This window comes from Cohnella sp. SGD-V74 (assembly GCF_003001675.1).
Lineage (GTDB): Bacteria > Bacillota > Bacilli > Paenibacillales > Paenibacillaceae > Cohnella.
This window is the reverse complement of the sequence record NZ_PVYW01000006.1, coordinates 288,358-333,258: the sequence shown is the minus strand read 5'-3', so window position 1 is coordinate 333,258 and position 44,901 is coordinate 288,358. Positions and strand designations below refer to the sequence as shown.

Here is a 44,901-nt window from a genome sequence, read left to right as displayed (position 1 = left end):
GGGCTTATCCTAACGAATGACACGACAAAGCAAGACACTTCACCTTCTTCTTCGCACCACTTGGTTCGCATCCAGTTTTCAAGGCGTAAGCCTTGTTACAAATGATCTGGTCTGGTGATGACGGCGGAGGGGTTCCACGCGTACCCATCCCGAACACGACCGTTAAGCCCTCCAGCGCCGATGGTACTTGGACCGCAGGGTCCTGGGAGAGTAGGACGTCGCCAGGCCGGAGCAATTTGTTCTCTATCGCTGTGTATAAGTAAGGACCATGCTCTCATAGCTCAGTAGGTAGAGTGCATCCATGGTAAGGATGAGGTCACCGGTTCGATCCCGGTTGAGAGCTCCATTTCCCTACTATCCATGGCCCCTTGGTCAAGTGGTTAAGACACCTCCCTTTCACGGAGGTAACAGGGGTTCGAATCCCCTAGGGGTCACCATTTTTTTCATACCGCAAGCGTCGTGGAGGCTTAGCTCAGCTGGGAGAGCATCTGCCTTACAAGCAGAGGGTCGGGGGTTCGATCCCCTCAGCCTCCACCATATTTTCCTTCCGTTGGGGATTAGCCAAGCGGTAAGGCAACGGACTTTGACTCCGTCACTCCTAGGTTCGAATCCTAGATCCCCAGCCATTCTCGAGCCATTAGCTCAGTTGGTAGAGCACCTGACTTTTAATCAGGGTGTCGAAGGTTCGAGTCCTTCATGGCTCACCATTCTTTCCGACACCGGGTAGAATGCAAGCGAATGCGCGCGTATGGCGGAATTGGCAGACGCACCAGACTTAGGATCTGGCGGGAAACCGTGGGGGTTCAAGTCCCTCTACGCGCACCATATGCATAAAATGACGACCTTTGAATCTCGACGGATTCAGAGGTTTTTTAATATTTACGCTAACGATAAGCGGGTGAGATCATGGCAGTGATGACGTTATTGCATCGTTGTTTGTACCAACTCGTTCAAATCCGGTTCATTGCATGCAGAGACGGCGACGAGGTCGGAGACGAAAACGGGGAGAGCCACGTGCTGCTGATCGCAGCGGAGGGAAGCGCGGAAATTCGAATCGGCGACAACGCGCTGCTCTTGAATGCGGGCGACATATACTGTGCAGCTCCCAGACAAGTTCTGTCCATCCGTAATGTGCCGGAGCATACGCCCGTTCGCGCCTATCGACTGGACTTCGAACGGTTCGGTCTTATGGAGCAATCTTCGGCCCATCGTCTGTTCCGCAAACCGGGTTTTCATCTGAACAGCGGCAAGCTTCATACGGACGAGCCTCATCGGGTACTGGCTCTGGCCGAAGAGCTGGCTGTCCGAAGCTTCGAGGACCCGAGGCGGACGGAAAGCCGCTTCAGGCAGCTTCTGGAGGCGCTGTTCGAGCCGGGCTTGCCCGCTGAGGAGCGGCCCCCTTCGAAAGTTCGGCAAGCCGTCGATTATATGCGCGAGCATTATAGCGACAAAATTACCAGGGACTCGATGGCCGACATGCTGAGGCTGAATCCCGAATATTTCTCGGTCCTGTTCAAGAAGGAGACCGGGGCCGGGTTCTCGGAATTTCTAAATCGGCTGAGGATCGAGAAAGCCAAGGAGCTGCTTTTTCTAGGCCGGCGAGGCGTTCACGATACGGCGATAGAGGTGGGCTACGCCGACGGCTTTTATTTCAGCCGCAAGTTCAAGGAGCTTACCGGGGAAACGCCCACCGCGTTCATCGGAAGAGAGAAAAGAATCGTCGCGCTTCAGCATGTAGGGCATCTGCTGGCTCTAGGCGTTCATCCGGTCGGGGCGGCGCCGACTTATTTGTCAAAATGGGGCGTTGCGGACGAATGGCTGGCGGACGTTGCGGAGATCGGCGAGCTTCATCCTGCGGAGGACATAGCCGCGTTGCAGCCGGATCTGGTCATTGCCCATCATCTGATCGGCGAGGAACATCTTGAGCGGCTATCGTCAGCGGCGAGAACCGTTGTCGTTCCGTACAACAAGCGCGGTCCGTTCGAGCTGTTTGCTTACTTTGCCGAGCTGCTCGGCAAGCAGGAGGAGGCCGCGGCATTCCTGGCCAGATACGAGCGCAAGGCGGAGCAGGCCCGACAGCGACTTGCCGGGGTGATCCGCGAAGAAGAGACGGTGGCCTATTACGAGATCTGGCAGGACCGAATTTGGCTGATGAGCGAAGCGAACGGCCGCGGAGTGGCGAATCTATACCGCGGGCTGCGATTGAGGCCGCCTGAAGCTCTGCAGCGGGAAGTGCTGGGGCCAGGCGTTCCTCTTAGCATTAAGCTTGAGGAGCTTCCGCGCTACGCAGCCGATCGAATGTTGGTCGGCGTATATCGGAGCGACAAGGAGAACGCCAACGATTCCGGCTGGTTGGGACGTTTGCTGCAAAGCCGCGAGTGGCAAGATATTCCGGCAGTCAGCGAGGGGCGGGTCAGCTTTGTCGACTTGACCGTATTTGCTCCTAGCGATATGCTGTCTCTTTATTATCAGTTGGACGTACAGGCAGACTATTTGTTGGGGGAATCAAATAAAAGTACACAGCAAAAACCTATTTTCTGAAATGGACGCAGTTGAGGTGCGATGTTATCATCATTATCGATAATGATTATCATTATCGATAAGTGAAAAATCATCCGCAGACAGGGGACATTGCACATGAAGGCGAGCCATTTTGGAACAAAGGGATTATCGATCCTATTATTGATACTAGTACTCGTCGTCGCGGGATGCGGCAATAAGGGCGGGACGGAGCCGTCGCAAGCTTCCGGCAATGCAGGGAACGGGGGCGCTGCTTCGCAGCAGAGTTCGCCTGAGGCTGCATCCGAAGCGTCTGACAGCGCACCGGAGACCAGAGTCTACAAAGCGTTGAACGGAGACATTGAAATTCCTGCCGAGCCTCAGCGCATCGCTTCTCTAGTATTCGTGGGAGAGCTTCTGGCGCTTGGCGTTAAGCCGATCGGCACCGGTCAGGCTTTCATAGAGAAGGGGCTGTTCGTAGAAGAATTGAAAGGAGCCGAGCCGATCGGGGACGAGCCGTCTGTGGAAAAGGTGCTGGAGCTGCAACCCGATCTCATTATCGTACACAATTTCGTGCCGGATGAAATCGTCGAGCAGCTGACGAAAATCGCACCGACAGTCGTCATGCCTTTTAACGACAGAGGGCCGGTGGAACGCCTGCACATGTTCGCGGAGCTTCTCGGGAAGGAGAAGGAAGCGGAGTCGTTCTTACGGAAGTACGAGGAGAGAGCGGCGGAAGCCAAGAGAAGTCTGGAGGGAACGATCAAACCGGGCGAGACGGTGGCGTATTACGAGATCTGAGGCAAAAGCTTCTGGGTAATGAGCGAAGCGAACGGGCGGGGAGTATACAATCTGTACCATTCGCTCGGGCTGGAGGCGCCGGCAAAGGTGAAAACGGACGTTCTCGAGCCGGGCAAGGGCATCGATATCTCGCTTGAGATGCTGCCGGACTATGCGGCCGATCATATGTTCGTCGGCGTGTACGCCGGAGACGGAGGCGATAAGCGGGCGGAGGAGATTTTTGCCGGTTCGTTGTGGCAATCGCTGCCCGCGTTCAAGAACAATCACGTGTACGTAGTCGACATCGATCAGTTTGCCCCGAGCGATATTCATGCGCTGTACAAGCAGCTGGATTTGCAACTGGACATATTGAAAGCGGCGGAATAACGCCAGGGCTTCGAACTCCTCCGAAATAGATGCGCGGCTGCATCTATCCAGGAGGAGTTTTTGGCGTGAGCGCACGGATGCTATAATAGAACAATAACTTTACTGACATAAGGAGAAGTACATGGATTTTATTAAGCAGCTATTGGTCGAACAAGGAGTATCTTCTCAAATTGCGGTGTATCTCGCGAACATGATCGTCATCCTGCTCATCGTGGGGGTAAGCGTGGTGGCGAATTTCGTCACGAAGAAGATCGTATTGCGGGTGATCGCTTCGGTTATTTTGAAAAACCGCTTCACTTGGGATAATGTTTTTCTGGAGCGGAAGGTGTTCCATAGACTTTCCCACATCGTGCCGGCCATCATTATTTATTTCTCTGCGCCGCTTTTTCCGGGGTATCAGACGTTCATTGAGAAGGGCGCAGCCATCTACATTATCGTCGTCAGCATGATGGTTATCGACGCGTTCCTGAACGCGTGCAACGATATCTACAATTCTTACGAGATCTCCAAGGTCAAGCCGATTCGCGGTTACACGCAAGTGATTAAAATATTCGTCTTCATTATCGGAGCCATCGTGATCATCTCGGGATTGATCGGGGAAAGTCCTCTTATTCTGCTGAGCGGCTTGGGGGCTTTGTCCGCCGTTCTTATGCTGATTTTCAAGGATTCGATATTGGGGCTGGTCGCGGGCGTGCAGCTGTCTGCCAACGATATGGTGCGGGTCGGGGATTGGATCGAAATGCCGAAGTATAACGCGGACGGAGACGTCATCGATATTTCTCTGAATACGGTCAAGGTGTTGAACTTCGACAAGACGATCACGACGATTCCCAGCTACGCGCTGATCTCCGACTCGTTCCGCAACTGGCGGGGGATGAGGCAGGCGGGAGGACGCCGCATTAAACGTTCCGTGCACATCGATACGACCAGCATTTGTTTTTGTTCCGGCGAAATGCTCGAGCGCTTCCGGAAAGTCCAATTGCTGACCGACTATATCGAAAGCAGGGAACGGGAGATCGCGGAATACAACGACCGCAATGCCATCGACAAGACGATGGAGATCAACGGCCGGCAGTTAACGAATATCGGCGTTTTTCGCATGTACGTCGAGAGCTACTTGAGGCATCATCCGAAAATCCATCAAAGCTTGACGCTGCTCGTTCGCCAGCTGGCGCCGACGGAGAACGGTCTGCCGCTGGAAGTATACGCGTTCGTGAACGACACGAATTGGAGCGTGTACGAATCGGCGCAATCCGATATTTTCGATCACATCTTCGCGGCCGCTCCGTCTTTCGGTCTTCGCATTTTCCAGAACCCGACGGGTTACGATTTTAGCCAGGCGCTGCGTTCCGACGTGTAAACGACAAACGTACAGAAGCCGCAACTCCCGAATCCGACGATTCGGGGGTTGTTTTATTCACGCTCAGTCTATCGGCCGCTCAACCGTTCTTCTTCTTGCGCCGAATTTGTAGCCGAAACCGCGGATCGTGACGACGTATTCGGGTTTGGCCGCGTCTTTTTCGATTTTTTTGCGAAGATTGTGAATGTGGACCATTACCGTACGCTCGTCGCTAAGCCCGTCGAGGCTCCATATTTTCTCGTAGAGCTGTCTGACGCTGAACACCTGGTTCGGATGCTTGAGCAGCAGAAGAAGAAGCTGAAGCTCTTTGGCCGGAAGGGAGACCGGTTTGCTATCGACGAATACTTCCAGCCGGCCAGTATGGACGCTGAGCCAACCATCGTCCCACGCTTTGCCTGCTTTCTCGCCGCTTTTTCCCCGTCCCGCCTTGTAACGGCGAAGCCCGGCTTGCACCCGCGCAACGAGAACCTCCGGTTCGAAAGGCTTCGTGACGTAGTCGTCCCCTCCGAGCTTTAAGCCGTTAACGATGTCCTGCGGCGTTTTCTTGTTGGTCATGAAAATGATCGGAACGTCGGATTCGCGGCGGATCATCCGGACTAGCTGCAAGCCGTCCATCCCGGGCAGCATGATATCCGAGATCAACAGGTCGTACTCGGCGCGCCGGAACATGTCCAACCCCCGCTCCGCGTCCGGCGCGAGATCGACGAGCAAATCTTCCCTCCGCAAATATAGGGCAACCAGGTCGCAAATGTCCGTATCGTCCTCGATCAGCAAAATTTTTCCGTTCATAAGCTGTCTCCTTCCTCGGCTAACTCGCCGTCTATCTCTGCAGGGCGCACACGGGCGGGCAGAGCGATCCAGAAGTCGCTGCCTTGGCCCGGAGCGCTGATGACCCCGATCTCCCCACGGTGGCGTGTGACGATCTCCCGGCATATGGCGAGTCCGAGCCCGCTGCCGGATTGGCCGAGAGAGCCGGAGAGACCACGATAATGGCGTTGGAAAATGCGAGGCAGCTCCGCCTCGGGAATGCCGATTCCGGAGTCGGCGACATGGATGACGGCCCGTCCGTCCTCCGGTTCGTCGGCGGGGCGGAATTCGACCCATACGCGAACGACGCCTTCTCCGGGAGTGAATTTGATCGCATTGGCAATCAGGTTGGCAAATACGCGTTCGAAACGGTAGGAATCCACGACGACTCGTATTTCAGCGGAGGAAGGAGGCGGCAGCTCCGGCTCTTCCCACAGTACGGCAATTCCCCGGGACGCTCCCTCGGGCTCGTACTTGCGGGTCAACTGTCGGAGGAAGGGCAGCAGCGGCACTTCCTGAAACTGAAATTCAAGCTCTCCGGTCTGCAACCGGCTGAGTTCGAAGACGTTGTCGATCAGCTTTTCCAGCAACAGGCTTCGTTCGTAGATTCGTTTCGCGTAGCGGGGAGCTTCCTCCGAAATGACGGAGGTCATGATCGCTTTCGAGAAGCCTTTGATCGAGGTCAGCGGAGTCGTCAGGTCGTGATGGGCGTCGGCCAGCAGCGTGCTGCGCACGTTTTCGATCCGAGTCAGTTCCCGGTTCCCTTGCTCGAGCTTGCGATTCAATTCCTGCAGGGAGGCGGTTCGGCTTCTGATCGTTTCTTCCTGGGATGCAATGACCTTGGCCAATTCGTTCGTCAGCATCTCCGACCTGGTCAGCGCCTTGCTAAACACCGAGGAGAGATTGAGCAGCTGGGTCAGCAGGAAAAACAGCAATCCGTAAGAGACGAGTCCTCCGAACGAAACGAAGCCGGTATAGTATAAAATCTCATGGATGACGGAGGCGAAGAAAACGGCAAAGCCGGCGGCGTTGACGCGGGCTCCCGTCCTCCGACGCACCGCGGCGCGAATGTAGCTGTATAACACGTAAAGGTAGACGGGGAGGAGCAGCGCTAAAATGTACGGAACGAGATACTGCGTATACGTCTTCGCAGGAGCGGCAAGCACGAATGCGCCGAAGCCCGCGAGAGCGGCGCCGAATACGGGAACCGCAAACCGGACGGCTTCGCGAGGGTACTGCCTGCCGACGAATACGGCCATGCAGAACAGGGTGACGATCTCCGAAAGGTATTCCAGCTTCACTCCCCACTCCCAGCTCAGCCCCGGAAGTATAACGTAGGCGAACGAAGGTCCGAGCAGCGATGAACGGATGCAGACGGCCAGACAGATCAGACCGAACCAGATGACGGAGATCTGCCGATTGCGGAACAAATAGAGAAACCCCGAATAGACCGCCATAAGCAGCAGACTGCCCGCGATCAACGCCCATAACAGGACTTCGTTTCTATGCAGCGCTGCGATTTTCTCCGCATCCCCCATCTCGATGCTCTCCCAGATTCCTCCCGTTCTCTGCACGAAGTTGGAAACCTGCACGACGATCTCGTTGCTGCCCGGACGAGGCTGAAAATAGCCGGCTTTCGGATAGTTTCTCGGAACCATCGTCTTGGCGTCCATGCCGACCGTCCCGTTGTCCATCGCGCGTACGCCGTTGATCCAGATGCGGTAGGCCGTAGCCACATTGCGCACGTACAGGCCGAGCGGATGGGCTGCGGAAGCTTCGGACAGCGTGAAGGTCAGGCGGTAGGTCGCGTATCCTTCGTTGGACAGGGGGCGTCCGTCGATCGAATACGACTGCCACTGAGCGGGGATGGAGACGGTTATAGGGGCATCCGTGAGGCTTTCGTTCAGCCGTTGCGGATCAAGCAGACGATTCCAATAGAACTCCCACGGTCCCTCCAGGATAACGGCGCCATCCTGTCGCGGGCTCCACCGGTTCAGGTCGAGAATGCCGTCCTTCGCATCGCTGACGGAAGTAGAAACGGCCAGGGCGGCAGGTTGAACTCCGAACCAAACGAATAACGCCGTCAGCAGAGAAGCGGCGATTGTGATCGTTCTCGCGCAACTAGGGTTCATTAGGGACGACTCTCCGATCGGCTTGAAGAGGTGGATGTCGAATAAGGCCGTAAAGCCTCGGACTTAAACGAAACTTAAACTTGATTCTTTATTCTGGAGGATAGGACGAGCTAGTCGTATTATCCATAAATGCGAGGCGGAATTCAAGCGGAATTTGGGGATTCCGGGCGGCTTGTGCGGGAGATTCATAGAACGGGAGACGGAGGATTGGCGATGCAGGCATTAAAGCGAAAGTGGGCGGTTATTGTCGGATTCGGCGCGTTGTTTTTACTGCTGGGGGTGCCGTTTTCGAATTCGGAGGTTCGGGCGCAGCCGCAGACGCGCATTGCGGACTTGCCCGCAGGGGCGGTCGTGACAGATACGAGAGGATTTACGGAGCCGTGGATCGTGCTGTCGCACGATCATTTCGGAGCGGACCGTACGCTGCTGGTGCTCAAGGGGGTGCATCCGGGAGGCAACCGGCCTTACTATTCCAGCTATGCGTCCGGATCGTCGAAGTGGGAAAACTCGGACATCCGCACCTGGCTGAGAGGCGATTTCTATAACGGCTTGTCCGAGCGTTTTCGGACGGCGCTGCGGGAGACGACGACGAAGACGTACGGCCAGACGCTGGCCGACGAGACGGTATTCCTGCTGTCGGCAGCCGAATGGGGCTATACGGACACGTACGACATGTACCGCGATCACGGGACTCAGGTAGCCGGAGCGGGAAGCTACAGAGCGCTGAACCTGAACTATTGGACCCGTTCGCCGAGCTACGACAACAGTCCGAGCTTGTTTATGATCAAGCCGAACGGGGTTATCCAGTACAGCTATTATTCAGGGCAGGCATACGGAGTCAGGCCGAGCGTCAACCTGGCCGGGGATACGCCGGTATATGGGCCATACGGCACAGGCGGAAACCAGTTCTACACACTGTTCAGCGCCGACCCTGCGGCGGTGCTGGCAAGAATCCAGAGCTACGCCTCGGGGGGGAATGCCGGCGAGCTGACGGTCGAGGAGCTTGAAGTGTTGGACGCGAGGTCGGTGTATGCCGTGAACCTCGCAGCTTATAGAGCCGCGATAGAAGGGGCGGGGACGATTGCTTCGGCGGCGCAGGTGCAGACGATCGTAGCGGACGTTAACGGCGCTCAGCAGGCGGTATGGCTCGCTGTCATCGGAGCTTACGCTGCGGCAGGAGATGCCGAAGCTCTGACTATCGAAGAGCTGAAGGCCGCAGGGGCGGCGAATGTGGAGGCGGAGCAGCTTCTCCGGTACCGTGCGGCTGTAGCCGGCGCCGGTACGATTGCCGATGCGGCCGCGCTGCAGGCGTTGATCGACGAGGCTAACGGGCAGGCTCTGAGGGAGCTGTTTGCGCGGATTCAGCAGTATGCGGTCTCGGGAAATGCCGAAGCTCTGACGATCGAGGAGCTGACTAAGGTCGGCGCAGCGAAAACCGAAGCCGCCAACCTGAATGTCTATAAAGCGGCGATCGTCGAAGCGGGAACGATTGCGGACTTGGCCGAGCTGCAGAGGACGATCGATCGTTCGAACGCGCTGACGAAAATCCGGGGTTACGCCAAGACGGGCAACGCCAGGCCGCTGACCGTCGCCGAGCTGGAAGACGCCGGCGCGGTCGGCGCGGTTGCGTCCAACCTTAAAGCTTACGGCTGGGCGATCGTCCGGGCTGGAGAGGTCGGCTCCCCCGGGGAGCTGCAGCAGATGATCGATCGGGCCAACGAAGAGCAGAGCCGAGCCGCGAGGCTGATTCCAGAGCCGATATCGGCTCTTCCCCCGGGGACGGTCGTGAAGGAGACGAAAGGATTCGCGAAGCCATGGATCGTGATGGCGCACGGTCATTTCGGAGCCGATCTTACGCTGCTGACGCTAAATGGCGTTCATCCGATCGGCAACCGCTCTTACTACGACAGCTTTGATTACGACTCGTCCGAATGGGGAAATTCGCATATCCGAACGTGGCTGAGAAACGACTTCTATAACGGCTTGTCGGAGCGATTCCGCACGGCGGTGGAGCCGACGACGACGCTGACGTATGGAAAAACGCTGACGGACGAGACCGCATTCCTGCTGTCCGCGGCAGAGTGGGGGTATACGAGTACGTACAATATGTATCGCAACCATGGTACGGTTGTCGCCGGAGCGGAAAGCTTCAGGACGATCGACGCGGACTACTGGACGCGCTCGCCCGGATACGACAACAGTCCAAGTCTGTTCTACGTCAAAAAGGACGGAACGATCTCGATTCGCCATTACGAGTTCACGGCGATGGGAGTGAGGCCAAGCGTCAATATCGGATCGGCGGGGGAAGTTTACGGTCCGTATTACGATGAGAACGGGGAAGAATTCTATACGCTGTTCGCCGCGGAGCCGGCGGTGGCGCTGGCCCTCGTCGCGGATTATGCCGTGAGGGGCGACGCTGACGAGCTGACGTTGCCGGTACTGGTTGCCGCCGGCATCGAAGAGGCCGTGGCGGCTTGTCTGGAGGGGTACAAGGAAGCGATCGCTCGATCCGGGGGGATCGCGGACCTGGCCGCGCTTCAGCAACTCGTCGACGCCGTCAATGCGGAGCGTTCCTCTGTTAAGACGATAGACGGCTTCCGATTTGACGGCCTGACGCCTCCGGCGATCGGGATCATCGACGAAGCGGCCAAGACGATCGAGGCGTCGGTTCCTTACGGAACGGATATAAGTGCGCTGGCGCCGACGATTGCGTATAACGGAGCGGCCTTAACGCCCGCGTCGGGGGAGGCGCGCGATTTTTCCGGACCGGTGACGTACACGGTGACGGCGACGGACGGATCGGAGCAAAGCTATACGGCGACCGTTACGGTACGGCCGGTGGATTCGGCGGATGCGCCCGTTCTGCTGACCGCGGAAGCGGACAACGGGCAAGTCAGCCTGTCGTGGTCGCCCGCGATCGGAGCGACCGACTACAAAATCTATTGGCGCGCGGGTACCGACTCGTACCTCGCGCCGGCCGTTACCGTATCGGGGGCTGTATACGGATATACGGCAACAGGACTGGCGAACGGAACAACCTACCGCTTCGCCGTACGGGCATCGTATGCAGGCGTGGACAGCGAGCTGTCCAACGAGCTTGCAGCCGTTCCGAGAACGGTTCCCGACGCGCCGACCGGCGTTGTCGCAACGGCCGGCGACGGACAGGCTGAAGTCCGGTTCGAGGCGCCGGGCAGCGACGGAGGAAGCCCGATTGTCCGGTACGAGGTCGCCGATGCGACGGGGCGGATTGTCGCCGCTGGAGCGGGAAGTCCGATCGTCGTGCAGGGGTTAACGAACGGAACGGCGTATGCCTTCTCCGTCCGTGCCGTTAACTCTGCCGGTACAGGCTTATCGTCGGCGCTGTCCAACGAGGTTATCCCGATAGCGCCGACCGGCGGTGGCGGCAGCCCGGGCACGGGAGGCGGAGAGAGCGGCGGCAACGGGGGCGACGAAGGTAGTGGCGGCAACGGTGGCAGCGGAGACAACGGAGGAGGAGCGCCTTCTGCTGAGCCGAAGCCGTCAGCCGATGCGACGGAGAACGCCGGTTCGGATGTGAAGGTCTGGGTGAATGGCCTGTCGACAAGCCCGGGAACTGTCGTTAAGGAGCAGCGGGGAGGTCGGCCAGTTACCGTCTATATTGCCGATTCCGTGAAGCTGGAGCGGGTGCTCGCCTCGGCCGAAGGGGCGGGCGTGAGAATCCAAGTCGCGGATCGCGGATCGAACAGGCTTATCGTGGAATTGGATGAGCCGTCGCTGCAAATCCTGAAGAAGAAGCAAGCCACCTTCGAAGTGGAGATCGGACAGGCTGTCTACATTCTTCCGATTGATGCGATTGATCTAAACGGGATCATCCGTCAGGCGGACGGAGGAACGGAGCCGGGGAATCTCCTTATACAGATTGAGGTATCGTTGCCGTCCGCGGCTGACGTGAAGAAGCTGGAGACGGCGGCTGCCGAAGGCAGGTTCGAACTGCTCGCGTCACCGGTCGAATTTGCGGTTCGAGTCGTTTCCGGCGGAGCCGCACATCAGGTGTCCAAGTTCAACTTTTATGTAGAGAGGCTGATTGAGATTCCCGAAGGCGGTGATGAGAACGCCCTGACGACGGGCATCGCCATGGACGAGGACGGAAGCGTACGGCACGTACCGACGAAGCAGATTGATGCAGGAGGCAAGCGTTACGCGAAAATTAGCAGTGTAACCAACAGCCTGTACGCGATCGTATCGCATTCGGTCAAGTTCTCGGACACGGCGGGACATTGGGGAGAAGCCGAAATGAACGAAATGGGCTCCAGAATGGTCGTCAACGGCTCCGGAGGCTTGTTCAGTCCGGACAGGCAGGTTACCCGCGCCGAATTCGCGGCGATGCTCGTTCGCGGTCTGGGCCTTCGGCCGGAGGAAGGAACGGAGCCGTTCTCGGACATCAAGGAAACAAGCTGGTACGCGGGCGCGGTAAATACCGCACACGCGTAAGGCATCATCGGAGGTTTCGAGGACGGCACCTTCCGGCCCCACGAGCGAATGACCCGCGAACAGGCGATGGTCATGATCGCAAGAGCGATGTCGTTAACCGGACTGAAAGCCGCGCAGACGGACGGAGCGGATGCGAGCGTTGCGTTCACGGATGCCGAGGAGGTATCCGGTTATGCCCGCAGCGGCGTTGCCGCCGCGATCCGGGCCGGCGTCGTAACCGGAAAGAGCGGAGGACGGCTTGAGCCGAAGGCGTTCGTTACGAGAGCCGAGGTTGCCGCGATCGTTAAGCGGCTTCTGGAGAAGTCCAACCTTATATAAACGTTGTTGAGACGGGAACCAGGTGGCGGATAAAAGCGCCGTCAACCGGTTCTCGTCTCAGCTTCGGAAAGCCCGCGAGGCGGGCGGAAAACGGACGTAATCAAAAAAACTAAAAAAAGTTTGCAAAAGGGCTTGCAAATGATTTGGGTATTTGTTATATTATTTCTTGTCGCCTCAAGCACTTCGGACTGAACGAATGAGCGGCAAAAAACACCGAATATGCGGAAATAGCTCAGTGGTAGAGCATCTCGTTGCCAACGAGAAGGTCGCGGGTTCGAATCCCGTTTTCCGCTCCATATGCGCCCTTAGCTCAGCTGGATAGAGCATTTGACTACGAATCAAAAGGCCGGGAGTTCGAATCTCTCAGGGCGCGCCAGATTTATTCAAAACTTGTCGGGACGTAGCTCAGCTTGGTAGAGCACCTGGTTTGGGACCAGGGGGTCGCATGTTCGAATCGTGTCGTCCCGACCATTCAAGTTTTGCGCGGGTGTAGTTCAATGGTAGAACTTCAGCCTTCCAAGCTGATAGCGTGGGTTCGATTCCCATCACCCGCTCCATTCATTTAATTGGGAAGTTGAATAAGCGAGAGACAGAGCCTTCGGGCTTTTTTTTGAACTTCATAATCATCGGGACGTAGCTCAGCTTGGTAGAGCGCTTGGTTCGGGTCCAAGAGGTCGCATGTTCAAATCGTGTCGTCCCGACCATCCTAACAATCGATCGTGGCCTAATGGCCGCGATTTTTTTTGTCTTTTCAAGCGGAGAGATTGACCGTCGCCCGCAGGATAGCTTGCATCGTCACATTCGTGGACATTGGGGATCAATTCATCCCTGGAGCTTTAATCCCCTTTACAATGATTTCATCTGACACACTAAGGTAAACGTAATACACCTTGTAGCCTAAAACAAGTATACGCCGCGTATTCGCCCAAGGGCCTCGTTTGAACTCATGAAATCCAGCCATTGGCGTAATCGTGGAAAGTCGAGCGTGGATAGTTTCGATTAGTTTAATCTGAAAACGGGTGGTTTCTTGGGAGGTAAAATGAATACTTCGTATTTGGGCAATCCGATTTAATACATTTTGGGTGAACTTAACCTTACGCATTATTTGGAGCGGAACTCCTTTATAAACCGAAGTGCTTCGTCGGTTGAATATACTCTTCCAGCTTTGATGTCTTCATCAGACTCCAGCAACATCTGTTGTAATTCCGGGTCGGACTCGATTTCGGAGATAATATCGTCTATTTCCGTATAGTCAGCCTTATTATTCAGCACGGTCAATTTCACTTCTGTACCGAATACATCAGCAATGACTTCGTCTTGATCGTGGAGCACGTTCCAAAGCATTTCTTGCGTTTGACTATCCAAAGTTACCTTTTTCATCTCGGCCATTCCAGTCAACTCCTTTAAAAGAATTATACTCTACAAGCGATTCTATGGATACTGAAGAGATGCATGGAAGCTATCCTAATAACAGATCGCGGCTTCATTCCCACAACCAGGCCTCACGTTGCTTCTGGCGCTCCTCCCGGCATGATTCGCACCGCTTCGGCGGATTCCACCCGCGCATACGGAACCTGTCCTGTTCCTCGACGGTCCACTCGAATCGTTTGCCGCACTCCCAGCACTTCAGACGCTCGCTGCCGCGCGGCTCGATGATAGGCTCTCCAGGCGTGTAATAGAATGACCTGTGAGCGCCTTCCAGCATCAATGGCTCGGTATGCCCTTGTTCCAGATGGTCAATCACTTTCCCGATCGCTTCCCGTACCTTCCGATAGTCTAGCGGCGCCCATTGCTGCAGCAAATGAAAATGCTCCTTTTCTTGGTGGTATCGACGATGCCGCACTTCCTTACGAACTAAGAAAGCGATATGAAGATCTCCTGCAAGTCCACTTGCAGTCCCGGGAAGCAATAAGATTTCGCCGTATCCCGCGCACTCTTGGAGAAGGCTCTGCTATCCTTAATGTCGAGTTCGTCGAATGAGTAGATGAGAACCTGGTCCTGGACGGGGTCGACGATCCAGTATTCCTTCACCCCGCATTGCTTGTACAACTCCAGCTTCTTGAGCATGTCTTTGCTTCGCGTGGAAGGAGATAACACTTCGACGACAAGTGCGGGGGTCCCAATGTATCTACCCTGTTCATTGACGTTTTCTCTGTCACAGATTACCGCAATGTCCGGTTGGACGACGCAAATGTTATTCTCTGCCTTGAAGAAGGTCACATCGAACGGGGAAGTGAGCGGTGTGCATGATTTTCCCCGAAACCAGTTGTAGAACGCACCGTGCAGTTCATGTATGGCGTGTTGATGTTTGTAGGAGGGGGAGGTCAAGAAATAGATCACGCCGTCAATCAGTTCGAAGCGCTGCTCGGACTTCTCAGTCAATTCACGAAATTCCTCGTAGGTGACCCAGCCGTCGCTCGTTTTGTATTCCGCAGCTTCTTCCGCCACATGCGACGGAAGACAAGGCACGATTTTGGCAACTGCCTTCCCTTTTCGAGTCACAATGATTTCCTCATTCGCTTCCGCAAATTTCACATATTTACCGAAGTTATTCTGAACCTCCGTCGAAGGGACTTTCATGGCGCTCACTCCTCATAGCTATTATAGGTGTAATTATAACTATTAAATAGCTAATTCGCCAAACACTTTTCTTGTTTTAGCTATCTGTAAATTCATGCGACTTTTTTAGGTTTATCGTTTCTTATCAGTCGTTTCCTGCGATTTTATTGAAAATGGAATCGGGCCGCCCTACGATAGGTTCGTATAACGAACGGAGAATTTTGCCGAAGCTTCGCCTTCGGCAACGACAAATGAGCAGCCTTTAGGAGGAAGAGGCATATGGCGCTGATTCAATGCGGCTTTTATTCGGAGATTTTGAGCTTGTCCGTCTCCATGAACGTCATTATCCCGCAAGCGCTCGCGATGAACGCCCAGGGTGCGAGCCGGGAGAACGGAGGGAGCAGACTGCCCGTGCTTTATCTGCTGCACGGCTTGTCCGACGATCATTCGACGTGGCTGAGGCGCACGTCGATCGAACGCTATGCGGACGAACGCGGAGTGGCCGTCGTCATGCCCGAAGTGCACCGCAGCTTCTATTCCGACCTGGGCAAGCACCGCAGGTACTGGACGTTCGTCAGCGAGGAGCTGCCCTCCATTGCGGAGTCGCTATTTCCCGTTGCGCGGAACCGGAACGGAAGATTCGTCGCAGGCTTGTCGATGGGAGGCTACGGAGCGTTTAAGCTGGCGCTGCGGCTGCCCGGGCGTTACGCCGCTGCGGCCAGCTTGTCGGGAGCGCTCGATTTTGCGGGCATCGGCGCTTTCATGGGGGACGAAGCGCTTGAACTGTTCGGGGACCGTCCCGCGGCTGGATCGGACAACGATCTGTTCGCTTTGGCGGAGCGGCTTGCGGCCGGCGTTGGCGCGACAGCGGCGGCAGCCGCTGAGGACAAGGCTTGCCCGGCGCTGTATCAGTGCTGCGGCACGGAGGATTTCCTGTACGGCGATAATCGGCGTTTTCGGGACCATGCCCGCCGTCTGGGGCTGCCGCTGACCTACGAGGAAGGGCCGGGAGCACATACCTGGGAGTATTGGGATTCGCATATCCGGAGAGTGCTGGATTGGCTGCCGCTGGGGCCGCAAGAGGGAGAAGGCTGATGGAGCGGGAGAGATTCGGGCTGGAGTGGACGGTCGGACATTCCGGCAGCCCCGACGAGGAGCCGGCCTTTCGCGTGCCGGCGAAGGTGCCGGGAGCGGTGCAGCTCGATTGGGCTGCCGCCGAAGGTTGGCCTCCCTTCTACGAAGGGACGAATTACAAGGATTACGAGTGGATGGAGGACCGATTCTGGAGCTGCCGGGCGGTTCTCGACGCTCCGGCTCTCTCCGGAGATCAGCGGTTGTTTTTCGTCTGTATGGGCGTGGACTACCGGTTCGAGGTGCGTCTGGACGGCGTCAAGCTGCATGAACAGGAAGGGATGTTCACTTCCTTCGAGCTGGATTTGACAGACAGGCTGGCTCCCGGAGCGAAGCTGGACATCGTCGTGTTCCCTGCGCCGAGAAGGCCGGGAGCCGAGCGGGGGCGCGCCGAAGCGGCCCAAAGCTGCAAGCCGGCGGTCGGTTACGGCTGGGATTGGCATCCCAGGCTGATTCCGCTCGGAATATGGGACGAAGCGTTCCTGGAGGTCCGGCCGGCCCTCCATATCCGCTGGGCGGAAACGGTATGCCGCCTCCCTGTCCCGCAAGAGGGGCGCCCGCTTCAGGCGGACGTTTGTCTCCGCGCCGTTCTGTCGCAGCCGGGAGGCTTGCTGAGGTGGCTCGTGCGAGATCCGGCCGGCAATCTGGTCGCCGAGCGGACGCTGCGAGCGGAGACCGGCGATGTCGAGCTGAGGCTTGCGCTGGACAATCCCGCGCTGTGGTGGCCTAATGGGCACGGGGAGCCGGCGCTGTATACGTCCGAAGCGCTGCTGCTGGGCGAAGACGGTCAGGCGCTTGATCGGTCGGTCAGCCGGTTCGGAGCGCGCAGCGTGCGTCTCGTCATGCACGAAGGAGCTTGGAACGAGCCGTCGAGCTTCCCGAAAAGCCGGAGCAATCCTCCGATCACGCTGGAAATCAACGGACGCAGACTGTTCGCCAAAGGGACGAACTGGGTTCCCCCGGACATTTTCCCCGGAACGCTGGACAAGGGCCGCTACGAGGAACTGCTGGAGATGGCAAGGGATGCCCATATGAACCTGATTCGGTCATGGGGCGGAGGCATCGTGAACAAGGAAGTCTTCTTTGATCTGTGCGACGAAAAAGGGCTGCTGGTCTGGCAGGAGTTTCCCTTGGCCTGCAATGATTACGAAGCAGCTCCCGACTATATGAACGTGCTAGACCGGGAGTCCCGGTCGATTATCGAGCGGCTTCGTTCGCATGCCTGCCTTGCCCTCTGGTGCGGCGGAAACGAGCTGTTCAACGGCTGGTCCGGCATGACCGATCAGTCGCCCGCCCTCCGGCTGCTGAACCGCAATTGCTTCGATCTGGACCCCGAAACGCCCTTTCTGCCGACATCGCCGGTTACCGGAATGGGGCACGGGCATTACGTGTTTCGCGACGTTTCCACGGGAGAAGAGGTGTTCCAGCTCATGCCCGCGGCTTCGTGCACCGCGTATACGGAGTTTGGGATTCCGTCTCCCGCGGGCGTCGAGCAGTTAACGACATTCCTTCCTGCGGAGGAATTGTATCCTCCCCGCCGGGGCGGAGCGTGGGAGGCGCATCATGCCTTCGGCGCCTGGGAGGAGGATACGTGGCTGTGCGAGGGGTTGATCGAGCATTATTTCGGTCCGCACCGCACCCTGGAGGAGCTGGTCGAAAGAGGACAGCTGCTGCAATGCGAAGGCTATAAATGCGTCTACGAGGAAGCGCGCCGCCAGAAGCCGAAATGCTCCATGGCGCTCAATTGGTGCTTCAACGAAGCGTGGCCGGCCGCCGCGAACAACAGTCTCGTCTGCTGGCCGGCGGTCCCAAAGCCGGCGCTGGCCGCCGTGAAACAATCCTGCCGTCCCGTGCTCGCCAGCGCCCGGATTCCCAAGTTTTCCTGGCGGGAGGGCGAATGGTTCGAGCCGCAGCTATGGATGCTTAGCGATTCCCCGGAGCCGGTGCCCGCGGTCCGTCTGACGGCGTATCTGGTAATTGGGGGAAGGCGGCATGCGCTGCTGGACTGGACCTGCCCGGAGCTGGAGGCGAACGGCAATGCGCCGGGACCGACGATTCGCTTCCGACTGCCGTTCGCCGACACAGGCGGACGGATGAGGCTGGTACTGGAGGCGGAAGGACATTCCGAATGGAACTCGTCCTACACGCTGCTGCTGAAGCCGGGGGAAGACGGACCGCGTCGCCAAGGACTGAATCTGTAGCCTAGGCGCGGCGGATTCCAATCGCCCAATATAGTGCGATAAGCTTGACAGGTTTCCATATCGGACTGCGGAAACGCCTTGCTATAATGGGGCCAGGCAACGCGCGAAGCCGGTAGGATCACCAGATCAAGGGGGACGGATATGAACAGATTTGTGAAAACGTTATCGCTTATGGCTGCGGTTTGTTTATTGCTGTGGGTTTCCGCCTGCTCGGGAAATCAGTCTTCGAAGCCGGAGAACTCCGCAACGCCTTCGTCCCAGCGCTCCGGTACGGCGCAGGACGGATCTTCCGCGCCGGACGACGGAAGCTGGAAGCTGAAGAAGTTCGATCCGCCGGTGACCATCTCGACCGCTTTTGCCATTCGCGATCTGGATAAGCTGCGCAACGGCGACACCTACGAGGACAATCCGCTGACGCGCTGGTACCGGGACAATCTCGGCATTCAGACGAAGTATCAGTGGCTGCTGACCGACCAGGGGGACGCGCTCAATCAGAAGATCAGGCTGGCGATGGCCAGCGGCGAGAAGCTGCCGGATCTGCTGCCGATCAGCGACAACGTTCTGCTGAACGAGCTGATCGAGTCCGGTCAAATTATGTCCATCGACGAAGCTTTCGAGAAGTACGCGTCGCCGAGAACGAAGGAAGCTTACGCGAAAAATCCGGACGTGTGGATGGCCGTAACGAAGGACGGGAAAAGGTGGGGGCTGCCCACAATCTCGGATGGCAATATCGGCGACACCATCATGTGGATTCGCCAGGATTGGCTCGAGGCGGTCAATCTTCCGGCGCCGCAAACGATCGAGCAATTCGAAGCGTTGCTTGAGGCGTTCAAGCAGAAGTATCCGGACAAAATCCCGCTGGCGTTGTCCGGCAAGGCGCTGCAGCCTCTTGCCGGCTACATGGGCGACGCCCAATTCGTTTTCGGCGAAACTCAGCCCTATATTTGGGACAAAGGGGAAGACGGCAAGCTGCGATACGGCTCCGTGCAGCCCGGCTTCAAGGACGGGCTGGCCAAGCTGAGACAATGGTTCGAGCAAGGGTATCTGGGCAAGGAGTTCGCGACGCACGACGAGCAGAAGGCGGCTTCGTTGTTTACTTCGGGGGAGGCCGGCATCATTTTCGGGCCGGGCTGGATGGGCGCTTGGCCGCTGGAGGATACGGCGAAGAACGTCCCGGGCGCGGTCGTCAAGCCGTACGAGCTTCCGTCCGGAGTCGACGGAGCGGTCGGCCGCATCGGTACCAAGCTCGTGTACATTACGTACGTGTTCCGCAAGGACTTCGAGCATATGGAGGCGCTGTTCCAATATTACGACGTGTCGATGGGCGGTCTGCTCGAGGACCCGAACAGCCCGTTCGCCGCGGGGCAAGGGGAAGGCTACGACTATGTCATGGTGGACGGGAAGCCGAGCTGGGACGTTCCGGGCGGCGCCATCGATCTGAGGTACACCATGGCGACCGTCGGCAACACGCCTCCCGGCATGATCGAAGGTCCGAATATCTATGAACGCGTGGTGGACGGGAAGAGAGACACGATCTACGAGCAAAAGCTGGCTTTCTCCAGTTCGCCGTTATTTCTCGAAGGAAGGCTCGTGTCGTTCAAGCAGTTGGACAAGGCGCGCCGCGACCTGTTTATCGGGGCCCCGGTGAAAACGATGGTCAGTAAGTGGCCGCTGCTCACCCAGATGGAGAGCGAGGTTACGATCAGCTACATCTACGGAAAAACAAGCGACGCCGAGCTGGATCAATTCATCCAGGACTGGCTGTCCAAGGGCGGGCAGCAAATTACGGACGAGATTAACGAATGGTACGCCTCGGCCCAATGATCGAAGAGGATGAGGGAGCGGGGAGACGACGAATCTCCCCGCTCTCGTCTTTCGCTGCGGGCATGCGGGCCATTACGGGAGGAGGGAGCGCATGCAGGCTGCGGCGCAACGAGCGAGGCGTTCCGGTCAAGGCGGGCTTCACAATAACGGGATGCTCCATCTTTTTTTATTGCCGTCCGTCCTATTGCTGATTGTGTTCAGCTACATTCCGATGGCCGGAATCGTCATCGCGTTTCAGGACTACAAAACCTACAAGGGCATCGGCGGCTCCGAATGGGTCGGACTGGAGCATTTCCGCACGATGTTCATGGATGAGCGGATCGTCCAAATTATCGAGAACACGCTGGTGATCGCCTTGTCCAAAATGGCGGTCGGCTGGGCGGCGCCGCTGCTGTTCGCGCTGCTGCTGAACGAGGTCCGTATTTTGCTGCTGAAGAGAACCGTGCAGACGCTCGTGTACCTGCCGCATTTTTTGTCGTGGGTCATTCTCGGAGGCATTCTGACGGACATGCTGTCGGAGCACGGAATCGTCAACGCCGCGATACGCGCGCTGGGTCTGCCGTCGGTTTTTTTCCTCGGAAGCGGAGGGTGGTTCCGGTTTACTTTGATCGTCAGCGACGTCTGGAAGGAGTTCGGGTTCGGCACGATCATTTATTTGGCCGCTCTTGCCGGGGTAAATCCGGCTCTCTACGAGGCGGCGGAAATCGACGGAGCGAGCCGTCTGAGGCAGACTTTTCACGTGACGCTGCCTTCCATTATCAAAGTGGGAGTCGTTATAGGCACTCTTTCTTTGGCCAACGTGCTGAACGCGGGGTTCGATCAGGTATTTAACATGATTAATCCCATCGTGGCCGGCAAAGGCGAAATCATCGATACTTACGTCTACAAGGTCGGGCTGCTGCAAGGGGCGTTCTCGTTCGCGACGGCAGTCGGTCTGTTCAAGTCGGTCGTTTCCTTGCTGTTGATCGCGCTCACCTATCGGCTGGCTTACAAATACGCCAATTATCGGATATTCTAGAGGGAGACGGTCCCATGTACTATAAATCACCGGGCTACCGCGCGTTCGCCTTCGCGAACGCCGGGATGCTCCTGGCCGTCAGCATCGCATGCGTGCTGCCGCTCGTTCATGTCGTCGCGGTATCGCTCAGCTCCAGCGAGGCGGCCACGGGCAATCTCGTGTCGCTCTGGCCGATCGGCTTTAATCTCGACAATTACGCGAAGACGTTCGGCAGCTCCCAGTTTCTCCAAGCGCTCTGGATCAGCGTGCTGCGCACGACGCTGGGAACGCTGCTGAGCATGACCTTGTGCGTATTGGCGGCCTATCCGATGGCCAAGTCGGACGAGAGATTCAAGGGCCGTTCGCTGTACTCCTGGTTTTTCGTGGCGACGATCCTGTTTAACGGCGGCCTGATTCCCACTTATATCGTCGTCGTCAAAACAGGAATCAACAATACGCTGCTCGCCTTGATTTTGCCGGGGGCGGTTGCCGTGTTCAACGTCGTGCTGATGATGAATTTTTTCCGCGGCATTCCTGCCGAGCTGGAGGAGGCCTCGCAGATCGACGGAGCCTCCCATCTTCGCACTCTGTTTAACGTGTACTTGCCAATTTCGATGCCGTCGATCGCTACGCTGTCGCTTTTTTCGATGGTGGGCCATTGGAATTCGTGGTTCGACGGCCTGATTTATATGGACGTGACCAAGCAGCCGCTCGCGACGATGGTTCAGGCGCTGGTGGCCAATCTGGATCTGACGCGGATCAATCTGAATCCCGAGGATATCAAAAACCTTTCCCAGCGGGGCCTGCGTTCGACGCAAATTTTCTTGGGAGCGCTTCCGATTCTGGTCGTGTACCCGTTCTTGCAAAAATACTTCGTTAAGGGAATGACGCTGGGAGCCGTCAAGGAGTAGCGGTCGGCAAGCTGCGGAGTTTCGGCGGGAGGAACAGAGCGTGCAAATTCAACGGGATATTTTTCGCAACATGCTGGCGGTTATTATCTCACTGCTGCTGCCGATGCTCCTGCTGCTGTTTTACTCCAATCAAACCGGAATCGCCGTCGTGGAAAAAGAGATCAAGAGCTCGAACGTTCACAAGCTGAGCTTCCTGCTCAGTCAGATGGACGCGCAAATCTACCAGTTGAACGCCAATATGCTTACGCTCGTACGGGACATTGAGGCCCAGAAATACGCCGCACGATTTACCGAAGATCCTTACGAGCGAAGCCGCCTCTGGGCGGAGTTGGAAAACAAGCTGCTGCTGCTCAGCATTACGAGCCCCTGGACGAACCGGATCGCGCTTTACGCGCCGATGCTGGACGCGGTGGTGTCAAGCGACGGCAAGAGCGGCTTCGACAAGTCGGACTGGGACGACGGGGATTTGACCTCCTGGCGCTTCAAGGGAGAGCCTTCCCAGCCGAGCACCTGGGCGTTCGTGCGGCGCATGGCGGACACCCGGCCTAGAAGCGGCGATATCCGCAATGCGACGTTGGCGGTGGAGACGACATTCTCGGGTCTCAGCCTGCAGAGCTTGCTGGATCAATACAAGGCCGGCAGCTCCGGCAATCCGTTCATCTGGCTGCCGGAGGAGGAAATCGTCATCGGCAACCGGCATTCTTCCCCTCAGCAGGCGAAGGAGGTGGCGTTTAAGCTTCAGGCGTCCGTTCCCGGGAACAGCGGCTCCGTCGTCCAGACGTTGGAGGACGGCAGCAGCGTTCTCTCCACCTTCTTATATTCCGAGACTTTGCGCGGCTACTTGATCGATTACGTCCCTCTGAACGAGTCGCTGGCTCCGATCGCCCGTCAGAGAGGGCTGTTTTACCTGGTGTCGGCCCTGATGCTGGTGACGGCCGCCTTGGCGGCCATCTTGCTCTACCGGCATGTCAGAGTGCCGATCAGAAGGCTGGTTGAAGGCGTCCAGCAAATCCGGCTGGGCCACTACGGTGCCCGTATCCACGACCGCGCCAGCTCCGAGTTCACCTTCCTCTACAACCGCTTCAATCAGATGGCCGAGCAGATCCAGGAATTGATCGAGCGCGTATACGAGGAGCGAATCCGAACGAAGGACGCGCGCGTGAAGCAGCTGCAATCGCAGATCAATCCGCATTTTCTGTACAACTGCTTCTCGCATATCATTCATATGGCCGAGATGGGCAACACGGAGGGCGTTGCAGCGATGTCGCACAACCTGAGCGATTATTACCGCTATACGACAAGAGCGGACAATCCGAATGCGACGCTGGCGGAGGAATTGGCTCTGGTCGCGAATTATTTGGAAATTCAGAAGATCAGGCTCCCGCGGCTCGAGTACCGGATCGACGTTCCGGAGCGGGCGCTGAACTTGCCGTTCCCCCGGCTGCTGCTGCAGCCGCTGGTGGAAAACGCCGTCGTGCACGGGATCGAGCCGTACTCCCGGCCCGGCTTCGTGTCTGTACGCGGGGAGATCGGCCCGGGCGAGCTGGCTCTGTACATTGCCGACAGCGGTCCGGGCATGTCCGGCAAGGAGCTGCAAGCGTTGACCGCCGGCCTGGACGGCTCTCTGTCCGGGGACGGGGGGTACGGGATGTATAACGTGCAGCAGCGGCTGCAGCTCGTGTACGGCTCGTCCGCAGGGATGAGTTTCGAACGGCCGCCGGAGGGCGGATTTCGCATCGGGATGCGCATTCCCTATCCCGTAGAAACGGAGGCGCGGACGGATGATCCACGTGCTGGTCGTTGACGACGAAGCGCAGATTGCGAACGGCATTGCGGCGCTGCTTCCTTGCGAGGCGCTGGGAATCGGAGCGGTCCATGTCGCTTACTCCGCCGAGGAGGCGCTGCGGAAGCTGGCGGACGCCCCCATCGGCATCGTCCTGACCGACATCCGGATGCCGGACCGAGACGGAATTTCGCTGCTGCGGGCGATCAAGGAAAGATGGAAACGAACGAAGGTGATCATGCTTACCGGTTATGCGGATTTCGATTACGCCAAGGAGGCGCTTCAAGGGCAGGCGACCGATTATTTGCTAAAGCCGGTACGCAAGGAGACGCTGGAGGCCGCAGTCGCAAAAGCGATGGAGCAGCTGCGCCGGGAATGGGAGGAGATCGCTTCCGCCCAGCGGGCGATGCGCACGCTGCGCGCGTACGAGCCGGAGTTGAAAGCGAAGCTGCTGACCGATCTGATCGCGGGCTTCCGAATGGCCGAGTCCGAGCTGGCAGAGAAGCTGGCCTGGTTCGGGCTGCCTTACCGCAAGGGGGATTCTTGCGTTCTGCTCCTGGCGAGGACGGAGCAGAACGCCGTTCCGGCGGACCGCAGCGATGCCGCCTTGCTGGCGTACGGGCTGGAAAATATCGCGGAGGAAACGTTCTCCGACGATTTCCATTTCTGGCGCTGCCGGGACGCCCACGGACATCTCGTGTTTCTCGTCAAGCCTCTGGAACGAGCGGAGGCTGCCTCGGCCGAGCTTGCGATCCGGGACGCGGAGCGCTGCGCGGTTTTGTTCCATAAGCACTCGGAGCAATTTCTAAAGGCGAACGTTACCGTCTACAGGAGCGCGATTGGGGAATTTCCCTCGCGGGTGGCGGACATGTACGAGCGGACACTGGCGGCGATCCGCGACGGCGGCTCGCCCCAGGGACAGTTTCTCGTCAAGGCCGACGAGGCGAGAACCGCCGCTCCCGGCTATTTGAGCTGCCTGCATGAACCGCCGCTGCTCAGGCATCTGTTCGAAATCGGCGATTGGGATGCGATCGGGAGCAAGCTGAGCCTGGCTCTGGAGCATGCCGAAGCTTCGGACGGCTCCCGGACCGAGCAACTGACGGAGGTTTATTTGACGTTCGCCGCCGCTTTGTGTACGCATCTTCATAAGCGCGGACGGCGGTTGGCGGAATTTCTGGACGCGGGCGCCGGGCAGAACGCGGATACGGCCTTGCTGTGGACCTCGACAAGACTGAAGGGCTGGATAGCGGAGACGCTTGAGCGGCTTCGGAAGGAAGGCGACGAGAGGGCGGGAGGACGTTCGGAGGCGATCGTCCGGCTTCAGCAGTTCATCGCGGAGCGGCTGTCCGAGGATCTGTCGCTGCAGAGGATGGCCGATTACGTGTACATGCATCCGACCCATCTGTCCAAAATCTACAAGAAGGAAACGGGCGAGGGCATCAGCGAATACCTGACCCGTCTGCGGATGGAGCGGGCGGCTCAATTGCTGGGCAGCTCGGACGTCAAGATCTATGAAATCGGCTGCATGACCGGTTATATGAATGCCAATTATTTCATAAAGGTGTTTCGCAGGCAGTTCGGCGTAACGCCTCAGGAATACCGGGAACGGCTGCGCCGGGATCTCCGGGAGGAGTAAGACGAAGAGACGGATCACATACACCGCATTTCCGCTTCTCCGCGCTGGAGGGGCTTTTTTTATGCCCAAGACCGATATTTAACGCGAAATGATGAATTAAAAGGAGATTTTCGCCGACCAATGTAGTATGATAAAGGTTAGAGCTTTTGGTGAACGATCGGTGAACAATGAGCTTGATGATTCAGAAAGCAATAAATTCGCTATACTTTTCTGAATCACCTCCGACAAAACGCGATTCTGCGTCAAGAGGACGCCGAAGGCGTTTTGCTTGGCAAGGCTTGTTTTCAAATGCGATCGCTCGGAGCGTCGGCAATTCCCGTCCTATAGGGCGGTTTGACATTCTAAATTTCGAGAAGCAAGGTTTGGGGTGAGTGAGATGACGGAAACGACAGTAAGTCAACGTTCTCCTTCCAATCATCTGCTGCGTAGAGACGTGCGCTTTCTAGGCAACATTCTGGGAGAAGTGCTCGTGCATCAGGGTGGTCGGGAGCTGCTGGAACATGTCGAGAAAATACGGGAAATGAGCAAAGCGCTGCGCGCGGAGTATTTGCCGGAACTGTACGAAGGATTTATTCAGAATGTAGGAGGCTTGGAGCCGGGAATCCGCCACCAGGTCATTCGCGCGTTCGCGATCTATTTCCAGCTCGTGAACATCGCGGAGCAGAATCATCGTATTCGCCGCAAGCGCGATTACGAGCGTTCAGCGGGCGAGTCGGTTCAGCCGGGGTCGATCGAGAGCGTCGTGCAGCGTCTGAAGGAGAAGAACCTGCCGGTGGACGAGGTGCGCCAGATGCTGGACGGCATATCGCTGGAGCTGGTCATGACGGCCCACCCGACGGAAGCCACTCGCAGAGACGTGCTGGACATCCACAAGCGGATCGCGGACGAAGTGATGGAGCTGGACAATCCGACGCTGACGTACCGCGAGAGGGAGAAGCTTCGCGAGAAGCTGTTGAACGAAGTGCTGACCTTGTGGCAGACGGACGAGTTGCGGGATCGCAAGCCGACCGTCCTCGACGAGGTGCGCAACGGCATGTACTACTTCCACGAGACGCTGTTCGAGGTTCTGCCTAACGTATACGAGGAGCTGGAGCGCTGTCTGACCAAGTATTATCCGGAAGAGCAGTGGCACGTTCCCGCCTATCTGCGTTTCGGATCTTGGATCGGCGGCGACCGCGACGGCAATCCTTCGGTGACGGCCGATGTGACGTGGCAGACGTTGAAGATGCAGCGAAACCTTGCGATCCACAAGTACGAAAACAACCTTCGCGAGCTGGCTCGCCATCTCAGCTTCAGCACGACGATCGTGAACGTGTCGGATGAGCTGCTGGCTTCGATCAAGCAAGACGGCGAGAACGTCGAGCTGCGTACGATCGAACCGTGGACGAACGACAAGGAGCCGTACCGCGTCAAGCTGAGATACATGCTGCAGAAGCTGAAGAACATGAGGGAAGAGCAGTTCGAAGGCACGAAGCAGCGTTACGGTTCCGTCGAAGATTTCAAGGCGGACATCGAGATTATCGACCGCAGTCTTCGTCACCACTATGCGGATTACGTAGCGAATACGCATCTGAAGAAGCTGATCCGCCAAGTCGAGCTGTTCGGGTTCCATCTGGCCGCGCTGGACGTTCGTCAGCACAGCAAGGAGCACGAGAACGCGATGACGGAACTGCTGGCCAAGGCTGGCGTGGCAAGCGCTTATGCGGAGCTGGCGGAGCAGGAGAAGATCGATCTGCTTCACGGTCTGCTTAGCGGCGACAAGCAGCTGCTCCAGGACGGAATCCAGCTTAGCGAGTCCAGTCAAGAATGTCTGGACGTATATAAGACGATCTACAAGGCGCAGCAAGAATTCGGCACGGGCTGCATCACGAGTTATCTGATCAGCATGTCGGAAGCCGCCAGCGATATTCTGGAAGTGATGGTGTTCGCGAAGGAAGCGGGACTGTTCGGCCGCGACGAGAACGGCAACGTCTTCTGTACGCTGCAAGCGGCGCCGCTGTTCGAGACGATCGACGACCTGCACGCCGCCCCGCAGATCATGGATACGCTGTTCAAGCTGCCGGTGTACCGTCAGAGCGTAGCCGCGATGGGCGACCTGCATGAGATCATGCTCGGTTACTCGGACAGCAACAAAGACGGAGGCATGGTGACGGCGAACTGGGAGCTGCGAGTCGCGCTGAACGAGCTCACCCGGATGGGCAAGTCGCATAACGTCCGCCTGAAGTTTTTCCACGGCCGCGGAGGCGCTCTGGGCCGCGGAGGCATGCCGCTGAACCGCAGTATTCTGGCGCAGCCGCCTCATACGATCGGCGGAGGCATCAAGATCACGGAGCAGGGCGAGGTGCTGTCCTCCCGCTACGCGATGAAGGGAATCGCCTACCGCAGTCTGGAGCAGGCTACGGGCGCTCTGATCACGGCGGCGTACCTGTCCCGCAATCCGGCGCAGGAGCGTTCGACCGAGTCGGAGTGGGAAGAGATCATGCGCGACATTTCCGTCGACGCTCAGACGAAGTACCAGGACCTGATTTTCCGCGATCCGGACTTCATGACCTTCTTCAAGGAATCGACTCCGCTTCCGGAAGTGGGAGAGCTGAACATCGGCTCGCGCCCTTCCAAGCGCAAAGGCAGCGACCGATTCGAAGATCTGCGCGCGATTCCGTGGGTGTTCGCCTGGACGCAAAGCCGGTATTTGCTGCCGGCCTGGTATGCTGCGGGAACGGCGTTCTCGAAGTTCGTGAACGGCGATCCGGCGCGGCTGGAGACGCTGCGGACGATGTACCGCGAATATTCTTTCTTCAAGTCGCTGATCGACAATCTGCAGATGGCGCTTGGCAAGGCGGATCTGATGATCGCCCGGCAATACGCGGGAATGATCGAAGACGCCGCGATCAAGGACCGCATTTTCTCGCAGATCGAGGAAGAATACGCGAAAACTCAAGAAATGATTTTGAATATTACCGGCCAAGACGAGATTCTGGATAACGTTCCGGTCATCCAGGAGTCGATTCGGCTGCGCAACCCTTACGTCGATCCGCTGAGCTACTTGCAGGTTCAGCTTCTGACCGAACTCAGAAGCCTGCGCGCTCAGAACGAAGACGATGCGGAGCTGTTGCGCGAAGTGCTGCTTACGATTAACGGCATAGCCGCTGGGCTCCGCAATACGGGCTGATTCATAAGCAGAAGAAGGGCCTGGGCAGAACCCCGGGCCCTTTTGCGACTTTCGGAGGAAAGTTGGTCGGCAATGGACGAGTCTAGAAAGCCCGTTCTCGCGATTGTGCTCGTGCTGGCGGGAGCGGCAAGCTACGGCCTGCTGGCCGCGGTGTTCAAGCTGGCGCTGCGGGACGGTTGGGGAGTGAACGGTCTAACGTTCATGCAGGTATTGACGGGCACAGTGATGCTATGGGCGCTGCTGGCCGTCGTCCGGCGGCGAGAGAGCTCCTATTCGCTGGCCGCCACGTGGCGGGCATGGGCGAAGCTGGCTGCGATCGGAGTCGCGGGCATGTCGCTGACGACGATTTTTTACAACGAAGCTTTGTCGCGTTTGGACGCTTCATTGGGAATCGTCTTGCTTTTTCAGTTTACGTGGATTACGATTCTGCTAGAAAGCATTCGCGCGCGGCGCCGTCCGAAGCGAAGCGAGCAGGCGGCCGTGCTGTTCATCGTGCTTGGCACGGTGCTGGCGGTCGGGCTGCTGGAACAAGATTTAAGCGGCCTGGATGGCTTGGGCGTCTTCTTCGGGCTTCTGTCCGCCTTTACTTACAGTTTGTTTTTCTTCTTCTCGGGTCGTCTTCCTGAGAATCTGGACCCGATCGCGAAGTCCGCGGTCATGTCGACCGCTTCCCTCGCTTTTGTTCTGCTGGCGCACCTCCCTGCTCTGACTGTCGAACATTACGGATATTCGCTGCTCGGCTGGGGGCTGCTGCTCGGATTTCTCGGAACCGCGTTTCCCTTTATTTGTTTTAATTACGGAATTCCCCGGCTCGGAGGAGGGCTGGCGGCGCTGCTCGGTTCGATGGAGCTTCCCGCTGCCGTCATAGCGGCCTATTTCCTTCTCGGGGAGCCTCTGACCGCTTGGCAGGGGTTAGGTGTAATACTCATTCTCGCAGGCATCATGGCAGCGCAACGCAAGCCCCGGCAGGCTGCGGACGGGAAAGAAGGTGAGTCGCAACATTGAAGCCAGTTGAGACGCGATTAGCGCGCTTGGCCCTGAAGGGAGACCAGCGGGCATTCGCGGAGATCGTTGACATGTACAAGGACAAGCTGTATCATCTGGCCTTCCGAATGACGGGCAACCGTCAAGAGGCGGAAGACGTCGTGCAGGAAACCTTCCTTCGCGTGTACAAAAATTTGGACCGGTACGACGAGAACCAGAAGTTCTCGACTTGGATTTACCGGATCGCCACGAATCTATGCATCGACCGGCTGAGGAAGAGAAGGGCGGTCTATTCGCTGGACGCGGAATCGTCCGACCATGAAGGGTTGGACGGCTACGCGATGCTGCCGAGCGACGATCGGACGCCGGAAAGCGAGCTGCTGCTGTCGGAGACGCAGCGGCTGATTCAAGAGTCGATCGCGACGTTGCCGATCAAATATAAATCGGTGATGATTTTGCGTTATCTGCAGGACTTGTCCCTTCAGGAAATTTCGGATGTTCTCGACATGCCGGTGACGACCGTTAAGACGAGGGTTCACAGAGGCCGCGAGTTTTTGCGGAAAAAGCTGGAGCATAAGCTTTGAGGCGATTCGAAGCCGAATCCGCTTCTTCCGAATAAGCTTCGTGATCAAAAGCGGACTTTTTGGACTTCCTCTACAAAATAGGTGAAACCGTGTCGCTTAACCGCACGTACAGTATAGAAGCATCGAATGCGGGTGAGGGGAACCCGCCGAGGAAAGGGATGGCTGATATGAAATGCAACGTCGCCGTCATGTACATGCATGATTATTTGGACGGAGAACTGGCGCGCGAGGATATCCTACAGTTGCAGCAGCATCTGCGTGAATGTCCCCAGTGCTGTTCCCGTTATGAAGCGTTGGAGCGCACGGATGCGCTGGCCAAGGCTCAGCCTATAGAGAAGGCTCCGAGAGAGCTCGGAGACCGGATTATGAAAGCATTGCCCAGCTCGAGACGGCCTGCGGCGTGGACTTCCTGGGTTCGCCGCCATCCGGCGGTATCCGCCGCGGCCATCTTCCTGGTCGTGATGCTGTCCAGCTTCGTGTCGATGTGGAATCAGAGCCAGGAGTTTTCGGTATCCGGGCCGGATCTGGAGCATGTCGTCATTGAGGGGAAAAAGGTGATCGTGCCTGCAGGACAAAAAGTATCCGGAGATTTGACGGTCGTGAACGGAGACGTTCAGGTGCTCGGCGATCTTGACGGCAATCTGACCGTGATCGACGGCCACTTGACGCCGCTGGCGTCGACGGCTCATATCGCAGGAGAGATCAAGACGATCGATCGCGCCGTCGACTGGTTCTGGTACAAGGTGAGCTCGTTCTTCGGAACGCTCGCTTACGGCTCGTAGCAAGGGTTCGACGGCATCCGACACAACGTCTTTTATGACCGCAGACCGGGCAATTAGGAGCCTCTCCGATGTCGGGGAGGTTTTTTTTGCGTAAATGACAGGATTTCTGGGCAATAGTAGAGAAGATAAATATGGTTAGGGCTTATGCGCTATTTCGACATGATTCGTCGCAACTAATCCAGCGCCGGGACGGGGGGTCGCGTCTTGGACTATTTTGCCGGGCTGACACTAAAAAATTCGATCAAAGACATCGTCGATGTGCTGATCGTCAGTTACATTATTTACAAAGTGCTTATGATGGTGCGGGGGACGCGGGCGGTACAGCTGCTGCAGGGGATATTCCTGCTGGTGCTCGTCTGGGCGTTAAGCAACCTGCTTAACCTATATACGCTCAAATGGCTGATGAACCAAATGTTTACCTTCGGGGTCGTCACCGTGCTGATTATTTTCCAGCCGGAACTGAGAAGAGCGCTCGAGCAGATCGGGAGAAACAAGCTGTTCCAGCGTTCTTCGCCCGAGGAGCAGGACGTTAGCCACCGGGTGAACGAGGTCGTTAAGTCGGTTAATTATTTGGCGCGTCGAAAAATCGGGGCATTAATCGTGTTCGAGAGAAATACCGGTCTGAACGATTACATCGAGTCGGGCATCAAGATGGAGTCGAAGCTCAGCTCGGAGCTGCTCAGCAACGTGTTCGTTCCGAATACGCCGCTTCACGACGGAGCCGTCATCATACGGGGCGGGTTAATTATGGCCGCAGGCTGTTATTTGCCGCTGTCGGAGAACCCTTTTATCAGCAAGGAATTGGGGACTCGCCATCGGGCCGCCATCGGCATTACCGAGGTGTGCGACGCGATCTCCGTGACCGTCTCGGAGGAGACGGGGCAGATCTCGCTGGCGATGAACGGGCAGATCGTGCGGGACATCAAGGAAGAATCGCTGATCTCCAAGCTGTTCGACGAGCTTCGCCCGCAATTCAAGTCGAAGAGCACAGATTGGGCCTTCTGGAAGCGGAAAGAAGGTGGCAAACGTGGATAAATGGTTAAACCATCCTACGATCGCCAAATTCGTCGCGCTCGCTCTCGGCATTCTGATGTGGGCGGTCGTGCATTTCGATCCGGAAGACTCTTCTCCGAACAACGTCGCGTCGCTGTACGATACGAAAGTCATCGAAGGAGTCACCGTGCAGCCTTACGGGCTGGATGAGAGGAACTTCGTTCTGAACGGCATGGAGCCGCTCAAGGTCAACTTGACGGTCAGGGGGACGAAGAGCGATCTTCGGGTGGCCCAGACGAAGGATTACCGGATTCGGGTCGATCTGAGAACGGTGGGCGAAGGGCAGCATACACTGCCACTAGAAGAGAATATGCCCAAAGGCATTACTTCGGTGCTGATCTCGCCGTCCACGGTAGTCGTCAGCATCGAGGCGCTTCAGACCAAGGAGTTCGAAGTGGCGATTCAGACGAAAGGAAACCCCGCGAAAGGCTATAAGGTCGGAACGCCGATCGTGAAGCCGGGCAATCGTGTTCACGTGACGCTGCCGAAGAGCCAACTGGCCGAGGCGGAGAGCGTCGGGGCGACGATCGAGATCGACGGGGAGAAAGAAACGATCAAGAGCAAGAGCGTCAAACTGGCCGTGTACGACAAGCAAGGCAAGCCGATCGAAGGCGCGATTATCGATCCGGCGGTGCTCGAGGTCGAAGTGCCGATTACGAATCCGTTCAAGACGGTGCCGCTGCAGTTCAAAATGGTCGGACGCGTGCAGTCGGGACTTGGCGTCGCCTCCTTCAAGCCGGACGTGGAACAGGTGACGGTATACGGACCGCAAGACGCGCTGGATAAAATCGAGTTCATCGAGGTGGAGATTCCGCTCGGCGACGTGCGGAATTCCGGGAAGATTTCCGTGCCTCTCAAAGTAACGCCTCCGCTGATCGAGATTTCGCCGGCAGCGATCGACATTCAGATCGAGGTGCTGCTGTCGACGACCCGGAAGCTCGAAGGGCTTCCGATCGAGCTGAGAGGGCTGGGCGAAGGGTTGATCGTCAACATCCTCGATCCGGCGACGGGCAAGGCGGACATTACGATTCAAGGCGCTCCGCAGACGCTGGACCGGCTGAAACCGGGGGACGTCGACGTTATCGTCGATCTCAGCGGAAGAGGGCCGGGCATCTATACGCTGCCTCTCGTCGTCAGTCTGGAGAGGTTTATGGAGCAGGTGGGCGGAACGAACAGCATTACCGTCGAGATTATCGACGAGGCGGCGCTCGAGACCTCCACGGAAGGGGAGGAGCCTCCGGGAGAGGGAGCGCCGGAAGAAAGCGGCAGTCCTCCGCCGGAGAGCGGCGAAACGCAGGAGCCGGCGGTGTAGCGCGAGATAGAGAAAAGAACCGCGGGCTCAGGCAACAACAGAAATAGAAGGAGCAGGTATCGGGATATGGGGAAATATTTTGGAACGGACGGCGTGCGCGGGGTCGCGAATCAGGAGTTAACGCCGGAATTGGCTTATCGGATCGGTCGTTGCGGAGGCGTCGTGCTCGCGGGCAAGGTCAAGCGCCCGAAAGTGTTGATCGGCATGGACACCCGCATCTCGGGGCAAATGCTGGAGAGCGCTTTGACGGCAGGACTGCTGTCCATCGGCGCGGACGTCGTAAGGCTCGGCGTGGTCAGCACGCCGGCGGTCGCTTATTTGACCCGAACGATGGGAGCGGACGCGGGCGTCATGATCTCCGCTTCGCATAATCCGGTGGCGGATAACGGAATCAAGTTTTTCGGCGGCGACGGCTACAAGCTGCTGGACGAGACCGAGGCGGAGATCGAGCGGCTCATGGATGCGGCGGAAGATACGCTGCCAAGACCGATCGGCGGAGACATCGGCTCGGTGACGTCCGATAAAGGCGCCAAGAGTCTGTATATCGACTACTTGAAGTCCACGGTAAGTCATTCCTTCGCCGGCGTGAAGCTGGTGCTGGACTGCGCTCACGGGGCGGCCTACGAGCTGGCGCCTGAAATCTTCCGCGCTTTAGGGGCGGAAGTAATCGCCTACGGAGCGGAGCCGAATGGCTTGAACATCAACGAAGGCGTCGGCTCGACGCATCCCGAGATGCTGGCCGCGAAGGTGAAGGAACACGGAGCCGATCTCGGCTTGGCGTTCGACGGAGACGCGGATCGGCTGATCGCGATCGACGAGAACGGCGAAGAGGCCGACGGCGACTACATTCTGTGCATTTGCGGCGACGCGATGAGACGCGCGGGCAAGCTGGCGAAGGATACGATCGTGACGACGGTAATGGCGAACATCGGATTTTTCAAAGCGGCGGAGAAGCTCGGGCTGAATACGGCCAAGACGGCGGTCGGCGACCGTTACGTGATGGAAGAGATGGTCAACGGCGGATACAACCTGGGCGGCGAACAGTCCGGGCACGTCATTTTCCTCGACCACAGCACGACAGGCGACGGCATTCTGACGGGACTGCAGCTGCTCGATACGATCGTCGCATCCGGTAAGAAGCTCGGCGAGCTCAAGCGGATGATGCGCAAGTATCCGCAAGTGCTCGTGAACGTACGGGTGGCGGACAAATCCCGCTATCCGGGCAACCAAGCGATCGCTGCGGCCGTGACGGCTGCGGAAGAGGCGCTCGGCGACAACGGGCGCGTGCTCGTGCGTCCTTCCGGCACGGAGGCGCTTATCCGCGTCATGGCCGAAGGGCCGGAGCGGGAGGAGATTGAGCGCTATGTCGCTTCGATCGTGGACGTTGTGAAGACGGAGCTGGCGTAATCGCTGCGAGCGGTTCAAGAATTCGTAATATGCAAGCGCAATACCCGCAATAGGAAACCTGAGGCCTATATAGATGCCTCAGGTTTTTTCATCGCAAATAATTATACCTACGTCAAAATCGTTCATAGCGGTTTGTCCGAATTTTTCACAAATGCTCCAATCGTTCAATTGGCGCTCCGAGTTGGTGTTGATAAAGTGAAAGCAGAGAGGAGGTGGAATCGCGTCCAAGAAAAAGTAAGCGATTACATTGGTTTATCCAAAATCCTACTGTTCAAGGAGGTATCGTAATGAGTAGTCCGCTCAGTAAAACGGTTCTCGTCAGAAGCGCGTTCATGGTGGCGTTATCGTGGCTGCTTATTGTTTCTCTAGGGCTCGACGCGTTGTCGGGCAAAGCGGGTGCGGCACAAGTAAGTCTGCTGAACGGTATTCTCTTCAAAGATACGTCGGGCAATCCGCTGCATGCCCATGGCGGCGGGATGATCAAGGTCGGAAGCTACTACTATTGGGCGGGAGAAAATCGGGACGGGACGAACTATGTATCCCTGTATCGTTCCACCGATCTGAAAAACTGGGAATTCCGCGCCCATCTGCTGTCCAAAACGTCGGCCGCCGAGCTAGAGACCGCCAACATCGAACGGCCGAAGCTGCTCTACAACTCTTCCACCGGCAAATACGTTCTATGGGCGCATAAGGAAAACGGCGTCGATTACGGGGAAGCGCGCGTCGCCGTCGCGTCGGCGTCGAACATCGAGGGGCCGTATACGTATCACGGCAGCTTCCGCCCGCTGGGATACGACTCGAGAGATATGACCGTCTATAACGACAACGGTACGGCTTACCTGATCTCCGCTACGAGAGTCAATGCGGATTTGAACATTTACCGGCTGACTTCCGATTTCCTCGGGGTCGAGTCGCTCATACAGACGTTATGGCCTGGAAGCTATCGCGAAGCTCCCGCCCTTTTCAAGAGAGGCTCGACGTACTTCCTGATTACGTCAGGCGCTACCGGATGGGCGCCGAACCAGGCGAAATACGCGACGGCCAGCAGTATCGAGGGAACTTGGAGCGCATTGTCGAATGTCGGGGACTCAAGGACGTTCGAATCCCAGTCCACGGCTGTTGTCGAGGTGTCCGGTTCGTCAACGACCTCTTATCTGTATATGGGCGACAGGTGGGCAGGAGCGTGGTCGCGTCCGGTGAACGAGTCCAAATACGTCTGGCTTCCGCTTACATTCCCGACTTCGACGACGCTTGCTATGAGCTGGTATCCTAAACTGAACATCGACACGGGAACGGGCAGCATAACGGGCGTTCCCTTCGCGGTGGACCCGAACGTCTCTTATGAGCTTGTGAATCGCAAAAGCGGGAAAGTTCTGAACATAAGGGACAGCTCGACAACTCAAGGCGCAGATGCGGAACAGTGGGACGACGGCAATTGGCCGAGCGAGCGTTGGCGGTTCGTCGATGCGGGCAGCGGGTACTATAAGATCCAGAACGTCAACAGCGGACTTGTGCTTGGACCGGAAAGCGGAGATTCGACCGACGGGACGGTTATCGAACAATGGACCGACGGCGGCTGGACGAGTCAGCACTGGCAGCTGATCGACGCGGGCGGCGGATTTTATAAATTGAAAAACCGACAGACGGTCGATCTGATCGACGTCTCCGGCGGCTCGCTGGATAACGGCGCAAACGTCATCTCCTGGACGGACAACGGCGGCTATAACCAGCAATGGCAGATCGTAGAGGCCAACTGAAGCGCAGATAGATGAAAAGGCAATGGACCGGTATTCCTGGATGCCGGTCCATTGCTAGGGAAAATGTAGAAAAACGTCATTTCCAAGGAAATAATTGCACCCAAGTTGCATCATCCCTGTAAAACGAATAAGATATAGGAATAGATTCTGGAATGGAAGGGCAGGGTAGAGGGGAATCGGCAACAAAAGCGCCAGAACTTGTTGAAAGATGGGGAGACGCGGAAGGGCAAAGATCAGGGACGGGAAAGCTGATCCGAGCGGCAAACTTCGGCGGAGAGCCATGCGGACGCAAGTTGACGAGGTGGAGGTGTTCGAAACGTTCGGCGGGGACCTCCCGGCTCACCATCGGAGCCGACAGCCGGAACTCAAAACGCTCAGGGCAACCGGGCGAACAAAATTCCGGCACGATGTTGATAGTACCACGATCGCGGAACGAACCAGACCTGCCCGGCGGCCTGTAACCGGTCGCTTTGAGGGGCATGACGTGGGAAGACGGGGGAGAGAGGGCCCCTTTATTTACGATTGTTGTGGATGAGAGTCCGCTCTCCTTACCAGAATCGTCTCCGACAAAAACGCGATTCTCTGAATCGGAGACGCTAAAGGCGTTTTTGCTTGGTGATTTCAGGAAGTATTAAATTCGCTATACTTTTCTGAAACACCTTCGACAAAAACTCGATTTTGCGTCTGGAGGACGCCAAAGGCGTTTTTGCTTGGAATACGGCATGTGCTGCTCATTCGGCCCGGTTGCGGGAACTCGGACAGTGTCGAGAACCCTATAAACGGAGGCTTATATAATTATGTGCGGAATCGTTGGATATATTGGATATAGAGAGTCGCAGCCCATTTTGATCGAAGGGCTTAAGAAGCTGGAGTACCGGGGATACGACTCCGCCGGCATCGCCGTGCAGACGGAGCAAGGCTTGGAAGTGACGAAGACGGTAGGCCGCTTGGCTAACTTGGAGAGCCGACTGAGTGGAGATCCACTGCGTGGAACGGTTGGCATCGGGCATACGCGCTGGGCGACTCATGGCAAACCGTCGGACGTCAACTCCCATCCGCATACGGATAATTCGTTGAAATTTTCCGTCGTTCATAACGGCATTATTGAAAACTACTTGGAACTTAAAGAAGAGCTTGTGCAGGCGGGACATCGTTTTCTGTCGGAGACGGACACGGAGGTCATCTCGCACCTGATCTCCGTCGAGTACGACGGGGATATCGTGAAGGCCGTTCAGCGCGCGGTCAAGAAAATGAGAGGCGCATTCGCGCTCGGCGTGCTGACCGAGTACGAACCGGATCGGCTGGTCGCGGTGCGTTACGCCAGTCCGCTCATCATCGGAGTCGGCGACGGGGAGAAGTATATCGCGTCGGACATTCCGGCGATTCTCGAGCATACGCGCGACATCTACATTCTGAACGACGGCGAGATGGCCGTGCTGACCCGCGATGCGGTGGAATTGCTGACGATCGAGGGGAACTTCATCTCGAAGGAAATCTTCCACGTGGATTGGGACCTGATGACGGCGGAGAAAGCCGGCTTCGACCACTTCATGCTGAAGGAAATTCATGAGCAGCCGAAAGCCTACCGCGACACGATGCTGGGCCGGATCAGCGACGACGGTCGTTCCGTGGAGCTGTCCGAGTTGAAAATGACGGCCGAGCAGTTGAAGGGCATCAACCGCGTGCATATCGTCGCTTGCGGTACAGCGCTTCATGCCGGACTCGTCGGCAAAAACGTCATCGAATCGCTCGTGCGCGTGCCAGTCGAGACGGACGTCGCTTCGGAGTATCGCTATCGTTCGCCGATCATTACGCCCGACACGCTCGTCATCGTCGTCAGCCAATCCGGCGAGACGGCCGATACGCTGGCCGCGCTTCGTGAAGCTCAGCGCTGCGGGGCTCGGGTGCTGGCAATTACGAACGTCGTGGGCAGCTCGGTCGCCCGCGAAGCCGATGACGTGATCATTACGCTCGCAGGACCGGAGATCGCCGTCGCTTCCACCAAAGCGTACTCGTCTCAGTTGATCGCTTTCTTCCTGTTCGGACTATACTGGGCCCAGACAGTCGGCACGCGGGATGAGGCCGCTGTCGCCCAGGTGCTTGCCGCAATGCAGTCTCTGCCGGAGCAGGTCGAGAAACTTCTTGCTCAGGCCGAAGTGATCAAGGAAGTGGCGGAATCGATCTCGCATCACAGCAGCCTGTTCTTCATCGGACGCGGCGTCGACTACGCGGTGGCGATGGAAGGCTCGCTGAAGCTGAAGGAAATTTCGTACATCCATTCCGAAGCCTACGCGGCGGGAGAGCTCAAGCATGGCACGCTGGCGTTGATCGAGGAAGGCACTCCGGTCATCGCGCTTCTCACGCAGGAGGACCTGTACGAAAAAATGCTTAGCAACATTAAAGAAACGAAAGCGCGCGGCGCCCACGTCCTCGGCATCGTCAACGAAGGCCAGGAGCAGGAAGTCGCCAAGTCGGTCGATCGCCAGTTCGCGATCCCGCGCACGCTGCCTTTGCTGACTCCGGCCCTATCGGTCATTCCGCTGCAGCTTCTGTCCTACTACGCATCCCTCGCGTTGGGGCACGACGTAGATAAGCCGCGGAATTTGGCTAAGAGTGTTACGGTGGAGTGAGTGGTTAATGGGCCACTCCGCAATTAAAGTTTGACGCAAGCCGAGCGATTTTCAGGTATCCACTCCTGATTTTCGCGCGGCTTTTCCTCCATTATTTCCTCTGATTATATCCAACCCTGTCGTCAAGCGTGACTGGATGGATTAGCATGAACGTGGTATACAGTACAAATAAAAAAGTCCAATTCTGTTAAGAATTGAACTAGTGTTTGTAGACATCACCGCGCGAGCCAATCTTGATTACATATATCATCAGTTTTTGATTTTCAACAGAATAAATGACTCTATGAGAGCCAACCCTCAATCTGAATTCACTTTCTGTTCCTTTTAATCTTTTGATATCAAGTTCCGAATGGAAGGGATTTTCTAGAAGAACTTGCAAGGCATTTGTAATTCTAATCCGTAAAGGTCGTTCTAACTTCTGAAGATATTTTAAGGCATCCTTATCAATTTCAATTGAGTAGATCATTTAAAACATCCTTTAGTTTAATACCTTCGCCACGGGCAAACGATTCTTTAGCTTCTTTAATAGCTTTGAGATCATCTTCAGTTGTTGGTTCATCGTCCCATGGAATATGCCGATCGGATTTATTAACCAAGCTCTTTAGGAAATCAGCAGCTATTGGAAGGTCGTCTTCAGACAACTGTTGAATTAATTGATTAAGATCACTTTTGGAAACAGCCAAAGCATTCAACCCCTTTAAGGAATATCCTAATAACATTATAACACCAATTCAAAAATTCAGTCAGTAGCAGGGAAGCATATTCAGTTGGACACATCGAACTGGGGCCCCAAAGCTTATAAAGTTTGACTGCAAGCCGAGCGAAACCCAGGTATCCCCTCCTGATTTCCGCTCGGCTTTTCTATAGAAAAGAGGATAACTTATATATTTTAATGCACGGATTGACAGATTTTTAGCTATATACTGAATTTCAAAGTTACATATGCATATGGGTGAACCGATATTGAAATGAAGAGCCAATCTAATCGTGATGAGGTGAAGTCGTTTATGGTATCTCCCGTACAATTAAACGAAACCAACGACGGTCTTACCCGGGACGGCAAGCCGTTCTTCTATTTTGCGGATACCGTCTGGAGCGTGTTTTCCAACGCTGTGGTGGAGGAATGGAAGGAATATTTGGAATATCGGCGGCTGCAGAACTTCAATGCGCTCCAAATCAGCATACTCCCTGTGCTGCATGATGCCAGCGGTACATATACAGGTTTGTCCCCTTTTCATCCGGATGAAAAGGGGCACTGGGATTTCCATCGTATAAATGACGCATTCTTCGATCAAGCGGAGCAGATGGTGGCCATGGCTTGTCAAATGGGTTTCGTTCCTGTACTTGTCATCCTCTGGAACAACTATGTTCCGGGGACGTGGGCAAACTCCCAAGTGCCCGAGTATTCCATGCCGATGGATGCTGTTCGGCCTTATACCGAGTATGTGGTCCGCCGCTTTGCCTCCTATCACCCCATCTATTTTGTCAGCGGGGATACCAAATTTGAAAATGAAGAGATCGTGGAGTATTTCATGATTTCTCTAACTGCCTTGAAAGCGCTCTCTCCGCATGCGCTTGCCGCAATGCATGTGATCGGTCATTTTCATGAATTGCCGCAGCGGATTATCGAATCCGAGCATCTTGATCTCTATGTCTATCAGGCGGGACATGTATTGGAGAGCCAACAGGACAATTACTTGCTTGCGGAGCAATTTTTGAACAAGCCGATCAAGCGGCCGATTATCAACTCGGAGCCACCCTATGAGGGTCATGGACACGGCAACCGCTATGGCCGCTTTGAAGCGTTCGACATCCGCAAGGCTTTCTGGCAGAGCGTGTTGAGCGGGGCCAAAGCGGGATTCGCTTATGGCGCTCACGGTGTGTGGGGGTGGCACAAAGAAGGTGCAGACTTCACGAGCGAGAGCTGGTCGAAGATGCCGTTTGATTGGCGGTATGCGCTCCGCATGCCGGGAGCCTGGGACGCCTCCTATTCGCAATGGCTTTATACTTCCCATCGATTGGCGGAACTCAACCCTGCAAATGAGCTTCTCCTCTCCGAATATGAAGATATTCGAATGGCTGCGGATGCGGATCGCGCGCTTATCGCGATTTATGTGCCTTATAGCCAGGATGTCAAATTGAAGGTCAATTCGGGAGAATATCATTTCATCATGATTGATCTTACCAGCAGAAATGTGCTTCAACCGACGGTGTTGGCGGTGGAAGAGCACACTCTTCTTAGAAAGTGTCCATTCAACACGGATGTATTGATTATCGGTATAAAAAAGAAGACAAAAGTATAAAAAGTGTATCTATATAAATGGCGGGACAGTACCTATAATGAGGGTGTCGGGACCACACCGCCCGCCGAGGGAGGGGGCTGTAGCTGCTGCTGCTTAACATGACAACAGGGGGGAGGCCGGGTTTTCATGAAGCAGAAAGGAAAATACGGCGTTTCCAGGAAATACTTGTTGCAGATGCTGATGATGACGACCGGGGCAATGCTGCTCGTGCTGACGATCAGTTCTTTTGTGCTGTCCTACAACGCGGAAAAAACTGCGCTGGATATGAACAGGAATGCCAACCAGAAGGTCATGTCGCAAATTCATTATAATTTGAACAGCATGAATGAAATCATTAAAAATTTGGCTGCCTCGATTTATTACAACATGGACATTCAGCCGAGACTCACGAGTCAAAATGAAAACATGTTCGAGATCATCAGCAACCAGTTGACGCTCGATCGCATCGTCGGCTCATCATCGTTCGTCCATTCCATCGTTCTGTACAACGCCAACCTGAATGCCTACTACGCGGGCGGCAACATGAACATTCGCTTTAACGACGGCGTTCTCCTGGACAGAATGAGGAAGTTCGTAACGACGGAGGCGGCCAAGGTAAGGAAGATGGAGTTGATTCCGGTTCGCAGCGATTCGTCGCCGGAAGGTCAAGTCGATATTTTCTCTTTCTTTATGTACGATACGTTAGGTCCGTACAACGAGAACGAAAGCGCGCTTATCTTGAATGTCAGTCCGGACTGGCTGATCGGCAACCTCCAGACGCTTAATCAGGTGGATGCGAACCAGAACGGGCATATCGTCATTTTGGATCGGGATCAGGCGATCGTGGCTTCGGATCTCCGCATCGATTCGCCGGACAAAGAAAAGCTGAAAAACATGATCTACGCCAATCTGCATCTGACGCAAGCCAAGCAGAGGAACTATGTCATCGACTCGGACAAACAATATTTGATCAGCTTTCTGAACGCCGACGTGAACGACTGGATCATCGTGCAGGTGCAGCCTTACGAGGCCATACTGGGCAAAGTAGATCAGCTCAGACTTACTTCGATTATCGTAACGCTCGTATTTCTGGTGCTGGCTGCCCTGCTGTTCTGGTTCGTATCCTACAAGCTGTACAAGCCGGTGCAAAGTTTGGTGCGCCAGACGCAAACGTTCCGGACCGGGGAGAACGATCCGGGCGAAGACGGCGAATTTGCTTATATCTCCCGCGTTTACCGCCAGATGACCGAGGAGTACGCCAGCCTGCGGAAGGAACAGAGCGAGCAGGTCGACTTGGTGAGGCAATATTATTTGAAAAGACTTGTCACGGACAGCCATTCTTTTCCCGATGAAGACAGGCTTAAGACCGAGCTTGCGGATATCGGCTTCCCTATCGATTTCACGGGCCATCTGCTGATCGGATTGCTCCGAATCGGACAATACAGGAAGTTTGCGGAGATGGCCAGCTACACCGAGCAGAGCATGATCAAGTTCGCCATCGCCAATATTAGCCGCGAGATTGTGTCCGGGACCTTCCCGTGCGAGATCGTGGACATGGGGAATGACCGGCTGGCGCTGCTGATCGGCATCGGAAATCAAACCTTCGAGGCGCAGGAGACAGCCGTCAAGCTTATCCGCAACGTCCAGGAAGTGTTCCTGCAATATTATAAAATCCCGCTGTCCGGGACGCTCAGCGATCCGATCGCCGTCTACCGGGATATCTCCAAACATTACAACCTGACGCTCCAGTATTCGATGTACCGCTTGAATTACGGCAGGCTGTCGGTGATCGTGCCGAAGCAGCTGGCGTCGAATCTTCAAAACGAACAATCGCAAATTCCGCCGGACTTGGAGAAGAAGCTGGTCGAGAGCATTAAGGCGAATCATCTTGCCGAATCCGCTGCCCATTGCGGCAAAATTCTGGATTTCGTGAGCGGCTTCAATTACGACAACACGGTGCAGGCGATCCATGTGTTATTCGTCGTTATCAAAAATACGCTGAAGGAAATGAATGCCAACAAGCTGCAGTATATTCCCGTGGATTTGAACACCTTCATGCAAGAGGCGCTGCAGGAAGAGGATATGGACGACATCAAATCGATGTTCGCCGATCTGCTCGAACAAATATCCGAGGCGCAGTCGAACGTGAACGAGGACAAAAACCAGATTCTCCACGACACGATCAAAGCGATTATTGAAAGGGATTACAGGGATACGAATCTGAGTCTGCAAGGCATCGCGTCCATGCTGAAGATGTCGCCTGTGTACATTGGACGTATATTCAAGAAATCGGCTTCCATCTCGATTGCGGAATATATCAACGAGGTGAGGCTGAACAAATCCTTGGAGCTTCTGCGAACGAAAAACGACAGCATCATGGACATTATGGAGCAGGTCGGTTATTCCAATCCGAGTTACTACTTCAAGCTGTTCAAAAAGAAATTCGGCACGACGCCTAAAGACTACCGTCTCAAAAAGGTGTTGCCTTAGAGCGAGTGTCCTGAAGGCGAGGGAACGCTAGTGGCGAAGCATCGGCCGGGAACCGGAAGATGGGCGGGAGTGGGACGTTTCGCGAAGAAGAGATGGACCGTGTTCCAAAAAAACAAGGAACTGTTCGCGTTATCCTTACCGGCGGTAACGTATTTGATCGTATTTGCGTATATCCCGTTGTTCGGGCTTGTGCTGGCATTCAAAAATTTCAGATTCGACTTGGGCATCTTCGGGAGCAAGTGGGTTGGCTTTGATAATTTCAAGTTTTTTTTCGTATCCGATCAGGCTTTTCTTACTACAAGAAATACTCTGATGTACGGCGCCGGGTACCTGCTCGGCGCCCTGGCTTTCGCATTGGTTTTCGCCATCATGCTGAACGAAGTGGCCCGACGGGCCGCCAAAACGTACCAAACGGCAATGCTGCTTCCTTTCTTCCTGTCCTGGGTTCTCGTTAGTTATGTGACGGATGCGTTCTTGAATCATCACGAGGGATACTTGAACGGGGTGCTGAGGCTGCTTGCAGTAGAGCCGGTGGATTGGTACTTGGTGCCTGCCGTTTGGCCCTTCATCTTGAATGCGGTGTACTTGTGGAAGACGATCGGGTTCCACGTGCTGATCTTCTATAGCGGCATCATGGGGATTGAAAGCGAATATCA

At 56.3% G+C, this 44,901-nt stretch carries 32 protein-coding genes, 11 tRNA genes and 1 rRNA gene (1 of these 44 only partly in view); 37 read left to right on the top strand and 7 right to left on the bottom strand.

The features are described 5' to 3' along the window. Positions 1–110 precede the first annotated feature (110 nt). The 11 genes from rrf (at position 111) to B0G52_RS12170 (ending at position 5,026) form a co-directional block, all read left to right on the top strand. Positions 111–227: ribosomal RNA gene (gene rrf, locus B0G52_RS12220) — 5S ribosomal RNA — on the top strand. A gap of 43 nt (positions 228–270) precedes the next feature. Then, positions 271–346 (top strand) — tRNA-Thr (locus B0G52_RS12215). A gap of 16 nt (positions 347–362) precedes the next feature. After that, positions 363–437, top strand: a tRNA-Glu gene (locus B0G52_RS12210). Between the two features lie 24 nt (positions 438–461). Then, a tRNA-Val gene (locus tag B0G52_RS12205) sits at positions 462–537 on the top strand. 14 nt (positions 538–551) lie between these two features. Then, positions 552–626 (top strand) — tRNA-Gln (locus B0G52_RS12200). A gap of 5 nt (positions 627–631) precedes the next feature. Then, positions 632–707 (top strand) — tRNA-Lys (locus B0G52_RS12195). A gap of 35 nt (positions 708–742) precedes the next feature. Beyond that, positions 743–825 (top strand) — tRNA-Leu (locus B0G52_RS12190). An 81-nt stretch (positions 826–906) separates the two neighbouring features. Then, positions 907–2,541, top strand: a complete 1,635-nt coding sequence (locus B0G52_RS12185; protein WP_094044527.1) for a helix-turn-helix domain-containing protein — start codon at positions 907–909, stop codon at positions 2,539–2,541. 141 nt (positions 2,542–2,682) lie between these two features. Continuing rightward, a complete protein-coding gene (locus tag B0G52_RS36610) occupies positions 2,683–3,300 on the top strand; it encodes an ABC transporter substrate-binding protein (RefSeq protein WP_158223678.1) in 618 nt (205 codons plus the stop codon). A gap of 18 nt (positions 3,301–3,318) precedes the next feature. After that, positions 3,319–3,666 carry a TroA family protein gene (locus B0G52_RS36605; protein WP_094044523.1) on the top strand — a complete coding sequence of 116 codons (348 nt, stop codon included), beginning with the start codon at positions 3,319–3,321 and terminating at the stop codon, positions 3,664–3,666. A gap of 121 nt (positions 3,667–3,787) precedes the next feature. After that, positions 3,788–5,026, top strand: coding sequence for a mechanosensitive ion channel family protein (locus B0G52_RS12170; protein WP_094044521.1), 1,239 nt, complete (start codon positions 3,788–3,790; stop codon positions 5,024–5,026). A 63-nt stretch (positions 5,027–5,089) separates the two neighbouring features. On the opposite strand, the gene B0G52_RS12165 is transcribed toward B0G52_RS12170, so the two are convergent. Continuing rightward, a complete protein-coding gene (locus B0G52_RS12165) occupies positions 5,090–5,815 on the bottom strand; it encodes a response regulator transcription factor (RefSeq protein ID WP_094044519.1) in 726 nt (241 codons plus the stop codon). Then, on the bottom strand, positions 5,812–7,965 hold the full coding sequence (locus B0G52_RS12160; RefSeq protein ID WP_094044517.1) for an ATP-binding protein: 2,154 nt from the start codon (positions 7,963–7,965) through the stop codon (positions 5,812–5,814). The genes B0G52_RS12165 and B0G52_RS12160 overlap by 4 nt, the downstream gene beginning before the upstream one ends. 213 nt (positions 7,966–8,178) lie before the next feature. Here B0G52_RS12160 and B0G52_RS12155 point away from each other — a divergent pair, with 213 nt between their 5' ends. From B0G52_RS12155 to B0G52_RS12125, 7 genes are all read left to right on the top strand, one after another. Next, positions 8,179–12,435 (top strand): DUF6273 domain-containing protein, encoded by a 4,257-nt coding sequence (locus B0G52_RS12155; protein WP_158223677.1) that lies wholly within the window; start codon positions 8,179–8,181, stop codon positions 12,433–12,435. Positions 12,436–12,438: 3 nt separating this feature from the next. Continuing rightward, the gene (locus B0G52_RS12150; RefSeq protein WP_369827049.1) at positions 12,439–12,753 is read left to right on the top strand and encodes an S-layer homology domain-containing protein; all 315 of its coding nucleotides are present in this window, start codon (positions 12,439–12,441) and stop codon (positions 12,751–12,753) included. Between the two features lie 221 nt (positions 12,754–12,974). Further along, positions 12,975–13,049: transfer RNA gene (locus B0G52_RS12145), tRNA-Gly, on the top strand. 3 nt (positions 13,050–13,052) lie between these two features. Further along, a tRNA-Arg gene (locus B0G52_RS12140) sits at positions 13,053–13,129 on the top strand. Between the two features lie 18 nt (positions 13,130–13,147). Next, a tRNA-Pro gene (locus tag B0G52_RS12135) sits at positions 13,148–13,224 on the top strand. Positions 13,225–13,236: 12 nt separating this feature from the next. Next, positions 13,237–13,310: transfer RNA gene (locus B0G52_RS12130), tRNA-Gly, on the top strand. Between the two features lie 70 nt (positions 13,311–13,380). Continuing rightward, positions 13,381–13,457 (top strand) — tRNA-Pro (locus tag B0G52_RS12125). Between the two features lie 397 nt (positions 13,458–13,854). On the opposite strand, the gene B0G52_RS12115 is transcribed toward B0G52_RS12125, so the two are convergent. The 3 genes from B0G52_RS12115 to B0G52_RS12105 form a co-directional block, all read right to left on the bottom strand. After that, positions 13,855–14,142, bottom strand: coding sequence for a hypothetical protein (locus tag B0G52_RS12115; protein WP_094044509.1), 288 nt, complete (start codon positions 14,140–14,142; stop codon positions 13,855–13,857). Positions 14,143–14,236: 94 nt separating this feature from the next. Further along, positions 14,237–14,554 (bottom strand): zinc-ribbon domain containing protein, encoded by a 318-nt coding sequence (locus B0G52_RS12110; protein ID WP_233162614.1) that lies wholly within the window; start codon positions 14,552–14,554, stop codon positions 14,237–14,239. Positions 14,555–14,607: 53 nt separating this feature from the next. Beyond that, entirely contained in the window at positions 14,608–15,333 is a 726-nt protein-coding gene (locus B0G52_RS12105; protein WP_094044507.1) for a type II toxin-antitoxin system prevent-host-death family antitoxin, read from the bottom strand. 258 nt (positions 15,334–15,591) lie between these two features. Here B0G52_RS12105 and B0G52_RS12100 point away from each other — a divergent pair, with 258 nt between their 5' ends. From B0G52_RS12100 to glmS, 16 genes are all read left to right on the top strand, one after another. Further along, a complete protein-coding gene (locus tag B0G52_RS12100; protein WP_094044505.1) occupies positions 15,592–16,407 on the top strand; it encodes an alpha/beta hydrolase in 816 nt (271 codons plus the stop codon). Next, positions 16,371–18,644: a glycoside hydrolase family 2 protein gene (locus B0G52_RS12095; RefSeq protein WP_143762554.1), complete on the top strand. Its 2,274-nt coding sequence runs from the start codon at positions 16,371–16,373 to the stop codon at positions 18,642–18,644. Before B0G52_RS12100 ends, B0G52_RS12095 begins: the two co-directional genes overlap by 37 nt. A 141-nt stretch (positions 18,645–18,785) precedes the next feature. After that, the gene (locus tag B0G52_RS12090) at positions 18,786–20,468 is read left to right on the top strand and encodes an extracellular solute-binding protein (RefSeq protein ID WP_094044501.1); all 1,683 of its coding nucleotides are present in this window, start codon (positions 18,786–18,788) and stop codon (positions 20,466–20,468) included. Between the two features lie 151 nt (positions 20,469–20,619). Further along, entirely contained in the window at positions 20,620–21,486 is an 867-nt protein-coding gene (locus B0G52_RS12085) for an ABC transporter permease (RefSeq protein ID WP_233162620.1), read from the top strand. A gap of 14 nt (positions 21,487–21,500) precedes the next feature. Beyond that, positions 21,501–22,376: a carbohydrate ABC transporter permease gene (locus B0G52_RS12080; RefSeq protein ID WP_094044497.1), complete on the top strand. Its 876-nt coding sequence runs from the start codon at positions 21,501–21,503 to the stop codon at positions 22,374–22,376. A 40-nt stretch (positions 22,377–22,416) separates the two neighbouring features. Further along, entirely contained in the window at positions 22,417–24,180 is a 1,764-nt protein-coding gene (locus B0G52_RS12075; protein WP_094044495.1) for a sensor histidine kinase, read from the top strand. Then, a complete protein-coding gene (locus B0G52_RS12070; RefSeq protein WP_094044493.1) occupies positions 24,158–25,795 on the top strand; it encodes a response regulator in 1,638 nt (545 codons plus the stop codon). The genes B0G52_RS12075 and B0G52_RS12070 overlap by 23 nt, the downstream gene beginning before the upstream one ends. Positions 25,796–26,171: 376 nt before the next feature. Beyond that, positions 26,172–28,964, top strand: coding sequence for a phosphoenolpyruvate carboxylase (gene ppc / locus B0G52_RS12065; RefSeq protein WP_094044491.1), 2,793 nt, complete (start codon positions 26,172–26,174; stop codon positions 28,962–28,964). A 72-nt stretch (positions 28,965–29,036) separates the two neighbouring features. After that, positions 29,037–29,969: an EamA family transporter gene (locus B0G52_RS12060; protein WP_094044489.1), complete on the top strand. Its 933-nt coding sequence runs from the start codon at positions 29,037–29,039 to the stop codon at positions 29,967–29,969. Further along, positions 29,966–30,532 carry an RNA polymerase sigma factor SigW gene (gene sigW, locus B0G52_RS12055; RefSeq protein ID WP_094044487.1) on the top strand — a complete coding sequence of 189 codons (567 nt, stop codon included), beginning with the start codon at positions 29,966–29,968 and terminating at the stop codon, positions 30,530–30,532. The genes B0G52_RS12060 and sigW overlap by 4 nt, the downstream gene beginning before the upstream one ends. Positions 30,533–30,699: 167 nt before the next feature. Continuing rightward, positions 30,700–31,314 carry a zf-HC2 domain-containing protein gene (locus B0G52_RS12050; protein ID WP_094044485.1) on the top strand — a complete coding sequence of 205 codons (615 nt, stop codon included), beginning with the start codon at positions 30,700–30,702 and terminating at the stop codon, positions 31,312–31,314. A 204-nt stretch (positions 31,315–31,518) separates the two neighbouring features. After that, positions 31,519–32,349, top strand: a complete 831-nt coding sequence (gene cdaA / locus B0G52_RS12045; RefSeq protein WP_094044483.1) for a diadenylate cyclase CdaA — start codon at positions 31,519–31,521, stop codon at positions 32,347–32,349. Further along, positions 32,342–33,679 carry a CdaR family protein gene (locus B0G52_RS12040; RefSeq protein WP_094044481.1) on the top strand — a complete coding sequence of 446 codons (1,338 nt, stop codon included), beginning with the start codon at positions 32,342–32,344 and terminating at the stop codon, positions 33,677–33,679. Before cdaA ends, B0G52_RS12040 begins: the two co-directional genes overlap by 8 nt. Positions 33,680–33,745: 66 nt before the next feature. Further along, complete coding sequence (glmM, locus tag B0G52_RS12035) at positions 33,746–35,086, top strand: phosphoglucosamine mutase (protein ID WP_094044479.1); 1,341 nt, start codon at positions 33,746–33,748, stop codon at positions 35,084–35,086. A 332-nt stretch (positions 35,087–35,418) separates the two neighbouring features. After that, a complete protein-coding gene (locus B0G52_RS12030; protein WP_094044571.1) occupies positions 35,419–36,843 on the top strand; it encodes an RICIN domain-containing protein in 1,425 nt (474 codons plus the stop codon). A 797-nt stretch (positions 36,844–37,640) separates the two neighbouring features. Continuing rightward, complete coding sequence (gene glmS / locus B0G52_RS12025; RefSeq protein WP_094044477.1) at positions 37,641–39,473, top strand: glutamine--fructose-6-phosphate transaminase (isomerizing); 1,833 nt, start codon at positions 37,641–37,643, stop codon at positions 39,471–39,473. A 199-nt stretch (positions 39,474–39,672) separates the two neighbouring features. On the opposite strand, the gene B0G52_RS12020 is transcribed toward glmS, so the two are convergent. Together B0G52_RS12020 and B0G52_RS35255 are read right to left on the bottom strand one after the other, a co-directional pair. Next, entirely contained in the window at positions 39,673–39,939 is a 267-nt protein-coding gene (locus B0G52_RS12020; RefSeq protein WP_198960636.1) for a type II toxin-antitoxin system RelE family toxin, read from the bottom strand. Continuing rightward, the gene (locus B0G52_RS35255) at positions 39,923–40,156 is read right to left on the bottom strand and encodes a hypothetical protein (RefSeq protein WP_143762553.1); all 234 of its coding nucleotides are present in this window, start codon (positions 40,154–40,156) and stop codon (positions 39,923–39,925) included. Before B0G52_RS35255 ends, B0G52_RS12020 begins: the two co-directional genes overlap by 17 nt. Positions 40,157–40,441: 285 nt before the next feature. Here B0G52_RS35255 and B0G52_RS12015 point away from each other — a divergent pair, with 285 nt between their 5' ends. From B0G52_RS12015 to B0G52_RS12005, 3 genes are all read left to right on the top strand, one after another. Beyond that, positions 40,442–41,776, top strand: coding sequence for a glycoside hydrolase family 140 protein (locus tag B0G52_RS12015; RefSeq protein WP_094044475.1), 1,335 nt, complete (start codon positions 40,442–40,444; stop codon positions 41,774–41,776). Between the two features lie 126 nt (positions 41,777–41,902). Further along, entirely contained in the window at positions 41,903–44,245 is a 2,343-nt protein-coding gene (locus B0G52_RS12010) for an AraC family transcriptional regulator (RefSeq protein ID WP_094044473.1), read from the top strand. A 30-nt stretch (positions 44,246–44,275) separates the two neighbouring features. After that, on the top strand, positions 44,276–44,901 hold the 5' portion of the coding sequence (locus tag B0G52_RS12005; RefSeq protein ID WP_233162612.1) for an ABC transporter permease. The gene runs 337 nt beyond the window's last position; 626 of the gene's 963 nt are visible here — the first part of the coding sequence; it begins with the start codon at positions 44,276–44,278; the stop codon falls past the right edge of the window.

Excerpts from the sequence above, each read along its gene's own strand:
- glmS (WP_094044477.1), top strand. The coding sequence starts at position 37,641 with ATGTGCGGAATCGTTGGATATATTGGATATAGAGAGTCGCAGCCCATT.
- B0G52_RS12010 (WP_094044473.1), top strand. The coding sequence starts at position 41,903 with ATGAAGCAGAAAGGAAAATACGGCGTTTCCAGGAAATACTTGTTGCAG.
- B0G52_RS12050 (WP_094044485.1), top strand. The coding sequence starts at position 30,700 with ATGAAATGCAACGTCGCCGTCATGTACATGCATGATTATTTGGACGGA.
- B0G52_RS12070 (WP_094044493.1), top strand. The coding sequence starts at position 24,158 with ATGATCCACGTGCTGGTCGTTGACGACGAAGCGCAGATTGCGAACGGC.
- B0G52_RS12170 (WP_094044521.1), top strand. The coding sequence starts at position 3,788 with ATGGATTTTATTAAGCAGCTATTGGTCGAACAAGGAGTATCTTCTCAA.
- B0G52_RS12085 (WP_233162620.1), top strand. The coding sequence starts at position 20,620 with ATGCTCCATCTTTTTTTATTGCCGTCCGTCCTATTGCTGATTGTGTTC.
- B0G52_RS12155 (WP_158223677.1), top strand. The coding sequence starts at position 8,179 with ATGCAGGCATTAAAGCGAAAGTGGGCGGTTATTGTCGGATTCGGCGCG.
- B0G52_RS12030 (WP_094044571.1), top strand. The coding sequence starts at position 35,419 with ATGGTGGCGTTATCGTGGCTGCTTATTGTTTCTCTAGGGCTCGACGCG.
- B0G52_RS12090 (WP_094044501.1), top strand. The coding sequence starts at position 18,786 with ATGAACAGATTTGTGAAAACGTTATCGCTTATGGCTGCGGTTTGTTTA.
- B0G52_RS12060 (WP_094044489.1), top strand. The coding sequence starts at position 29,037 with ATGGACGAGTCTAGAAAGCCCGTTCTCGCGATTGTGCTCGTGCTGGCG.
- B0G52_RS36605 (WP_094044523.1), top strand. The coding sequence starts at position 3,319 with ATGAGCGAAGCGAACGGGCGGGGAGTATACAATCTGTACCATTCGCTC.
- glmM (WP_094044479.1), top strand. The coding sequence starts at position 33,746 with ATGGGGAAATATTTTGGAACGGACGGCGTGCGCGGGGTCGCGAATCAG.
- B0G52_RS12100 (WP_094044505.1), top strand. The coding sequence starts at position 15,592 with ATGGCGCTGATTCAATGCGGCTTTTATTCGGAGATTTTGAGCTTGTCC.
- B0G52_RS12105 (WP_094044507.1), bottom strand. The coding sequence starts at position 15,333 with ATGAAAGTCCCTTCGACGGAGGTTCAGAATAACTTCGGTAAATATGTG.
- B0G52_RS12185 (WP_094044527.1), top strand. The coding sequence starts at position 907 with ATGGCAGTGATGACGTTATTGCATCGTTGTTTGTACCAACTCGTTCAA.
- B0G52_RS12020 (WP_198960636.1), bottom strand. The coding sequence starts at position 39,939 with ATGATCTACTCAATTGAAATTGATAAGGATGCCTTAAAATATCTTCAG.
- ppc (WP_094044491.1), top strand. The coding sequence starts at position 26,172 with ATGACGGAAACGACAGTAAGTCAACGTTCTCCTTCCAATCATCTGCTG.
- B0G52_RS12080 (WP_094044497.1), top strand. The coding sequence starts at position 21,501 with ATGTACTATAAATCACCGGGCTACCGCGCGTTCGCCTTCGCGAACGCC.
- B0G52_RS12015 (WP_094044475.1), top strand. The coding sequence starts at position 40,442 with ATGAAGAGCCAATCTAATCGTGATGAGGTGAAGTCGTTTATGGTATCT.
- B0G52_RS12115 (WP_094044509.1), bottom strand. The coding sequence starts at position 14,142 with ATGGCCGAGATGAAAAAGGTAACTTTGGATAGTCAAACGCAAGAAATG.
- B0G52_RS12160 (WP_094044517.1), bottom strand. The coding sequence starts at position 7,965 with ATGAACCCTAGTTGCGCGAGAACGATCACAATCGCCGCTTCTCTGCTG.
- B0G52_RS12165 (WP_094044519.1), bottom strand. The coding sequence starts at position 5,815 with ATGAACGGAAAAATTTTGCTGATCGAGGACGATACGGACATTTGCGAC.